Source organism: Flavobacterium sp. HSC-61S13 (assembly GCF_024171535.1).
GTDB lineage: Bacteria > Bacteroidota > Bacteroidia > Flavobacteriales > Flavobacteriaceae > Flavobacterium.
On the sequence record NZ_JALJZV010000013.1, the window covers coordinates 57,672 to 98,590 of the forward strand.

Below are 40,919 nucleotides of genomic sequence, written 5' to 3' on the forward strand. Positions count from 1 at the left end.
CTACTGCTTTTGTAAGAATAGAATTGGAAGGTGCTGAAGGAGGACACGATTGGTTTCACATAGAACGCGTTTATAAGAATGCGATGTTAATTGCTGAGAAGAGTCCGAAATGTGATTTTTTAGTAGTGAAATTATCAGCGCTTTTACACGATATAGCAGACAGCAAATTTAATGGCGGGGATGAGCAGGTTGGGCCTAATAAGGCACGCTTGTTCCTTGAGTCTATCGGTGTCTGCGAAGAAGTGGTGACGCATGTGATCCGTATTATTGAAAACATCTCTTTTAAAGGGGGGAATTTTGAAAAGAAGTTTAACTCTCTGGAGTTGCAGATCGTGCAAGATGCAGATCGGCTAGATGCTTTGGGTGCTATTGGCATTGCTCGTGCATTTAACTATGGAGGGTTTAAAAATAGAATTCTTTACGACCCTAATGTAGCGCCAAAAATGGCGATGACTAAGGAGGAATATAAAATGGACAACGGGCCAACATTAAATCATTTTTATGAAAAATTGTTGTTGCTAAAAGATCGAATGAATACCCAAGCGGCTAAGGAGATTGCTCAGGAGAGGCATCGGTTTATGGAGCTTTTTTTGGCGCAGTTTTACGGTGAATGGGATGGAATTAAATAAAAAATGGGGCTTGTCTTTGTAGACGAGCCCCTTTTTTTGTTTGTATTTTTTTTGTCCATTTGTTGAATGGAATAGGCGCAAATCTGCGCAAGCCTCTATTGTATCTTAAAGGTTAGTACTGAAGTTGTAGAGTGGTTAACTAAGTCTTCGGTGATACTGCCGTTAAGAAAGTGAGAGATGCCTTTTCTGCCGTGTGTGCTGAGTCCAATGAGGTCGGCATCTATTTTTTTGGCGTAATTTAGTATACCTTTTTCGATATTGATATCGTTGTAAATGGTCAATTCAAATTCGTTCTCTGTAATGTCGGACAAGAAGTTTTCCAATTGCTCTTCGGCAGCTTGTGTCGTCTTGAAGCTGTTAGGTGTGTTAACCATTAAAAGATGTAATTTAGAGCCAAATACCTTGTTGAATTTTAGGGCTTTTAAGAAAGGAGCTTTCATTCCCTCTGAAAAGTCAGAAGCAAATACAAAGTTCTTTACTTCAAAATGATTGGTGTTTTCTTTAATAACTAATACAGGTACGTCAGAAGAGCGAACCACTTTTTCGGTATTGGATCCGATAAACATTTCTTTTGCTCCGCTAGCGCCATGAGATCCCATGATGATTAAATCTACGTCATTGACTTCGGCAACTGTGATTACACCTAAAAAAGTTCTGTCCAATTTTAGTACTTGTGAAACTTGGAGTCCCTCAAGAACTGGCGATAGGGCTAATTGAGTTAGTCGGTTTTCAGCAGCATTTTTAAAAAACATGACCTCAGGAATTTCTGCGCCTATCGATATTTCATCTGTAGCTTGTTGTGGTAATTCTATAATGTGTAATAATATGACTTCCGCATGGCATTTTTTAGCGATCAAGGCTGCGGCATGAAGTGCGCTATTTGCATGGGGAGAGAAATCCGTAGGTACTAGTATTTTTTTCATAGTTTTTATTAAGGGTATTGAAATTAATAGGTTTTATTTCTAATTTATAAAGTTAATAATATAATTATCAATTATCAAAAGTTTTAATTGTATAAAAAAAATAGTATCTTTGTGGCGTTATTTATTAGTTAAACTAAATAATGAGGGGACGGGTGTCCCCTCTTTTTATAGAAATATGACATTTAAAGAAAAAGTAAAAGAGTTGTTGAATCAGGGGTTGGAAGAGCATCCGTCATTATTTTTGATTGATTTCTCAATTTCCGACGACGGCAAAGTCAGTGTGATTATTGATGGCGACCAAGGTGTGACATTACAGGATTGTATTGATATAAATCGTGCAATAGACCACAATTTAGATCGAGAAGAGCACGATTTTTCTTTAGAAGTGGCTTCGGCAGGTGCTACAAGACCTTTGCAGTTACCTAGACAATATAAAAAAAATGTTGGAAGAAAACTAAAAATAACAACCCTCGACCAAACGGTGTTTGAAGCAACGTTGGTTGATTCGGATGAGGAAAACCTATTTTTAGAGTGGAAGGCCAGAGAGCCTAAAGCTGTAGGTAAAGGGAAAGTAACCGTTGAAAAAAAGGTTAGTCTTCCCATTTCGGATGTTAAAGAAGCGATTGTTATAATTTCATTTTAAAAATAAAATAGATTGCATGGAAAATATTGCATTAATTGAATCATTTTCAGAGTTTAAAGACGATAAACTTATCGACAGAGTTACACTAATGGCAATTTTGGAAGATGTATTTAGAAATGCATTGAAGAAGAAGTATGGTTCAGATGATAATTTTGATATCATTATCAATCCTGATAAAGGAGATATGGAGATCTGGAGAAATCGTGTTGTAGTTGCAGATGGAGAGGTAGAAGATGAGAATTCTGAGATTTCACTTTCTGAAGCTAGAAAAATTGAGCCCGACTTTGAAGTAGGTGAAGATGTATCTGAGGAAGTAAAATTAATACAATTGGGAAGAAGAGCGATTTTGGCTTTGCGTCAAAATTTGATCTCAAAAATCCATGAGCACGATAATACCAACCTTTACAAACAATTTAAAGATCTTGTAGACGAAGTATATGCTGCAGAAGTGCACCATGTTCGTCCAAAAGCTGTAATTTTGGTTGATGATGAAGGTAATGAGATTATTCTTCCAAAAGAAAAACAAATTCCTGCTGATTTCTTTAGAAAGGGAGATACAGTAAGAGGGATAATAGAAAGTGTAGAATTAAAAGGTAATAAGCCACAGATTATTATGTCTAGAACTTCAGAGAAGTTTTTAGAAAAATTATTTGAACAAGAAATCCCAGAAGTTGCTGACGGACTAATCACGATTAAAAAAGTGGTTCGTATCCCAGGGGAAAAAGCTAAAGTTGCCGTTGATTCATACGATGATAGAATTGATCCTGTAGGTGCTTGTGTTGGTATGAAGGGGTCAAGAATACACGGAATTGTACGTGAGTTAGGGAATGAAAACATTGATGTTATCAATTATACCACCAATACACAATTATTTATCACTAGAGCCTTGAGTCCAGCAAAGATCAATATGATCAAATTGGATGAAGTGGCGAAGAAAGCCAGTGTTTATTTGAACATTGAAGAAGTTTCTAAAGCGATTGGACGTGGTGGTCAAAACATTAAATTGGCAGGATTACTTACGGGCTATGAATTAGACGTAATGAGAGATGCTGCAGACCTTTCGAGTGACGATGACGTTGAATTATCAGAATTCAAGGATGAAATAGAGAGCTGGGTAATTGATGAGTTTGCTAAAATTGGATTGGATACTGCTAGAAGTATTCTAAAACAAGATGTTGCCGATTTAGTAAGAAGAACCGATCTTGAAGAAGAAACCATTCTTGAAGTAATACGAATTCTTAAAGAAGAGTTTGAAGACTAGGAAAAAACATCAACACAACTCATTAAAATACACTAAAAAGATAATATGTCTGAAGAAAGAGTAAAAAGAATAAATCAAGTTTTAAGGGAATTAAATATTTCTCTAGATAGAGCTGTGGATTATCTGAAAACCAAAGGTTTTGAGATCGAAGCAAGTCCAAACGCTAAGATATCTAAAGAGGAGTATGGTGTTTTGTGTAAACAATTCTCTGCCGACAAGGGGAAGAAAGAAGCTTCTATAGAAGTGAGTGAAGAGAAAAGAAAGGAAAAAGAAGCTCTTAAAGTAGAGCGCGATAGAGAAATTGAAGTAAAACGCAAACAAGACGAGGAGCGTATCAAACGCGAACAAGAGGTAATTCGCGCAAAAGCGGAAGCTATTGCTGCAATCAAACCTGTTGGTAAAATTGATCTTGAACCTAAAAAACCGAAAGTTTCTTCAGACGATACAGTGGTTAAAAAACAAGTGAAACCAGAAATTTTGGAAGCTAAATCTGAAGAAGTGCAAGCCAAGCCAGTAGAGAAAAAATCTAAAGGGCCTAGTGGAACTGTTAGTGATAAAAAAGTTGTTGTTGCCGAGAAAAAGGAAACACCTTCAGAAAAACCAACAGCAGTTGTGTCTTCTGAAGAACAAACAACTGAGGTGAAATCCACCGAAAATAAAGTTGTTGAAGCTAAGATAGAATCAAAAGAAGTTGGTCAAGGCGAAGCAGTTACAGAAGAAGAAGTAGTTAAGACTAATTACCAAAAGCTTTCAGGAACTACTTTTACGGGACAAACCATCGATTTGTCTCAGTTTAACAAGCCTAAAAAGAAGAAGGAAGAACCTAAAAAAGATGATCCTAAAAAAGGTGGCGTAGCTGCGAAGCCGGGTGCTGCAAATGCTGCTGCTGCTAAAAATAAGAGAAAAAGAATTCCTTCTAAACCGGGAGCTAACACCGGGACGGCTAATGCTGCTGGTGGTGGTGCTCCAAGACCTGCTGGAGCTGGAAATAAATTTGGAAATAGAACTTCCCCTAACTACAAAGGTAATAACAACAGAAATGCAGCGCCAGTTGTAAAAGTTGAACCTACTGAGGAAGAGGTTAAAAACCAAATTAAAGAAACTCTAGAGCGTTTACAAGGAAAAGGAAACCGTTCTAAAGCGGCGAAATATCGTAGAGATAAAAGAGATACGCACCGTAAGAAAACGGATGACGAACAAAGAGCTATTGAAGAAGGAAGCAAAACTTTAAAAGTAACGGAATTCGTTACTGTTGGAGAAGTAGCAACGATGATGGATGTGCCTATTACTAAAGTAATCGGAACTTGTATGTCTTTGGGTATCATGGTTACCATGAACCAACGTTTGGATGCGGAAACTTTAACGATTGTTGCAGATGAATTTGGTTTTGAAGTAGAATTTACAACAACAGATATCGAGGAATCGATTGAAGAAGTAGTGGATAAAGCGGAAGATTTAAAACCTAGAGCTCCAATTGTTACCGTAATGGGACACGTGGATCACGGTAAAACATCTTTGCTGGATTATATTCGTAATACCAATGTTATTACAGGAGAGTCTGGAGGTATCACGCAACATATTGGTGCTTACGGAGTAACTTTAGAGGGTGGTCAACAGATCACGTTCCTAGACACACCTGGTCACGAGGCCTTTACAGCCATGCGTGCTCGTGGTGCTCAAGTTACCGATATCGTAATTATTGTTATTGCGGCGGATGATGATATCATGCCACAAACCAAAGAGGCGATCAGCCATGCTCAGGCAGCTGGTGTTCCATTGATTTTTGCTATCAATAAAATCGATAAGGATACAGCAAACCCAGAGAAAATTAAAGAAAAATTAGCAGCAATGAACTTGTTGGTGGAAGCTTGGGGAGGTACTTACCAATCTCAAGATATCTCGGCCAAAAAAGGTATTGGTGTAAAAGAACTTTTGGAAAAAGTATTGCTTGAAGCAGAAATGTTGGAGCTGACTGCAAATCCAGATAAGTTAGCTGTGGGAACTGTAGTTGAAGCATTCCTTGATAAAGGTAGAGGATTTGTTTCTACTGTTTTGGTTCAATCCGGTACTTTACGTGTAGGTGACTATATGTTAGCAGGTAAACACCACGGTAAGGTTAGAGCGATGCATGACGAAAGAGGAAATGCCGTTAAAGAGGCGGGTCCTTCTAAACCTATTTCTGTATTGGGATTAGATGGCGCACCTACTGCTGGTGATAAGTTCAACGTATTCTTAGAAGAACGTGAAGCAAAACAAATTGCTGCGAAACGTACTCAGTTGATTCGTGAACAATCAGTAAGAGCGCAAAGACATATTACTTTGGCTGAGATTGGACGTCGTATTGCTTTAGGTGACTTTAAAGAGTTGAATATTATCTTGAAAGGGGATGTGGATGGTTCTGTTGAGGCACTTTCTGATTCCTTCTCTAAACTATCTACTGAAGAAATTCAAATCAATATTATCCATAAAGGAGTTGGAGCTATTACAGAATCTGACGTATTGTTGGCATCAGCATCTGATGCAATCATTATCGGATTTAACGTTCGACCAATGGGTAATGCGAAACAATTAGCCGATAAAGAAGAAATCGATATCAGAAACTACTCGATCATCTATGATGCAATTGACGACTTAAGAGACGCTATGGAAGGCATGCTTTCCCCAGTGATGAAAGAAGAAGTTACGGGTACTGCTGAAATTAGAGAATTGTTTAAAATCTCTAAAATTGGAACCATTGCTGGATGTATGGTTACAGATGGTAAAATCTTCAGAAACTCTAAAATCCGCTTGATCCGTGAAGGAGTCGTTATTTACACTGGTGAATTAACCGCTTTAAGACGTTTCAAAGACGATGTAAAAGAAGTTGCTAAAGGTTATGATTGTGGTATTCAAGTGAAGAATTACAACGATATTAAAGAACTCGATTTAATTGAAGCTTTCCAACAAGTGGAGGTGAAAAAGAAATTGTAAAGATCTTTTCTAATATATTTACAAAAGGCTGTCCCAAAAGGACAGCCTTTTTTCGTTGTTCGTGATTCGTGATTTTCCGGCTCCCGAGCCCCTTCTAGTCACTGATTACTGATTACGGATCACTAAAAGTATTGCCTGTTCATAAACGAGAACCTTCGACTCCCGATTTTCGACTCCCGATTTTCGACTCCCGATTTTCGACTCCCGATTTTCGACTCCCGATTTTCGACTCCCGATTTTCGATTTTCGACAATTTTTACTGACAACTTGTCGAAATGTAATTTTGGCGCAAGATTTGTTATATATTTATCACACATATATAAAAAATATAGAGATGGGATTTATATTAATGGGAATAATCATGCTGGCAAGTTGGCTTGTTGGTGCTCGATTAAAAAGTAAGTTTGAGAAATATTCTAAATTGCAATTGCAAAATGGGATGAGTGGAGCGGAAATTGCTCAAAAAATGTTAGCTGATCACGGGATTAGAGATGTGAGAGTGATATCGACGCCAGGTCGTTTGACCGATCATTATAACCCTGCTGACAAAACGGTGAATTTAAGTGAAGCGGTATATAATGAACGAAATGCTGCTGCTGCTGCTGTAGCTGCACACGAAGTAGGCCATGCTGTTCAGCATGCTACGGCTTATAGATGGTTGGAAATGCGATCTAAGTTGGTGCCAGTGGTGAGTGTGGCGTCGTCCTATATGCAGTGGATTCTATTGGCGGGTATTTTGATGTTAAACACTTTTCCGCAGTTATTGTTGGTGGGTATTATCCTTTTTGCAATGACTACGCTGTTTTCTATAATTACGTTGCCTGTGGAGTATGACGCGAGTCATAGAGCCTTAAAATGGCTTGAAAATAAGCATATGTTGACCCAGCAAGAGCATGCAGGAGCTAAGGATTCCTTGACCTGGGCTGCAAGAACTTACCTCGTGGCTGCTTTGGCTTCTATTGGGACGCTTTTATATTATTTGATGATCTATATGGGAAGAAGAAATTAATGGCTTCTGACGCGATAAAAAAAAGCTTTATGAGAAATCATAAAGCTTTTTTGCTTTTGGTAAAAGGATATTTTATTTTGATGTTTTTTCGACCAAAATACAGTCCAGCGATAATGAGTATTCCGCCAGTGATTTGAATAAAGCCAAGCACTTCGCCGTCTACTAGTCCCCACATAAAAGCTACTATCGGCATCAGTAGCGAAACAGAGGATGCAAAGCTAGCAGAAGTTTCGCCTATTAATTTATAGTAAAATATATTGGCCAAAACACTGCCGAATAGCGAGAGTGTAAAGATATAACCAACTCCTTCCCAAGCGTTGTCTTTTTGACTAAACACTTCAAAGAAGCCCGATAGATAAAGCGCGATAATTGCTGGAATAAATAAAACCAATTCAATAAAGGCGGTCCAAGCCAAAGGTGAAATATCCCCCATGTATTTTTGGGTTAATAAACCACTAAACGCGTACATCATTGCAGCTATGATCAGTAAAACAAAATAAAACCACTGGCTCTCGCCTCCATGACCTTCGGAACTACTGGTTTGTAATAGTAGTATAACACCAATAAAAGCAAGTGTAACGCCTGTTAATTCTCCAAAGTTGGTTTTATATTTAAAAAAGATGGCCCCGAGAACAATGACAAAAATAGACATCAGTGCATTCATAATTCCCGCGATAGAACTGTCTAAATGCATTTCAGCTAAAGGAAATAAAAACATCGGTATAAAACTACCGACTACGGCGCATATAGTGAGCCAAGGATAGTTTTTCTTCGGGAATTTTTTGCGGTGTATAAAAGCGGTAGGTAAAAGCATTATTCCAGCAAATACAACTCTTAACGAACCTACTTGATACGGACTAAAGCTATTAAGTCCCTTTTTTATAAGAATAAAAGAAGATCCCCAGACCAAAGATAATATCAAAAGTGTCAACCAGTTTTTTAAAGTAATTTTCAAAATTATATTTTTAAAATTTCTGCAAAAGTACTGCTTTATCAGTTAGTATATAAAGTTATTTATATACGGTCAGCGAGAAACTGTGGCGGGCAAATTCTCTGAGATGTTTATAGCTCGATTTCTATAGTAATCGGTAAGTGATCAGACAACGAGCGTGCCTCTTCCAAACTATTAAAGGAGCGATAGAAGTGTACGGCTTCCGATTTTTTAATTTCTATATAGTCGGGATGAGCTATAAAATTATCGTAGGCCGATGCAAGGCAGTCATCTTCAATGCATTTTTGACGTAAACTGGTTTTTTGGTTTACAAAAGCCGGTTGATAACCCAACTTTTTAAGAGGATTAAAAACGGAATGGGTTTCAGGACAGTTAAAATCTCCCAGAACTATCAGATGATTGGTTTTGTAGTATTTGGGGTAATGTTTAAAATATTTTATTTCCCTTTCGGGTTGATGTTTTTTCGGAACAGCGTGAAAGTTGATCAAAGTAAAGATACTCTGTTGGTACTTGAAGCGAATGATAAAAGGTTCTCGTTCTATAACATCTTTAAAAAAGTGATCTAAAAACGGTCTGCCTTGTAATTTGACTTGATTTGTTTTCCAAAGATAGGCATAACGTTCTGATCTGTAGAGAGAGCTGTCGGTTGGATCGCTTATCGCGTAATCCCATTTGCTTCCCGTGCGATTGAGCTCTTCCGCTAATCTAGCGACAGCTTGTGGGCCGCCATATCCAGCAACAACTTCTTGAATAGCAATGATATCAGTGTCTTTTAAGGTTTGAGCTATAAATAGTATTTGGTTATCGCTCTTTGACTTTCCAAAATTTTTAAGGTTCCACGAGCTGATTTTAATTTGTGCCTGACTCAGGTTGAAAAACAATAAAAATAAAAAGAGATAACGCATTTGGCTTTGAAAGTTATGGATTCAAATATATTTAATAACATGCGAAGCTACAAAAAAAAGGGCGGTCTATTAGACCGCCCTTACAAAACTGAGAAATAGTATTATTTCTTTAGAATTTTTTTCACTTCTTTGTTTTTTCCATCCATTACGGTGATCATATAAATTCCGGATTGGGTATTGCCAAGACTGATTTCTTGCTCGAATTTACCGGTGTTTTTATAAGATTGATTAAAAATCAGACGACCTCTTAAGTCGTGTATCGCAACGGTTATATCAGCAGTAGATTGTGATTCAAATTGTATGCTGAATAAATCATTGGTTGGATTTGGGTATAGGGCAAAATCATTAAGTCCAAAGTTTTCTGTACTCGCTGTTGCACCACCAGTAATGGTAAATTCTTTTGAAACGGTATAATATATATTTCCGACTGCTTCAATTAGAATTCTACAGTTGTTTGATGAATAATCAGGGACAAGAATTGCTTCATTACCATCATTAGGAGTATTTGCCTTGATGATAGTAAAGGTTTGACCGTTGTCTGCAGAGAATAAAATATTTACTAGATTCGTGTTGATACCATTTGCTGTTGTACCTGCTACATCCCAAGTGACGGTTTGTGACGACTTAGCGGTCCATTCTTCCTTGCCGGAATTGGGGTATGTCACTAAGAAGGGACCGGTATTTGAAACGGTTATTTGAGTGTTGTCAATAGCCGTTTGTCCGCCCAATTCTATATTGTTATCCCTTGCAATTACATTAAAATTTAAAGTTCTTGCTGTTGATGGAAGTACTTCCCAAGTTGAAAGGGTGCCGTTTAGGACAGTTTCAAATTGAGGAAAGTATCTTACTAATTCTTTTGTAGGTTTAAAAACTCTGAATTGAGAACCGCCTGTGTTAGTTGATATAGGAGGTTGTACAGAAGACTCCTTGTCTATTTGTTCCCATGAGTACGTGAAGTAAGTTGTTTCTATGCCGGGATTGGTTGCGGTTAGTTTAAAAGGAGTGCTTTTGGGTATGGTATAGTTTGTGCCGGCATCAACTATTATTGGTGTATTAGTTTTATCTGTGTTGGTAGAACAGTTTCCTCTGTTGAGGATAAAGCTGTTGATTTGATCGATGCTTACCGAGTGGAAAAATGGATCAGAATTGGCTTGAACATTAGGTGAACATACACCAGCGTATCCCATTATAGTGCTTCCGCTGCCAGGTTCTACAGCAGTGTCTGGCATGATATTACCATTACAATTGCTGCTAAAAGTATGCCCTGCTCCAAATTGATGTCCCATTTCATGAGCTACAAAATCAACATCAAAGGGATCTCCTATCGGATTTGGCGAGCCCGTGATTCCCATAGCCTTAGTATAAGGATTACAAGGTGTTTGAAGTTGTGCAAGTCCACCGCCTCCAGTACTAACGGTGTGGCCGATATCATAGTTGGTGTTTCCGATAGTCTTATCAATAACCTTTTGACTTTGAGAAATTAATTGATTGGCATTGTTATTATTAAACTCATCGGTATCAATGAAGATTAGTTTGTCGTTGTCGTCAACTAATATCATTCGAATTGATAGATCTCTCTCATAAATGAAATTCACTCGTGTCATTGTGGCTACCATAGCAGATAATACAACGGCTTTTTTAGATTCTTCGTCCATTAATGGGATGCCAGACGCAAGAGCTTGATCCAAATGGAATTTGGCATATTCAATAGTACATGCCATGGCTAAGCGATATTCTCTAAATGTACGAGCTGCGGTTTGAGCGCGATTTTTCGGGCTAATAGGGTAAAAATCCGTATTGTTGGGTATGTAACTTTCATCAACCAAACAATTGATTCCGCTGTGATTTTGCAAGGATTCTCGATTGTAAACTATATAGTTTTCTTGATCCTTTGTATAAGCATCAATATACGTAATACCTGCTTTATCCGAGTATTTTACGGCCTGTAGACCGAAGGCAGTAATGCTAAATCGTATCGTCGTACTGGCATCTTCTAAACTTTTACCAATGTAGGAGCTGATTTGCGGATATTTTTTTGAAAGCGCAACGGACATCACAGGGGCTTTAAAAATTTTAAAACGCTCCATTTTACCATTCGAATCAGGGAAAGAAGTAATGGTATGGGTACTTGGGTTGCTATCCTCTAAAGGAGCTTGCTGTACGATATTTGATAATCCTTTTAAATCGAGTTGAAAAACGGTATACTCGGATGGAATAGAAACTCTCTCAGTTTTTTCAATTGTAGATAGTTCCTTTAACGAAATGCTTTTCCACGTATGGTTTTGTGCATTTGCGTAAAAAGTTACGAATACAAGAATCAAAACACTCCAAAGGTGCTTGTTTTTCATAATTGATGGTTGGTTTTTATGTTTGTAACAAACAAATGTATCTTTTTTTTTAAAACCGGGCTTCATTACCGTGAAAAAAGATGATAAAAGGCTGTTTAAAAGCGGTATGACAAATAACTTTTCGACATATACTGGAAATACAATCAATTTTTACTGCATTCTTTTTTAATCTTAAATCAGGAAACACTAAATTTGATAAAAAAAATTGAAAACGTTTTCTTCTATATATAATTTTCATGCTCAGCAAAAAACCATAGTCACATTAGGGACATTTGATGGGGTTCACTTGGGGCATCAAATGATTATTCGTAAATTAGTATCGGCTAGCGCGCTTATGGGAGGAGAGAGTCTGGTTTTGACCTTTTTTCCTCATCCGAGAATGGTCTTAAAACAAGATGATACCATTAGGTTGTTGAACACCATGAGCGAGAAAATTGAACTTTTGGAACGATATGGTTTAGACAATTTGGTCGTTCATAAATTTGATGCCGATTTTTCACAATTAAGTGCAGAGGATTTTGTTGCTCAGATATTGGTGAAGCAGTTTAACGTTGGGAAAATTATTATTGGTCACGATCATCGGTTTGGTAAGAATAGGACTGCGGATATACATGATTTAAGAAATTTCGGCTTAAAATACCATTTTGAAGTGGAAGAAATATCTGCTCAAGAGATCGACCATGTTTCTATCAGTTCTACGAAAATTAGAAAGGCTCTGGAAATTGGAGATATCGCGATGGCCAATGAGTATTTGGGATATGATTACTTTTTCTCTGGTATCGTAGTGTCTGGTAAAAAATTGGGTAGAACTATAGGATATCCCACGGCCAATATTGAAGTAACAGAAAGTTACAAGCTCATTCCTAAAAACGGGATTTATATCGTGACTTCGGAGTTGGAAGGTAAAACGATCTGCGGTATGATGAGTATTGGAATAAATCCTACATTCGAGAATCACCCGTATACGATTGAAGTTAATTTCTTGGATTGGGAGGGTGATTTATACGGTAAAAATCTGAAGATTTCTGTGCACGAGCGAATTCGTGATGAAATGCGATTTGATCAATTTGATTTGTTAATTGAGAAAATTCGAGAAGATGAACAAATAACAAGGAAGTATTTTATAGAACATGTTTAAAAAATTTTCGCAACAGATAGACAATGCTCCACTGATTTTATTCCGAATGTTTTTCGGATTAATATTTGTGTGTGAATCATTTGGCGCTATTTTTACAGGTTGGGTTCGTATAAATCTCGTAGAGCCACAATTGACTTTTTCCCATATTTATATGGATTGGTTACAGCCCTTGCCTGGCAACGGAATGTATTACTATTTTATACTGATGGGATTGGCTGCAATTGGAGTGATGTTGGGGTATCGGTATCGTTTAAGTATTATTTTATTGACATTGCTGTGGGCTGGAGTTTATTATATGCAAAAGACATCTTATAATAATCATTATTATTTGATGCTGCTCATTTGCTTATATATGTGTTTTATGCCGGCAAATCGGTATGCATCGCTTGATGTTAAATCGGGTAGGGTGACGCAAAAATTGACGATGTTTGCCGCTTGTTCTTATTTGTTTATCATTCAAATCACCATATTGTATTTTTACGCTACTGTAGCCAAATTCTATCCGGATTGGCTCGATGGAACTTTTAGTAAAAATCTGTATGCTGGACTTGTCAATTCACCGGATTTTTTTAAGAATATATTTGCGGAACCGTGGTTTTATATGTCGATAACCTATTTGGGGATTCTCTTCGATGGTTTGATTGTGCCACTGTTATTTTGGAAAAAGACTCGTAATTTCGCAGTCATCATTTCGCTTGTTTTTCATTTATTTAATTCATTTACCTTACATATCGGGGTCTTTCCATATTTTGCTTTGAGCTTTGCAATATTCTTTTATGATCCCAATGATATTAGAAAATGGTTTTTTAAAAAGAAACCGATAGCCGAAGTGGATGCTAGCACATCCGAAAAAATACCTGTGGGAATAATGAGTTTTTTGACGGTTTTTCTGGTGTTTCAATTGTTGTTGCCTTTAAGGCATTGGGTTATTCCTGGTAACGTGCTTTGGACAGATGAGGGGCATCGGTTGAGTTGGCGTATGATGCTACGTCAGCGCGGTGGATACACTAATTATACGGTAGAAGATAAGGTGACTGGGCAAAGGTGGAGGTACCAACTGGAAGAGCGCTTAGAGCAAAAACAGCAGTCCAGATTAACCTCTCCTGATATGATTTGGCAAATGGCTCAATACATCAAAAAGGAATATGCTGAACTCGGGCAAGACGTTAGTGTGTTTGCGGATAGCTGGGTGTCGATAAATCAACGTCCTTATAGTGTTTTTATAGATCCAACGGTGGATTTAGCCGCTGTGAATTGGAACTATTTTGGGCACAATGAATGGATAGTCGAAAGCCCTTTAGAAGATAAAAATTAAGACTCGTATTTTTCTAAATGAAACGCACCGTCATACATACCGTAAGTAAAATAGTTAATCCAATCTCCTAAATTGATATACCGGCTGTTTTTACCAACTTCGATGTCCATCGGTAAGTGCCGATGACCAAAGATGAAATAATCGTAATGCGCTTCCTGCAGTTTTCTTTTGGAGTAGAGTACCAGCCATTCATTCTCTTCTCCTAAGAAAGTGACATCTTCGGCTCCAGAGATCAATTTGTTTTTGACGGATAAGTATTGGCCTAGGCGAACACCGATATCCGGATGTAGCCAACGGAATAGCCATTTTGAAAAAGGATTTGTAAATACTTTTTTCATTCTTTTATAGCCGTAATCTCCAGGTCCTAGGCCATCTCCGTGACCGATAAAAAACGTTTTTCCATTGATGTCAAAAACTTGAGGTTGGTGAAAAACTGGAATTCCGAGCTCTGTGATAAAATAGTCGTCCATCCACAAGTCGTGATTCCCTACAAAAAAGTAGATCGGAATACCGGAATCTCTTAATTGGGCGAGTTTACCTAATATGCGTACAAAGCCTTTGGGTACGACTGTTTTGTATTCAAACCAAAAATCAAATAGATCACCTAAGATAAACAAAGCACCCATTTCAGATTCCTTATCGTTTAGCCAGCGAAGAAACTTCTTCTCGCGGGGTAAACTTTTCTCTGAAGTAGGGGCTCCGAAATGTTGATCAGAAGCGAAGAATATCTTTTTGTCGGTTTGAATTTGAATTTTCAAAGGATATGTTTTTTAATTATCTGAAGCATGCCATTCAGCATACGAGGATTCGGTTTCTTGTAAACGCAGTGAATACAATTCTATTTCCTGTGGTAAACGCGAACTGATTCGCTGTGCAAAATCTATAACCATATTCTCACTGGTTGGCTGATAATCAACTAGAATAACATGATGCCCACGATCTTTTAATTCTTTAGCTAAATCGATATGCGGTGTGTTTTGATTAAAAACCGTTGCATGATCAAATTGATCGACAACCTCTTCTTTGACAATCTTTTTTAAATCGCCAAAGTCGATTACCATACCGTATTTAACATTGTCCGGGTTTGAATTGGGATAACCAATAACGGTAACAGCTAATTTATAACTGTGTCCGTGTACATTTTTACATTTCCCATCGTAACCATACAACGCATGACCCGTTTCAAAAGTAAATTGTTTGGTAATTCTAATTTTAGGCATAATATTATTTTTTGCAAATTTACTAAAAATTATCGGACTACTTGGTCGATTGTAGTAGCTAAAATAGCGCTGGTTTTCTGTGAAATAGCTATTCCTTCTTAAACTGATTTAGTGCTTTTTTAGTAAAATCAGATAAAACGAGTTTGCCTGAAATCGCGGCCCTTTCGGTTAAAAGCTGATCCCAATGTGCGGTGCCTTCCCAGAAAATTTTCTTCATTTCAAGAAGTGCTTCTGGATTGTATTTCGAAATACGTTGTGCAAATTCAGCGGTTTTTTGATCTAATTCTTCGGTGCTTTCACAAAGTTGGGCAAACAATCCCTTTTGTAAGGCCCAATCGGCCGTTTTCCATTCGTGTGCGGCCAAAGACATTTCCGTAAAGGCGTTTTTACCTATCTTTTTAGAAACAACTGGTTCGATGACAAAAGGACCAATTCCAATAGCTAATTCAGACAGCTTTATCGCACTGTTGTTTGTGGCAAAACAATAATCGCAGGCGGCAGCTAGTCCAACACCTCCTCCAACGGCTTTGCCATGAATTCTTCCGATGAATATTTTATTGCTCTTTCTGATGGCATTGATTACTAAGGCAAAACCCGAAAAGAAAGCAGTGCCTTGTGCTGCGTTATCTATAGCGAGCAATTCGTCAAAAGAAGCTCCTGCGCAAAAGGCACCCGTACCTTTGCTTTCTAGAATAACAGTAGTTATTTGGTTATCGTCGTTTAAGGTGTTTATGGTGTCTTTTAGTGCGTGAAGCAAACTGCTTGGAAAGGAGTTGCTTGCGGGGTGAGAAAATAGAATTCGAGAGACGTTGGCTTCTCGCGTTACTTCTATGGATCCTTCAGTGAAATTGGTGTTCATATTTTTTTCTTCAAAAATAATTAAAATAAATCGGTAACGGCTCGTACATAACAGAATTGTGTGCAAAGCAGGATTTTAATATAGCGTCGATGACAAGTCGGCTAGTTAAATAATATTCTCTATTTGCGATTTTTAAAAAGACACTGCCTTGCAGCTTAAGCTGAGTTGTTGTTTATATAGCCTTGTTAATGAAGGCTTTATTTTTATTAAAAAAATTTGGTGGACGTAATTTTTCCATATTAAAGACAGAATAGTCAATTTTGTTTTCAATAATAAGGTTGAGGAAGCTGATTTTCAACATAAATTGCGATTATGCTAATTAAATTAGATTTTTAGTCGGTATAAATTCTCTATTTGCGATTAAATAATTTCAATAATCGCTTTTTTTCTTTTTTTTAATGACAAAATGTATTAATTTTGAGATTAAATGACGATAGGCTATTATTTATAAATTTTATAGATCGAATTATCTTGAGTCTTAATGTTAGAACCGGATCCTTTTTTAAAATAACGATATGAAATCAATTAGCACTTTAGCCACTCTTAAAGAAAGAGTCCTCGGACTGTTTCTTATTCTATTTGTTTTCGTATTGGGAGCCACTTCTTATGCACAGACAAAGTCATATGCAACGGTGACAGCTGCGGTTACTGATGGTGGGAATTTTCTAACCGCTTCTGGAGTCAAAGACGAAGTCAAGGCGCAATCAGCTAGTTTATCGGAATTTGCTGTTATGACCACCGATGTAGCTTTGGGTTTAGGTGCAGTGAAAATTGGAGGAAATGCAGGACTGCAATTGAAGTTTCCATCAAATAGAGCGGCTGGTGCTACGACTTATGTTCGCGTTGATAAGCCCGTGCAAACTGGATTAAGTTTGGATTTAGGGGGCTTGTTGGGCTTGTTTGGTACTAGTATTAATGCGGAGTTGTATTCCGGTGCAACTGCGGGAAGTAATGGTACAAAGATTAGCACAGCTGTAGAAACAAAGGTTGTTATTGATGCTGATGGTAATTATTATATTGCCGTAATTCCAGTTGCTGGAGCAGTGTATAATTCTGTTCGTATAAACTTAGTATATCCGAGTAATTTCTTAACTTTAGTAGGTAGTATAAAACTGAATGTCTATCATGCGTTTACGTTTGACAACAGTAGTTCGGGACTGGCTCTATTCTCTGATTTTGGAACGAGTACAGGACTTAATTTGTTGCCTTTAACAGATATGGTGCAAAACCCCCAGAATGCTTTAGTTACTGATGATACTAAGTTTAGTACCATCAGTTTAGGAACTTTAGCTGTGGCGGGGAGTGCTTTCCAAACTTTTTATTTCAATGGGAAATCGCAACCGGGTGATTATGTGAAAGTGAAGTTCGGTATTGGCGGCGCTGGTGCTTTGGATGTGAATTTGATCGGGAGTTTTGAAATAAAATTATACGATGGCGCTAATTTGGTTTTTAGAAAAAAATTAGATGGTGGCCTGGTTAATGGACTCGATCTTTTGGGATTATTGAATTCAGGAGGAGTCATCAGTATGCCTATTATTGGTCCTGGAGTAGATTTCGATCGTGTGGCTATCGGTGTAAATGGTACGGTATCTCTAAACTTGGCGAGCAATCCTTTAAAAGTATATAGTGTAGAGCGTTTTGGTGCTTCGCATCCAGATCCCAATCCTTTTGTGCCGCCAGTTACCCCGCCCATGTTAGTCAATAAAAATTGTGCATCCGTTTTTGTTAGTTCGTCTTATGCAAGTATGGGGACTAACGTGGCCGATGGTAATAATAATACTTTTGCCACTTTAGAAGCGAGTTCCGGCGTTATTGTTGGAGTGGGGGCATATTCTGGTCACGTGGAGATGGGATTTGCAACTCCAGTGCCTGCAAAAACAACTACTTATGTTCGTATTGGTTTTGATGAGGATAAATTATTGGGATTGCTTGATGGATCTCTCGGTGCGCTTGTGGCTAATGTAGTTGATAATGTGTTGTTGGGAAGTCACTATTTTACCATAGAAGCAAAAAGTAATGGTGCAACCGTTTTCTCGCGATCGAGTAATGTCGCTTTCAATAAGCAAGCTTTAGATCAAGGGAATGGATCGGTAAAAATAGTTCAGGATAAAAGTGGTAACTTCTATGCAGCGATTACATCTGATGTCGCTTTTTCTAATATTCGAATTACGGAAAAACTCGGTTCTCTCATAGGGCTTGGAACTACAAAAAATATGACGGTTTATCATGCGTGTTTCGCATTAGCACCACCACCTTGTGAGCAAGCTGTGGATACTTATTCAAAATCTGTAGGTATAAGTTTGGATTTATTAGGTGTTGGTGGTGCTGGAGTAAAAAATGCCCATCATGTCATAGATCTAAATGCAACTACTAGGTCAGAAATTAACTTGGGACTAGCAGGTGTAGGAGCCAGTTTGTTTCAATACGTGGACTTCCTAGGGCTTTCTGCTAAGGAGGATTATTTTAGAGTAAAAATAGCCTTAAATAACGGGTCTTTAGCGGATATTAGTGTGCTGTCAAACATACAGATTAAAGCTTTTAATGGGGACGTGGAGGTCTTTTCTCAGGCCTTAAATAGCGATGTGCTTGGGGTGGATTTATTGGGATTACTAAAAACGGGACAAGCTGTTTCCTTGGCTTTTGGTCCCGGAAAACCATTTGATAGAATAGCTATTGGTAAATCGGCTCTGGTCGATGTCAACTTACTGAGCTCTCCACTATATGTATACGGAATAGAACGATATAGTTTAACTTGTCCGGATCCGAATCCGCTACCCACTCCGACACCAACCGTGTCGCCGTTTACAACTCCAGCATGTGCAACTAGTATCATTGATTTTGGAGGAACCAATTTCCCTTATAATGCCGTAGATGGTAATCACGATACCGCCGCAATTCTAACATCGGGCACCGGTGTTGCTCTAGGAGCAGGTGGATATACGAGTTTTGTAGAATTAGGTTATACTGCAGCGGTTGCGGCTCAAACAACATCATATATCAGAATTGACATGGAATCTACGGTTCTTCAAAATTTGTTAGGAGGTAGTTTGGGGAATCTTTTAGGGAATGTAGTTGGAGGAGTAGCTTTGGGAAATCATTATTTTGATGTAGAAGTAAAACGTGCAGGAGGTTCGTCAATTTTTACAGCCTCTAGTGCTTTGGGCTTTGGAACTCCAATGGTTAAGATTGTTCAAGACAAAGATGGAAGATATTATATCGCTGTAACGGCAAATGAAGCTTATCAAAGTGTGCGTATTACGCAACATTTAGCTGCATTGGTGGGGTTAAATAAAACCGCTGAGATGAAGGTGTACAATATGTGTAGAGAAACGGTAACTGATACTTGTGAGCAAGCGAGCTTCACTTCTTATGACGGTACCGGATTGAATTTGAGTCTGGCAGGAATCAGTAAAGCAGGTGTTTCAGATCCGTACTTTGTGATCGATGGCAATTCAGGAAATTACTCCACTATAAACTTGGGAATCGCAGGCGTAGCAGCAAGTGTATATCAAAATATTTATTTTAAAAGCCCTTCTTTAAAAACGGATTTACTGCGTATCAAGGTACAAATGGAACAGTCTAATTTAGTGACTTTAGATTTACTAGGAGCTTACAGGGTAAAGTTATATCGTGGGAACACCTTGGTTTACAACAAAACTTTACAAAGTGGGTTGATTAACAATATCGATTTATTAGGCTTGTTAAATAGTGGTAGTTTACAAGAATTAACCTTGAAACCGGGAGTGATTTTCGACCGTGTACAATTTGGAATCGAATCACTAGTATCTATAACTACGGGAGCACCTTTGCGCTTGTATGCTGTGCAGCGTCTTTCAGATACTTGTCAAGATCCGGGAGTTGAACAACCGCCTTATGTTGCGCCAGTATGTGCGAGTAACGTACTTAGTCAAGCGAATACAGATTTATCGTCTAATATAGTCGATGGAAACCACAACAGTTATGCTGTTGTTCGTTCAAAAGGTGGGGTAATTGGACAACTGGGTGCTTATGAAGGCTATGTGGAGGTCGGTTTCCCTGGTGGAGCGAATGTGGTTGCAGGAACGACTACCTATCTTCGAATCGATACCGATGCTACCTTATTGGAGTCTTTGTTGGCTGGAAGTGTAGGTGGTGTTGTGGGTAAAATTTTGGGTAATGTTGTTTTGGGAGATCATTATTTTAGAGTAGATCTAAGAGGAACTGATGGACTCATTAAATTAAGTGGAACCAGTGCAAATAACTTTACATCGGTCAGTGATCAAATCAAAATAGTACAAGATAATAAAGGACGTTACTATATCGCAATTACTTCAAAGGTAGATTATAAGAGCGTTCGAATTACCAATACAACGAGTAGTTTGTTGGTAGGGCAGCAAAATGATATTCACATTTATGGGATGTGTTATGAAACCGACTTCAGCGGTTGTTCGGTTCCTTTTACTACTTCAGTAGACGGTTCAGGCGTAAGTTTAACTGCTGTAAATGTAGGTAATTACGGAGTTACTCATGCAGATAGAGCATTGCCAAACAATAACAATAGCGACTATTCGGAATTGAGTTTGGGAACGGTAGCAGTGGCTTCAACCATTCAGCAAAATATACATTTTAATAAAGAAATCACAGCCAATTCTATTTTCAAATTAAAGATGGCTCTAGGTACGGGAGTCTTGACTTTGGATTTACTTGGTAATGTGGAACTGGTAGGATATTCCAAAGGACTTCAGGTGTGGGTTAAAGATCTGCCGACAGCTGTTTTAGGAAATATCAATTTATTGAACCTGCTAAATAATGGGCAAATTGCCGATTTAACTTTCGCAACCAGCACGAAGGTAGATGCCGTGGCAGTTCGTTTAAAATCGTTGGTTTCTGTCAATGTAACACCAAATCTTCGATTGTATCATCTTTACCAAGATTGTTTGGCGCGATTGACGAGACCCTGTATCATTTCTAATAAGACCTTGACACAGAAAATAAAAAAATAAGCATAACACTTAACACAAAAATACTATGAAAAGAATTACACTATCAGTAGCATTCCTCCTATTTGGGGGAGCTTACATGGCAAATGCACAGGTTGGAATTGGTACGCCTACTCCAAATGCCTCATCCCAATTAGATATCGTATCCGAAAACAGTGGGGTACTAATTCCAAGGGTGAAATTAAATAGAACGGATGAATTTGGTCCTATTAAAGGGGCTCCGGCTGGGGTTCAGAGTTTGTTGGTTTATAATACACAAACTATAGCCGACGTTGTACCAGGGTTTTATTATTGGGAAAACGCCAAATGGAATAGAATCATCAATCAAACAGATTTAGAAACAGCTATAAATAATTTCGGAGGAGATCTTACAGAAATTAAAAAACTAGTTAGTTTTATCTTGCCTAGTAGTCCGGTTAACAATCCAGCTGTACCGCAAACTCATACTACGATGGTTTATAATCCAACGACCAAGCAGATTTCTTTTGTAACATACGATACGGCTACGAGTTCATACAAAACGGATTTGGTTGATGTTGCTTCTTTAGTTGCAGGTGCGGAGACGAAAACCTTTATTAGAACCATTACGGCAGCGGGTGGTAACGTACAGCATATCTATTTCGGAGAGCAAGCTATTCAAAATTGGATTGCAGCGAATCCAGCAACCAATACGGTAGTTAATATTCCTGATAATGCTCCAGGTGGTGTAACCATTGATGCAGGAGCAGATATCGTACAGAACTTTGAGAATATTTTAAATCAAACTACGACCTATGGTGTTGGTACGATGACGATTAAAAATATCATTAAAGAACTGGCAGGTGTTGCAGACGGAAACGTAATTTACAAAAATATTGGTGTCTCACCTGCTGTAGAATGGGTTTTTCAATATTGGAACGGTACGGCGTATACAACGATTACACTTGGTGACCTAATAAAGGAGAACGAAACGAAAACCAGAATCCTTAAAACAACTGTAGATAGTGAAATCGTCTACAATTATGCTAACGAAGCGAATAAGCCTGATGCAACTGGTGTGTCGACCGTTGGTACTCCGGATGTGATCAACGTAACAGCAGATATGATTACGTCAATCACCAATAACGAGAATGTTAAGACGGCGATTAAGAATGTTTTAAGAGGAGGAGGAAATGTATTTTATACCCTAACGGCAATTGCAGCGGGAGATAATGATGGAACGGCAATTCCTGCAGGATCTCTTTATACAGTGGATGCAGCGGGTAAGAAAATAGTCATAGATATCTCAGGTACTGTGATTACAGCTATTACTAATAACGCAGAGACTGTTAAGACGATATTAGGTGATAACTACAATCAAATTAACCATTTCAAAACTGGTGACACTTGGATCAATGGAAAACCGATCTATGCATTCAAATCAACTACGAATATTGTTGTGAATTCCGCAGTAGCTTCTACAGTTACTTTACCGGTTTCTGCTGATAATATTGTAAGTGTTAAATTGTATAAAGGAGGGAACTTGGTAACTTCATCCACTACGGATTTAGTATTAGCAGGAACTGCTCTGAATTTTAATATAGGAACTGGTAATATGTATAATATTTTACCAGTAGGATCGTATGAAGTTATTGTAGAGTTTACTCCTACTGTAGTTCCTGCGCCATAATCTATTCTATTGTTAAATAAGTCTGTGTAGCATTTTTTACATGGACTTATTTAAAAATAAATTAAACAAATTGCTGTTTACATTTGGTTTGTTAGTAGCGAACAAGTTGTGAGAGTAATCGACATTTGACAGTTAAAAATAATAATAAAAGTATATGAAAAATATTTACACCTTCGTATTTGCCCTGTTTGCTGTAACCGCATTTTCTCAAGTGAAAATAGGTACTAATCCGCAAACAATTAATGCCAATGCTATGTTAGAGATAGAGGGGGCGAAAGGACTTTTGTTACCCAGGTTGGCGCTAGAAAAAACAACTTTAGCGGCTCCACTAACTGCGCATGTCGCTGGGATGACGGTATATAATACGGCAACGGTAGAAGATGTTAAACCAGGGTTTTATTATAATGACGGTGTCAAATGGTCAAAAATGGTAACCACGGATGACAAGGCAGTGAAGTTTTTTTATATGCCTTCAATAACCTTTGATACCTCTCAAGATCGTTTAGCCCAAACGAAAGATCTGTTTACAGAGTACAAAAATCAATTTGCGTTAGCTACGCCTGGGCATCACGTGATCAGTGCTGGTGCACCAACTGCGGGAATACCCTATTTTGCAACAGCTACAGAATTGTATTATTATATCACAGAGTATGACACGGCTGTATTCTCTAATATAAGTATTAATGCTAATGGAGTGATGACCTACGATGTCAAAGCAGCAACAACAGACTGTTCTTTAATCAACATCGTTTTTGTTGTTAAATAACGATTGTTTTTGGAGTAAAAAATAGAATAAAGTGAGTATTAAATAGTCTATAACTCTTATATTATGAACAGAGAAAAGTTTTTAGTAACAACGGCAATCGGCCTACTGTTTTTTCCGTGTGTTACTGCACAGACGGTCAATACCGGCCAGCTGGTTATTATGCCTAAAACGGAAATGTCCACTTTGCTTGATCTGGAAAATAAAGAGTCTGGTATTATAATCAATGATGGTGTTTTTTATATTTATAAAAATTATCATAACGATGGTTTGTTTGAATATACAACAAATCGTACCACGGGGTATACCGTTTTTGAAAACAATAATCAGCAAGTGCAATTGTTGTCTGGACAACGTCCGAGTTCTTTTTTTGACGTATTATTCGACAATAAAAAAGAACTACGAGCCTTTGATCTAAAAAATGACTTTAGTGTTTCTGGTACAGCAAATTTTTTGAATGGAGTAGTGAAAGTGGACTCTTTAGACGGAGCGATGGTTTTTCAAAAAAATGCAACAACTATTAATGTTTCTAATAACAGTTATGCAGAGGGAGAAGTAGAAAAAATAGGAAATAAAGAGTTTACCTTTCCGGTAGGAGATGCGGGATTCTATCGCCGTGTCAAAATAGGAGCACCAACCAATATGATGGATTCTTTTCTAGGTAAGTATTATCTGAAAAACTCCAATGCTGGTCAGCCGCATCAAAATAAAAATGAAAGCATCAAATTTATCGATAATAAAGAATATTGGACCATTAATAAAAATGGTGCGACAAGCGATATTGTATTGACCTTGTCGTGGGATGAACAAACCACCTCCAAGGAGATAACCAATAAAGAATCCAAAAACCTTAAGATTGTACGCTGGGATGAAGCTGCGAAAATCTGGGTAGATGAAGGTGGGATTGTCAACTTTGAGGACAAAACAGTTACGACGATCACTCAAGTTGGGGGTTATGGTATTTTTACCTTGGCATTGGGACAGAAAGATATTATTCCTGAAGACACGGATAAAATCATCGTATACAATGCGGTTTCTCCAAATGGTGACGGTGATAACGATTATTTCTTCATCGAAAATATACAGAAGCATCCAAATAATACCGTAGAGATATACAACCGTTGGGGGGTAAAGGTTTTTGAAACTAAAAACTACGATTCAAGCGGCAATGTGTTTAGAGGAGTTTCAGACGGTCGATCGACCTTTAAGAAAGATGAAAAGTTGCCAACAGGTACTTATTATTATATATTAAAATACGAACTAATGGATCAGGCAGGTTCTCGAATGGAGAAACAAGCGGGCTATCTACATCTAGAAAATAAATAGAGTTAAATTTTAAAATAGTTTTATGTTGGTGGTTTAAAACGAGCTTTTTTATAAGAGCTCGTTTTTTATTTTAAATTACTTGATAAATAGATGCCTTCTAAGACTGTAAGTAGGGTTTGTGGAAGAAGTGTTTATCGATACGTCTAAAGTGTTTTAAATGCTATTAAATATCTTTCAAGCTTAGGAGATAGTCTATCCTATTTCTTCTGACTTCTCGGGAGGAGTTAAAATATTTTTTCGTTGCTCTTGTAGGGCATTGTAATAGGCAGCTCTACTCAAAGGTTCATATTCTTCGGTCTCTCCAAGTAATACCAAATTATTACTAGCCGCTTTTCGAAAGCTGTAGTGAGCCAAATTGCCTGTTCGCGTACAAACCGCATGAACTTTAGTGACATATTCTGCAGTGGCCATGAGCGCAGGCATGGGGCCAAAGGGTTTTCCTTTAAAATCCATATCCAGACCAGCAACAATGACACGGATACCTGCATTGGCCAAATCATTACAGACCGTCACGATTTCATCGTCAAAGAATTGGGCCTCATCAATACCAACAACATCACAACCGTCTGCCAATATTCGAATATTAGCAGCAGCGGGTACAGCGGTCGAACGAATTTCATTGAAGTCGTGAGATACGACATGCTCGTCGTCATAACGAGTGTCGACAGACGGTTTGAATATTTCGACTTTTTGTTTAGCAAATTGAGCGCGTTTTAATCGACGAATCAACTCCTCCGTTTTACCGGAAAACATCGATCCGCAGATCACTTCAATCCAACCAAATTGTTCTTTGTGATTAACGGGATTTTCGAGAAACATTTTGTAATTTTCAAGCTGTAACCAGCAGTTTTTTCTGTTACTTTTGTAAAAGGCAAATTTACCTAAAAAAGCTCGTGTATTTCTTAATCTAAAATAAAAATTATGAAGAAAGTATTAGAAGCAGATTTATTAAGCATCGCTCATCGAATACTGCAAATGAAAAATAAGGAGGATATTCACAATCTTTATCAGGAATCGAAAGAACTGTATGAGAAACTGTTGATTTTAAAATTTCATGAAGATAATTTTAATCTGATTCAACCCAATATTGCGCTTGAGGAAATTGAGGATAAGTTGGAAGAGGCTTACCAAGAGGAGGTTACAACTAGAAGCCAAATGCCGGTAGATCTGATGGAAGAAGAATATCCTATGGTTATTGAATCTGATGTTGAAAATCACAAAATACAAGAAGAACATTTTATACAAGATCAGGCGCTTAAAATTGAAGAGCCTGTAGAAGAGTCAGTCCAAGAACCGCAAACACTAACGTATACGGAAGCCGTTGTGAGCGAGCCTTTTGCAGAACAAATCGAAAAATCGGAGGTAGTTCGTTTTTTAGAAACAGAAGTTGAAGCTTCTGATGATGTCGAGCTAGCAAAAGAAGAGGGGATTTCTGAAACTGAAACTCCCGAAGAAGAAAATAAAGCAGATTTAGAACAGCTTTTAAATCAACATCTAATCAATACGGATGGTTTAGGTTTGGAGGAACAAGAGGCTTCGGTTATGGTTGAATCTAGCTTGGAAGACTCTTTTTTTGGAATAGATTATCAAGATGTTGATTTTGTTCGTGTAGAAGACATCGATAAGGTTGAGGAACAGAAGCAAGATTTGGTTTTTGAACCGATTGTGGGACGTCATAATTTTGAAGGCGAGCTGCCTGTGTCAGAGATGTTTCATGGTCATGTTAGCTCAGATGGAATTAAGGAAAAGGCTAAGTCGATCAACGATGCCTTCTCTTCGCATATTACAGTGAGCTTAAACGATCGCATTGCTTTTGAAAAAAATCTATTTAATGGTAGTTCTGAAGATTTTAATCGTGTACTGTCACAAATAAACACTTTGAATACTTTTGATCAAGCCGTGGCATTTATTGATGATTTAGTAAAACCCGACTACAACTATTGGTCCGGAAAGGAAGAATATGTAGGTCGCTTGATGGAGCTAATAGAGAAGCGTTTCGCTTAAAAAACAAGAATGGGAAAATTATATATAGTTCCAACTCCGATTGGAAATTTAGACGATATGACCTTTAGAGCGATTAAAGTTCTTAAGGAAGTTGATTTTATATTAGCAGAAGATACACGTAATAGCAGTAAACTGTTAAAGCATTTCGAAATTGGTACGCATATGCAAAGCCATCATATGCACAACGAACACAAAACGGTTGAGGGACTGGTTAAGCGGATGCAAGCCGGGGAAAATTTAGCCTTGATCTCTGATGCGGGAACACCAGCGATTTCTGATCCCGGTTTTTTGTTAACCAGAGCTTGTGTTGAAAACAATATTGAAGTCGATTGTTTACCAGGGGCAACAGCATTTGTTCCCGCATTAGTCAATAGTGGACTGCCCAACGATAAGTTCGTTTTTGAAGGATTTTTACCCGATAAAAAAGGAAGACAAACGCGCTATTTGATTTTAGCAGAGGAAACCAGAACGATGATATTGTATGTGTCACCTCATAAACTTATGAAGACTTTACAAGAGTTTAAAGAATATTTTGGAGTCGATCGTCAGATCAGTGTTTCCAGAGAATTATCAAAACTTCATGAGGAAACCGTTAGGGGGACTGTCGAGAAAGTTACACAGCACTTTGAGGTCAAACCGCCAAAAGGGGAGATCGTTGTGATTGTTGCAGGAAAAAAATAAAATACCGTTTAGAAAAGTTAAAAGTCAATGTATGCTGTTAAACAGTTATGCATTGACTTTTATTTTTAATAAATTTGATAAAAACATAAGAGATGTCACATAAAATAACGACCACTTGGCTAGAAAACATGCAATTTGAATCCACTAATCCCGGAGGGAATTTACGCATAGATGCTGGACCAGAATTTGGTGGCGAAGGTCAGGGATATCGTCCAAAGGCTTTAATGTTGTCTGCCTTAGCGGGCTGTTCGGGATTAGATGTTGCTTCGTTAATTAAAAAAATGAGATTGGAAGTGGCCGATTTTAAAATGATAACGGAAGGACTTCTTACGGAAACCGAACCGGCTATTTATCATACGGTTTTGGTGGATTATCACTTTTATGGAGCCGATTTAGATGAGGAGAAATTGACAAAAGCAGTGAACCTTTCCGTAGAGAAGTATTGCGGAGTCATGGAGATGTTTCGGAAATTTGCGGCAATCAAAATCAATATTCACTTTCATCAAATTTAATTTTATAGTATGCGTTGGACGCTAAAACCCAAACCAACTCCTGAAGCAATTGATCATCTTGTTACGGTATTACAAGTAGACCCACTTATTGCCACTTTGTTGGTGCAACGCGGGATTAAAACTTTTGAAGATGCACGACATTTTTTTCGTCCTAGTTTAGACGAACTACACGATCCGTATCTGATGAAGGATATGGGCAAGGCAGTTGCTAGATTAGAAAGGGCTTTTGATAAGCAAGAGCGGATTTTGGTATTTGGCGACTACGATGTTGACGGAACTACCGCTGTCGCCTTGATGGCTTCTTACCTCAGAACGATTTACTCTGAAATAGATACCTATATTCCAGATCGCTATGCGGAGGGTTATGGTATTTCCAATGCCGGTATAGATTATGCCGATCATAATGGAATTACCTTAATTGTTGCTTTGGATTGTGGAATCAAATCCTTAGATAAAGTGGCTTATGCTCAATCTAAAGGCATTGATTTTATCATTTGTGATCACCACTTACCAGGCGACACTGTGCCCGATGCTGTTGCGGTGTTAGATCCTAAACAGCGCGACTGTAATTATCCATATAAAGAATTATGCGGTTGTGGAGTAGGATTTAAACTGGTACAGGCTTTGGCCGCAAAACGCGGTGAAACGATTGACGATTTAATACCGTATTTGGATTTGGTGGCAACAGCAATTGGTGCGGATATTGTTCCTGTTACTGGTGAAAACAGAATCTTGGCATATTATGGACTTCAAGTGATTAATAAAAATCCACGACCGGGAATACGGGCTTTATTGATGCAGTACAAGCAAAAATACTTCACTATTACCGATATCGTATTTAAAGTAGCGCCTAAAATAAATGCCGCTGGACGAATTGAACACGGGAACTTTGCTGTGGCTTTGCTGACTAAGTTTACCTTGGAGGAAGCGATGCGGGCCGCCAAACAGATTGTTGAATTTAATTCGGAGCGCAGGGAATTGGACAAGGAAATCACGGCAGCTGCTTTGCAGCAAATCCAACGAGATAATGAGGTTCACAGAAAGACAACAGTGGTTTACCAAGAAAGCTGGCATAAAGGAGTAATTGGTATTGTGGCTTCGCGATTGATAGAAACCTACTACCGCCCCACTTTAGTTTTTACTAAAAGCGGTGATAAATTAGCTGCCTCAGCACGCTCGGTTAAAAATTTTGATGTTTACAATGCACTAGAGGCATGTTCTGATTATTTGGAACAATTCGGAGGGCATATGTATGCCGCGGGTTTGACACTGAAAGAGTCCAATTATCTCCATTTTAAAAATCGATTTGAAGAAGTGGTGTCTCAAACGATTACCGATGAACAATTGATTCCTGAAATCGAAATAGATGCCGTTATTGATCTGACTCAGATTGACGATAAATTACTTCGTATACTCAAACAGTTTGAACCTCATGGTCCAGAAAATATGTCACCGGTTTTTTGTACTAAAAACCTCTATGATACAGGATATATGCGTACGTTGGGCAATGAAAGAGAACATTTAAAGTTAGAAGTTACACAAGACGGATCCTGCTCAACGTCAAGCATTGGTTTTGGCTTTGGGAAGTTTTATTCAAAATTACTTGGTAAACAGCGCTTTAATATGGTGTATTCTCTAGAGGAGAATGAATGGAATGGCAAAATTAGCACACAATTTCAAATCAAGGATATCCAAATAGAAAATAGTTTGAACTAACCGATATTTTAATTTTTTTTTCGCAACAATTGGTTATATTTGTTGCGAATTAATCGATTTTATCTAATAAAAAGTGCCGCTAAGAGTGTTTATTGTCAATAAATCGCAAGATTGGCACTGAGAAATTCAAAGACGTTGAAAAATAACAATATTCATATATGAAAATAGCAGTTGTAGGGGCCACCGGAATGGTAGGCGAAATCATGCTAAGAGTTTTAGCTGAGCGAAATTTTCCAATCACAGAATTAATACCTGTAGCTTCTGAGAAGTCTGTAGGTAAAGAGATCGTATACAAGGATAAGAAGTATAAGGTGGTGAGTTTAGAAGATGCCGTGAAGATGAAACCTGAAATTGCTTTGTTTTCTGCTGGTGGTGATACATCTTTAGAATGGGCTCCAAAATTTGCTGAAGCCGGTATTACGGTTATTGACAATTCTTCAGCTTGGAGGATGGATCCAACTAAAAAATTGATTGTGCCAGAGATTAATGCTTCTCAATTGACTCGAGAAGATAAAATTATTGCAAATCCAAATTGTTCTACCATACAGTTGGTGATGACCTTAGCTCCTTTGCAAGCACAATATGGAATTAAGCGCGTCGTTGTTTCCACGTATCAATCAATCACCGGTACAGGGGTAAAGGCAGTGCGTCAATTGGAAAACGAATATAATAATGTCAAGGGAGAGATGGCTTATCCTTACCCAATTCATAGAAATGCGATACCGCATTGCGATGTTTTTGAGAGTAACGGTTATACCAAAGAAGAAATGAAATTGGTTCGTGAAACCAAAAAGATATTAAACAGTCCAAATATTCAAGTTACGGCGACAGCTGTTCGTATTCCTGTTGTAGGAGGACACAGTGAGTCCGTAAACATTGAATTTGAAAGAGAATTTGATGTAGAGCGTGTTCGTCAGATTCTACATGAAACACCAGGTATAGCACTGCAAGACAATCCAGATACCAACACTTACCCGATGCCGATTTATGCAGAAGGGAAAAACGAAGTTTTCGTAGGGCGTATACGCCGCGATGAAAGCCAAGCCAATACGGTAAATATGTGGATTGTTGCCGATAACCTTCGAAAAGGCGCTGCAACCAATACCATTCAAATTGCCGAGTATTTAATGGCAAATGATTTGGTTTAATTATCAAAAAAACAAGGGGAAAATCGAAAGGTTTTCCCCTTGTTTTTTTGATGTTATTTCCCTTCTCCCAAGAAGAGGCATTGCCTGAATTCGACTTGACTCAAACGCCAGATCCGCACCTAAAATAATGCCACCCACAACTGGCAACCGATAATAACCATTGCTAAGACTACTATAAAACCCAGTATAAAATATTGCCAAATGGGGATTCTTATCTGGTGATGCTGCATGGCTTTGATGAATAAAAAAGTCGGTATCAACAAGGCTAGAATCACTCCTGCAATAGCCGCATAACCCAATGCTAAAATAAATCCTTGCGGATAAAACAGCACAAAAATCAATGGAGGGCTAAAGGTTAGTAAACTAACAATAAACCGATGGTGCAGTTGTTTCTTATTGCGGGTCCAATCCATAAAATAGTCGAATAAGCCGATACTTACACCTAAAAAAGAGGTTCCAAGTGCTGTCGCTGCAAAGACATTAAAGGCATCTCTGATCAAAGGCGTTTGTGCCATCTCCCGAATACTGATGATCAATCCTTCTAGTCCAGAACTGCTTTTTAACAATCCCATAAAAGTTAGTTGGTCAAAACTTCCTAAAACAACAAATTGCCACAACAAATAGATAATTAGAGGAAGAAAGCTTCCCCAAATAAAGGCTTGTTTTAATTTTTTCTCATCACCATTTAAGTATTTTACTATACTTGGGATACTACCGTGAAAGCCAAAAGACGTAAATACCACGGGAATGGCTGTGAAAATTAATCCCTGTTCAAGCGGTAATTGCAGCAAATTTGCTTCGCTGACAAAGGGAAATAAAATAGCCAATAAGAGGATCAGAAACAGGATTTTAATAACGAAGAGTGCCCGGGAGAATAAATCCACCCAGCGCGTACTGATCGATACGATGCCGCCAAACAGTATCGTAAATAGTAAGGCGCCCCAGCGCGGGTCAATTTCTGGAACAAACCAACGTTGCAGTTGACTGGTTAAAATACTTCCACCACCAGAGATATATGCTGCTGTCAGCGCATAGATTAAAAATAACAGACTGATTCCGGCCAAATTATTCCCAAAAACACCAAGATATTTTTTTGTTAGGGTATCAAATCCATCGGAAGGCGAGTTAAAGCGATATACTGTAACCATCAATAGGGCGGTATAACACATGGTAAACCAAATAACGACTAGTAAAATACTGATCCCTATAAAACCAACTCCTGCGGAGGTAATGGGCATAGCTAACATACCCCCGCCAATCGAAGAACCGGCAACCAATAAAATACTACCTAGGACTTTGTTTTTCATATCAAGTAATCACTTTATGGAGTACGTAGTTTCGTTCAACAACTGTAATCCATAGCGTTTTGAATTATTAGGTACAAAAGTATTGAAAACTTATGTATTGCTGATAAGTACCACGGACGGTCTTCGCTAAATTTATGCTAAAAAGACGGTAGTTATTTTGGAAAAAGCAAATTAAAATAAAAAATTCTGCTAGTTTTTTTTTAAACGTCAGATTGTTATCTATATTTGCGATGATGAAAAGTAAAAATGCCATATCAAAACTATTGCTTATAACGGCACTACTGTTTACAGTGGTGTTCCAGTTTGCCCATAGTTTATCGCATTTTTCAGCAGATATCACGCCGATTTCTCTAGAAAAAGTAGAAAAATTAGCGGCTCAAAAAGATCATCACTTTAAACATATTTCTGCAGCAGAACACGACAGTGAGAAGTGTTTTGCCTGTGATTTTTTCTTAAGTCCTTTTTTACAAGCTGAAAGCATGGATTTCCAAGTTTTGGAAAATACGCCTATTGCTTCGTTAAAAATGGCAATTGTGACTTCGCTATATCAGCAGTCAACGTTTTACTTTTCCCTTCGCGCACCACCAGTTTTACTTTAAATAGATAAATTAACTCTTTAGGCTTTATTGGTCTTTAGAGGTTGTTGTAATTATTTAAAAATAAAGTAAGATGCGAATTTCTATCCTCGCTTTTTTCTTAATCTTTGCCAATATCAGTCAGGCTCAGTATGTCGTTTCCGGACGAATAATGAACGATCATACGCAAATATTAAGCGGAAGTACCATTTCGATTGCTCAAGATTATTATATATCCGATACTCAGGGAAAATTTAAGTCGGCAAGTATGCCAGCTGGAAAATATCCGATGCAGATTATATTTATGGGTTATGAAACCCTAGACACCATAATAGATGTCAACAGCAATGTCAATTTGCACATACATTTAAAAGCGAGCTCTACATTCTTAGATCAAGTCGTTGTCAACAGTACACAAAAGAAAACGATTTACAATACTGAGAAGGTTTTACAGCAAGACTTGGCTAAAAATTTTTCGGGATCATTTGCTAAAACTTTGGAAAATTTACCTGGAGTTAATGCGATGGAAATTGGTGCAGGCGCTTCAAAGCCGATTATTAGAGGACTTGGATTTAACCGAGTAGCGGTAGCTGAAAACGGTGCCAAACAAGAGGGACAGCAATGGGGAGCCGATCACGGACTGGAGATTGATGCACTAAATACCGAAGAAGTTGAAGTCATTAAGGGAGTTGGAACTATTGAATACGGTAGTGATGCTATGGGTGGCGTGATTCAAATCAACAATGAAAAAATCCCGCAAATTCATTCGTTCTCCGGACAAGCAACTCTATTGGGTAAATCGGTCAATGAAACCGTTGGAGCTTCGGTCAATATACAAAGTAGAGGCGATCATTTTTTCTATAAATTGAAAGTAACAGCTCAAGAGTATGGCGATTATCGGGTGCCTACTGATCACATTGTCTATCTGAATACAGAAATCCCAATCTACAATAGACGTGTAAAAAACACGGCAGGAAATGAGCTCGATTTATATGCACAAATTGGATATGTAGGAGATCAATTTCAAAACATTCTAAGTCTGAGTAATGTCTATAATAAAAGTGGATTCTTTCCCGGTTCTCACGGCCTACCTTCTATAGCAGCCGTTCAAGATGATGGTGATAGTAGAAATATCGAATTTCCACGACAAAATGTCAATCATTTTAAAGTGACCAATTCGTCTGTGTGGACTTTAAATAACGACGATAAATTAAAAATTGTTCTGGCGTACCAGAATAATCAACGGCAAGAATGGAGTGCTTTTCACACGCATTATAACAATCAGCAAGCTCCAGCCACAGATCCCGATCTGGAATTGCAATTCAACTTAAACACCTTTGATATCAATGCGAAGTATGAGCATATTTCAAAGGGGAACCACAAAACCACCTTTGGTTTTCAACAGAACTACCAGAATAACACCATTAATGGTTATGGATTTTTGTTGCCGAAGTTTAATCGTTCGTCTATAGGGTTTTTTGCGATACATGAACACGATCTAACAGATGATGTGACCTTGCAAGCTGGGGCTCGATTCGATTATGCGAAAATGCAAATACGTCCATTTTATGATGACTTATTATATAATTTCTTAGTGCAGAATAACGAAAAGCCAACAACCGCTGATGGTTATGCTCAGAGAAGTAAGCAAGTGGATAAAGATTATCGCAGTTTTAACGGAATGGTGGGTGGAAAATGGCAAGTGACAGACGAGCTTAATCTCGCGACAACTGTGGGGACTATTTTTCGATTTCCAACAGCGATAGAACTGAGCGCCAACGGGGTACATCACGGAGCTTTTCGACATGAATTGGGAAATCCAGATTTGGATCCTGAACGCGGTTTCGCTGCAGACCTGAGATTGAATTTTGAAATCGAAGGTTTTAAAACGGAATTGAGTCCCTATCTGTATTATTTCAATAACTATATCTTTTTAAAACCTTCGGGAACCTTTTCTATTTTGCCTGATGGTGGCCAAATCTATCAGTATACACAATCTAAGGCATTGCTGACGGGGATTGAGTGGAAGCTAGAGAAAAATTTTCTAAAAAGATTTAAGGCTGAGGTGATTTTTGAATATCTATATAATCGACAAATTACGGACCAATCGAGTACAAACTACCCCTTGCCGTTTTCGCCACCGATGAATGTTTTTGGGCAATTGGAATATAATTTTAAGGAGTCGGGTGTTTTTAAGAATCCTTTGATTTATGCCAATGTAAAATGGGCTTCTGAGCAAAATAGAATAGCACAAAACGAAGATATAACCCCAAGTTATCAGTTATTTGGTGCAGGGATATCGTCCGATATCAACTGGGGTAAGTTTAAGATGACGATGCAACTAAGTGCAACGAATTTGGCTGATGCGAAAGTGTTAAATCACACCAGTTATTACCGTCCCTTAGAGTTGCCTGAGCTGGGAAGGTCGATTCAGTTGATGATTCAAATACCTTTTTAAAATTATAAATATGGATCAAGTTAAGAGACATATTGGTTGGTTATTATTGTGGATATTTTTAGTTCCGCAGTTCAATAATGCATTGCATTTTTGGGTAATTAAACACGATTTTTTGAAGGAGTTTAATGCTAAGCCTGTTGTTTCGAGTAAAAGTCTTGTGCACTATTGTGATCAGACTCTTTTTAAGATGCCATCACTGATTTTAGCGGTTCAAAATTTTGAGATTCAAAATTTTGAGGAGTTTTATCAAAGGCACTATTCAACAGTAATACACGAGTTCCTTCAAGTATACTTTATCGGTTACTATTTGCGTGGACCGCCGAATTCATTTTAATTGCACGACAGTACATTAAAATTATAAGCGTAAAACAACAATATAAAATAATAGTAAAATGAAAACAATTAAAATATTTTCAATAATCGCTCTAGGAGCTTTTTTCTCACTGGCATCTTGTTCCAGTGATGACAACAATGTAGACACCGTAAGGCCGAATCTAAATTTAAAAGCACCGGCAGAAGGAGCTGTTTTAGTGGCGGGTAAAGATGTTCATTTTGATATGGAAGTCTCCGACAACGTGATGTTGGGGTCTTATAAAATCGATATTCACAATAATTTCGACAATCACAACCACCCTTCATCAGTGAGTTTTAAAGAAGCCGAACCTACTGTCGATTTCGTATTCAATAGAGTATGGGCTTTAGACGGACAGAAAAATGCAGACATACATCACCATGAAATCATCATTCCAGCCAACGCGACTCCTGGGAAATATCATTTTGTAGTGTATTTATTAGATGCTGCTGGAAATGAAACCAAGGAGGCACGTAATATTACAATAGTTGCGCCAACTCCACCTGTAGAAGAAAAAGGACATCCAACAGTTGACTTAGTGGCTCCGACAGAAGGAGCTGTATTAGTGGCTGCTAAGGATGTGCATTTTGATATGGAAGTTTCCGATGAAGAGATGTTAGAATCTTATAAAGTAGAAATAAGCGCACGTTCTGCTGACCATACTATCGTATTTAGTAAATTGTGGAGTTTAGCTGGATTGAAAGAGGCGGATGTACATCATCACGAAATTATCATTCCAGAAAATGCAACACCCGGAGACTATCTTTTTAAAGTAATTGTGATCAATAAAGCAGGTAACCAAACCGTTGTGAATCGCAATGTTACTATTGCAAAACCAGGTACCCCTGTTGATCCAGGTCACGGTCACGATCATTAATTTAAGCGCATAAAACAGTCCTAATAGGTCTTAGGGAACTCTAAGGCCTATTATTTTTTTAGAATCTTTTTAAAAGTTCTATATTTGTTAGAATACAAACTGAAAAATCAGATTAAACAATGAAGAAAACACTTACAACCCTTCTTGTGGCAAGCATCGTTTTGTCTTGTAAACAAGAAACCAAAGAAGAGGCTATGGTATTAAAATATCCTGAAACGCATAAAGGAGATGTCGTAGATACTTATTTTTCAGAATCCGTAGCAGATCCTTATCGTTGGTTGGAAGACGACCGCTCTGCCGAAACAGCGGCTTGGGTTAAAGCTGAGAATGAGGTTACATTTGATTATTTAGATAAAATCCCTTTTCGTGAAGATTTAAAAAAACAGATGGAGAAAATCTGGAACTACGAAAAAATTGGTGCACCATTTAAAGAAGGCGATTACACCTACTATTCAAAAAATGATGGATTGCAAAATCAATCAGTTATCTATAGAAAAGGTGCTGATGGTAAAGAAGAGGTCTTTTTAGATCCAAATAAATTTTCTAAAGACGGTACTACCTCTTTGGGAGGTCTTGATTTTTCAGAAGATGGAAGCAAAGCAGCTTATGCAATTTCTGAGGGAGGAAGTGACTGGAGAAAAGTGATTGTTATGGATACTAAAACCAAAACGATCCTAGGAGATACTTTAGTAGATGTTAAGTTTAGTGGTGTTTCTTGGTTGGGTAATGATGGGTTTTACTATTCGAGTTATGACAAACCTGAAGGAAGTGAATTATCCGCTAAAACAGATCAACACAAATTATACTTCCACAAATTAGGTACCGCTCAAAAAGACGATCAGTTGGTTTTTGGTAAAGACCAAAAGAGACGTTATGTTGGAGGAAGCGTTACGGAAGATAACCACTATTTGGTAATCACTGCAGCTAATTCTACTTATGGAAATGAATTGTATATCAAAGATTTGACGAAGGCGAATAGTCCAATTGTTAAAATCGTTGATAATTTTGAAACGAGCAGTAGCGTTATTGAAAGTAGAGGTACTAAATTGTTTATTGTTACCGATTGGAAAGCGCCTAATCAACGAATCGTTACGGTTGATGCAACGAATCCAAAGCCAGAAAACTGGGTGGATTTTATTCCAGAAACAAAAAATGTATTATCTCCATCAACGGGAGGAGGCTATTTTTTCGCTCATTATATGAAAGATGCGGTTTCTATGGTTAATCAATATGATTATGATGGAAAATTAATACGTGAGATCAAATTACCTGGAATTGGAACGGCTAGTGGCTTTTCTGGTAAAAAAGACGACCAAACCTTATATTACTCTTTTACGAACTATATTACAGCAGGTACTATTTATTCCTTAGAGCCGAAAGACGGTGTATCTAAGGTTTATGAGAAACCTAAGGTGGCCTTTGATGCAGATAAATTTGAGTCTAAACAAGTATTTTATACTTCGAAAGACGGAACTAAGGTTCCTATGATTATCACTCATAAAAAGGGACTTAAATTAGACGGTAAAAACCCGACCATGCTTTATGCTTATGGCGGTTTTAATGTGAGTTTAACGCCTAGTTTTAATATAGCTAATGCTATTTGGTTGGAAAATGGTGGAGTTTATGCTGTTCCAAACTTGAGAGGTGGCGGCGAATATGGAAAAGAGTGGCACGTTGCGGGAACGCAAATGAAAAAGCAAAACGTCTTTGATGATTTTATTGCTGCTGCGGAATACTTAATCGAGAATAAATACACTTCATCTGATTTTCTGGCTATCAAAGGAGGATCTAATGGTGGATTATTAGTGGGAGCAACCATGACTCAAAGACCAGACTTGATGAAAGTAGCTTTACCGGCTGTAGGCGTTTTGGATATGTTGCGTTACCATACCTTTACTGCAGGAGCAGGATGGGCGTATGATTACGGAACTGCTGAAGACAGTAAAGAAATGTTTGAATATTTAAAAGCATATTCTCCGTTGCACAATGTAAAAGAAGTAGCTTATCCTGCTACGATGATTACTACTGGAGATCATGATGATAGAGTTGTTCCAGCACATAGTTTTAAATTTGCTGCAGAATTGCAAGCTAAAAATAAAGGTACTAATCCAATGTTGATTCGTATCGAAACCAATGCTGGACATGGAGCTGGAAAATCTGTAGCTCAGAACATTCAAGAAAATGTGGATTTACAGGCTTTTACGCTTTATAATATGGGAGTAAGAAAGTTGAAATAAATTTTATTCACCAGTAAAAAAGCCCAATTGGATTCATCCAATTGGGCTTTTTTTGTGAACTATTTCAACGAAATTACGAATCAGCAAATTTGCGAATCTGCCCGTTGCGCCATAGCAATAAGAGCAATCCCAGTACAGCATAACTGCACAGAATGATTACGGTAATAGTACTTACGGCATCTGTCATATTTTCTTTAGGCATAAACAGGGTGAGTACCGATAAGCCGATACCTGCTCCCATAAAATAGGAGGTGCTCGACAAACTCGAGGCTAGTCCATAATGCTCTGCGGGAATACCTTCAATGCATAATAAGGATAGGCTGGTAAAACAAATCGTCATTCCTATACCCGACACACAGGCTGCAGATAGTAAGATTAAAAATAGTGGATAGTCAAATACCAAGGTCAAAATTAAGAGCAGACCTCCCAGAGACATTAATGACATACCGATGACGCCCAGTTGTAAAATATGAACTCTTTTCATAATAGCTGGCAGTATAAACTTGGCAACTACTGCAGATAAAATGCTAAAGGGAACCAATAGTAATCCTGATTCAGCAGCGGTATAATTCATGTCTCGTTGTAATATCAAGGCGATTAAAAAGAGGTAGCCAATAAAAAAACATCCTAAGGTAAAGAACACAGCATTAGCGGTGATTATGGTTTTCGAGCTAAAAACGCTGAGATTGATTAAAGGATTTGGAATGGTCTTTAATCTTTTATAAATCACGAAAAACAGTATAATGGAAGTAGCTAGCGATCCCATTATGGTCAGATAATTGGTGTCGAAATCTGCAAATTGATGAATACCATAGGTAAATAGCAACAAGCTAAACACTAAAAGTATGCTGGACAAATAGTCTGTTTTCTCGCTGCGGATACTCACGGGATCTTTGTCAAGTAAAAAGTATGAAGCGATTAAAACCACAACGAGTATGGGAACATTGATTAAAAAAACCCAATGCCATCCCCAATAGGTGCTAATTAAACCACCGACAGCAAGTCCGCTTCCGGAGCCTATGGCTGCAAACGAACTAAAAATACCAATAGCTTTACTGCGTTCCTGTGGTTCGGTAAAAGTGTGGGTTACTATGGATATGGCTGAAGGCATGATTAAAGCAGCGCCAAGACCTTGTAGTGCTCTAAAGAAGGCAAGTGCAGTAAAAGATGTCGATAATCCGGCGCCTAAGGAGCTTATCAGGAAAAGAGCGGCACCTACAGTAAATATCTTTTTGCGTCCGACCACATCCGAGAGTTTTCCACCTATAATTAGGAAACCACCATATAGTAGCACGTATAAGGTTTGTAGCCATTGTAGAGTGTCGTTACTGACTTGAAATTGATTTTGAATAGCGGGAATGGTTAGATTTATGATCGCGATATCAAGCGCTTCCACAAAAACCCCCATCGAGGCTATAATCAAAATAATATTTTTCTTTAAATCCATTTTTTTAAATTTGTCCGCGCAAAAGTAAATAGATTAGCATCAATGTCATTAAAATATTTAAAATTTAGAACAGAATGTTTTTATATGTACCTTTGATAGAACAAAATGCTTTAATGAGTCATACAATGCCTAGCAAAACAGAACAAGCCAAAAATGTTACCTATCAAATAGACGATAAAGACAGAGAGATTTTAAAAATTCTCGAGAACAATGCTAAATGGACGGTACGTCAAATCGCATCTCAGATTAACCTTAGTCCGACGCCCACTCATGAGAGAATCAAACGGATGGAGAAAAGCGGTGTTATTAAGCAATACGTGGCTGTTTTAGATAAGAAAAAGGTTAATAAGGGGATTATGGTTTTGTGTATGATTACGTTGAGTAGGCATAATAAAAAGGCCGGTTCTGAATTCATCAATACGGTACTTCAATTTAAGGAAGTTGTCGAGTGCTATAATATTTCCGGAGACTTTGATTTTATGCTAAAAATATTAGCGGAAAGCATGGATAGTTATCATAATTTTTTTGTCAATCAGTTGACCGAGATCGAAGGGATAGCACAAACCAAAAGTATTTTTGTCATGGATATCATTAAAGAAACTCACGAAGTACTTTAGGGGAGGCCTATACGCTGATACGCTGATACGCTGATACGCTGATACGCTGATACGCTGATACGCTGATACGCTGATACGCTGATACGCTGATACGCTGATA

General features: G+C 37.9%; 32 protein-coding genes (1 of these 32 only partly in view). 22 read left to right on the forward strand and 10 right to left on the reverse strand.

The window, feature by feature from the left end; all coding sequences use genetic code 11:
* Positions 1–629 carry the 3' portion of an HD domain-containing protein gene (locus L1275_RS12445; protein WP_253473674.1) on the forward strand. 22 nt of this gene lie to the left of the window's left edge, so the window shows 629 of its 651 coding nt (coding positions 23–651); its start codon lies off the left edge, out of view; its stop codon occupies positions 627–629.
* Positions 630–724: 95 nt separating this feature from the next.
* Here the strand turns inward: L1275_RS12445 and L1275_RS12450 are convergent, their stop codons facing one another.
* Entirely contained in the window at positions 725–1,552 is an 828-nt protein-coding gene (locus tag L1275_RS12450; RefSeq protein WP_253473677.1) for a universal stress protein, read from the reverse strand.
* Positions 1,553–1,727: 175 nt separating this feature from the next.
* Here L1275_RS12450 and rimP point away from each other — a divergent pair, with 175 nt between their 5' ends.
* From rimP to L1275_RS12470, 4 genes are all read left to right on the forward strand, one after another.
* A complete protein-coding gene (rimP, locus tag L1275_RS12455) occupies positions 1,728–2,195 on the forward strand; it encodes a ribosome assembly cofactor RimP (RefSeq protein ID WP_253473815.1) in 468 nt (155 codons plus the stop codon).
* A gap of 16 nt (positions 2,196–2,211) precedes the next feature.
* A complete protein-coding gene (gene nusA, locus L1275_RS12460; protein ID WP_219294735.1) occupies positions 2,212–3,456 on the forward strand; it encodes a transcription termination factor NusA in 1,245 nt (414 codons plus the stop codon).
* A 45-nt stretch (positions 3,457–3,501) separates the two neighbouring features.
* On the forward strand, positions 3,502–6,426 hold the full coding sequence (gene infB, locus L1275_RS12465) for a translation initiation factor IF-2 (protein WP_253473680.1): 2,925 nt from the start codon (positions 3,502–3,504) through the stop codon (positions 6,424–6,426).
* Positions 6,427–6,760: 334 nt separating this feature from the next.
* Positions 6,761–7,435, forward strand: coding sequence for a zinc metallopeptidase (locus L1275_RS12470; RefSeq protein ID WP_253473683.1), 675 nt, complete (start codon positions 6,761–6,763; stop codon positions 7,433–7,435).
* Between the two features lie 37 nt (positions 7,436–7,472).
* On the opposite strand, the gene L1275_RS12475 is transcribed toward L1275_RS12470, so the two are convergent.
* From L1275_RS12475 to L1275_RS12485, 3 genes are all read right to left on the reverse strand, one after another.
* Positions 7,473–8,390: a DMT family transporter gene (locus L1275_RS12475; protein WP_253473685.1), complete on the reverse strand. Its 918-nt coding sequence runs from the start codon at positions 8,388–8,390 to the stop codon at positions 7,473–7,475.
* A gap of 107 nt (positions 8,391–8,497) precedes the next feature.
* Positions 8,498–9,292, reverse strand: coding sequence for an endonuclease/exonuclease/phosphatase family protein (locus L1275_RS12480; RefSeq protein ID WP_253473741.1), 795 nt, complete (start codon positions 9,290–9,292; stop codon positions 8,498–8,500).
* A gap of 101 nt (positions 9,293–9,393) precedes the next feature.
* Complete coding sequence (locus L1275_RS12485; protein ID WP_253473744.1) at positions 9,394–11,640, reverse strand: reprolysin-like metallopeptidase; 2,247 nt, start codon at positions 11,638–11,640, stop codon at positions 9,394–9,396.
* Between the two features lie 205 nt (positions 11,641–11,845).
* On the opposite strand from L1275_RS12485, the gene L1275_RS12490 reads away from it, so the two are divergent.
* Positions 11,846–12,778 (forward strand): bifunctional riboflavin kinase/FAD synthetase, encoded by a 933-nt coding sequence (locus L1275_RS12490; RefSeq protein WP_253473747.1) that lies wholly within the window; start codon positions 11,846–11,848, stop codon positions 12,776–12,778.
* Positions 12,771–14,093, forward strand: coding sequence for an HTTM domain-containing protein (locus L1275_RS12495; RefSeq protein WP_253473750.1), 1,323 nt, complete (start codon positions 12,771–12,773; stop codon positions 14,091–14,093). Before L1275_RS12490 ends, L1275_RS12495 begins: the two co-directional genes overlap by 8 nt.
* Here L1275_RS12495 and L1275_RS12500 read toward each other — a convergent pair.
* The 3 genes from L1275_RS12500 to L1275_RS12510 all read right to left on the reverse strand — a co-directional run bounded on the left by L1275_RS12500 (position 14,090) and on the right by L1275_RS12510 (position 16,172).
* Positions 14,090–14,845, reverse strand: coding sequence for a metallophosphoesterase (locus L1275_RS12500; RefSeq protein ID WP_253473817.1), 756 nt, complete (start codon positions 14,843–14,845; stop codon positions 14,090–14,092). The genes L1275_RS12495 and L1275_RS12500 overlap by 4 nt on opposite strands.
* Before the next feature lie 18 nt (positions 14,846–14,863).
* On the reverse strand, positions 14,864–15,313 hold the full coding sequence (locus L1275_RS12505) for a 6-carboxytetrahydropterin synthase (RefSeq protein WP_253473753.1): 450 nt from the start codon (positions 15,311–15,313) through the stop codon (positions 14,864–14,866).
* An 88-nt stretch (positions 15,314–15,401) separates the two neighbouring features.
* On the reverse strand, positions 15,402–16,172 hold the full coding sequence (locus L1275_RS12510) for an enoyl-CoA hydratase/isomerase family protein (RefSeq protein ID WP_253473756.1): 771 nt from the start codon (positions 16,170–16,172) through the stop codon (positions 15,402–15,404).
* Between the two features lie 515 nt (positions 16,173–16,687).
* Between L1275_RS12510 and L1275_RS12515 the strand changes: the two genes are divergently transcribed.
* From L1275_RS12515 to L1275_RS12530, 4 genes are all read left to right on the forward strand, one after another.
* Positions 16,688–21,154, forward strand: coding sequence for a hypothetical protein (locus tag L1275_RS12515; RefSeq protein ID WP_253473759.1), 4,467 nt, complete (start codon positions 16,688–16,690; stop codon positions 21,152–21,154).
* Between the two features lie 25 nt (positions 21,155–21,179).
* Positions 21,180–22,799, forward strand: coding sequence for a hypothetical protein (locus L1275_RS12520; protein ID WP_253473762.1), 1,620 nt, complete (start codon positions 21,180–21,182; stop codon positions 22,797–22,799).
* A gap of 154 nt (positions 22,800–22,953) precedes the next feature.
* Positions 22,954–23,565: a hypothetical protein gene (locus L1275_RS12525; RefSeq protein ID WP_253473764.1), complete on the forward strand. Its 612-nt coding sequence runs from the start codon at positions 22,954–22,956 to the stop codon at positions 23,563–23,565.
* Between the two features lie 63 nt (positions 23,566–23,628).
* Positions 23,629–24,888, forward strand: a complete 1,260-nt coding sequence (locus tag L1275_RS12530; RefSeq protein WP_253473767.1) for a gliding motility-associated C-terminal domain-containing protein — start codon at positions 23,629–23,631, stop codon at positions 24,886–24,888.
* 192 nt (positions 24,889–25,080) lie between these two features.
* Here the strand turns inward: L1275_RS12530 and L1275_RS12535 are convergent, their stop codons facing one another.
* Positions 25,081–25,707, reverse strand: coding sequence for a thymidine kinase (locus L1275_RS12535; RefSeq protein WP_253473770.1), 627 nt, complete (start codon positions 25,705–25,707; stop codon positions 25,081–25,083).
* 102 nt (positions 25,708–25,809) lie between these two features.
* Between L1275_RS12535 and L1275_RS12540 the strand changes: the two genes are divergently transcribed.
* From L1275_RS12540 to L1275_RS12560, 5 genes are all read left to right on the forward strand, one after another.
* The gene (locus tag L1275_RS12540) at positions 25,810–26,892 is read left to right on the forward strand and encodes a hypothetical protein (protein ID WP_253473774.1); all 1,083 of its coding nucleotides are present in this window, start codon (positions 25,810–25,812) and stop codon (positions 26,890–26,892) included.
* Between the two features lie 9 nt (positions 26,893–26,901).
* Positions 26,902–27,573, forward strand: a complete 672-nt coding sequence (gene rsmI, locus L1275_RS12545) for a 16S rRNA (cytidine(1402)-2'-O)-methyltransferase (RefSeq protein ID WP_253473777.1) — start codon at positions 26,902–26,904, stop codon at positions 27,571–27,573.
* Positions 27,574–27,665: 92 nt separating this feature from the next.
* A complete protein-coding gene (locus L1275_RS12550) occupies positions 27,666–28,085 on the forward strand; it encodes an OsmC family protein (RefSeq protein WP_253473780.1) in 420 nt (139 codons plus the stop codon).
* Between the two features lie 9 nt (positions 28,086–28,094).
* Entirely contained in the window at positions 28,095–29,801 is a 1,707-nt protein-coding gene (gene recJ, locus L1275_RS12555) for a single-stranded-DNA-specific exonuclease RecJ (protein WP_253473783.1), read from the forward strand.
* A gap of 158 nt (positions 29,802–29,959) precedes the next feature.
* Positions 29,960–30,949, forward strand: a complete 990-nt coding sequence (locus L1275_RS12560; protein ID WP_253473786.1) for an aspartate-semialdehyde dehydrogenase — start codon at positions 29,960–29,962, stop codon at positions 30,947–30,949.
* A 119-nt stretch (positions 30,950–31,068) separates the two neighbouring features.
* On the opposite strand, the gene L1275_RS12565 is transcribed toward L1275_RS12560, so the two are convergent.
* A complete protein-coding gene (locus tag L1275_RS12565) occupies positions 31,069–32,256 on the reverse strand; it encodes an aromatic amino acid transport family protein (protein WP_253473790.1) in 1,188 nt (395 codons plus the stop codon).
* A 230-nt stretch (positions 32,257–32,486) separates the two neighbouring features.
* Between L1275_RS12565 and L1275_RS12570 the strand changes: the two genes are divergently transcribed.
* The 5 genes from L1275_RS12570 (at position 32,487) to L1275_RS12590 (ending at position 38,755) form a co-directional block, all read left to right on the forward strand.
* Positions 32,487–32,855: a hypothetical protein gene (locus L1275_RS12570; protein ID WP_253473793.1), complete on the forward strand. Its 369-nt coding sequence runs from the start codon at positions 32,487–32,489 to the stop codon at positions 32,853–32,855.
* A gap of 70 nt (positions 32,856–32,925) precedes the next feature.
* Positions 32,926–35,289 carry a TonB-dependent receptor domain-containing protein gene (locus tag L1275_RS12575; RefSeq protein ID WP_253473796.1) on the forward strand — a complete coding sequence of 788 codons (2,364 nt, stop codon included), beginning with the start codon at positions 32,926–32,928 and terminating at the stop codon, positions 35,287–35,289.
* Between the two features lie 10 nt (positions 35,290–35,299).
* Entirely contained in the window at positions 35,300–35,623 is a 324-nt protein-coding gene (locus tag L1275_RS12580; RefSeq protein ID WP_253473798.1) for a hypothetical protein, read from the forward strand.
* Positions 35,624–35,681: 58 nt separating this feature from the next.
* Entirely contained in the window at positions 35,682–36,518 is an 837-nt protein-coding gene (locus tag L1275_RS12585) for a DUF4625 domain-containing protein (protein WP_253473801.1), read from the forward strand.
* Between the two features lie 119 nt (positions 36,519–36,637).
* Positions 36,638–38,755 (forward strand): prolyl oligopeptidase family protein, encoded by a 2,118-nt coding sequence (locus L1275_RS12590; protein ID WP_253473804.1) that lies wholly within the window; start codon positions 36,638–36,640, stop codon positions 38,753–38,755.
* A 73-nt stretch (positions 38,756–38,828) separates the two neighbouring features.
* On the opposite strand, the gene L1275_RS12595 is transcribed toward L1275_RS12590, so the two are convergent.
* The gene (locus tag L1275_RS12595; protein WP_253473807.1) at positions 38,829–40,202 is read right to left on the reverse strand and encodes an MFS transporter; all 1,374 of its coding nucleotides are present in this window, start codon (positions 40,200–40,202) and stop codon (positions 38,829–38,831) included.
* A 74-nt stretch (positions 40,203–40,276) separates the two neighbouring features.
* Here L1275_RS12595 and L1275_RS12600 point away from each other — a divergent pair, with 74 nt between their 5' ends.
* Complete coding sequence (locus L1275_RS12600) at positions 40,277–40,819, forward strand: Lrp/AsnC family transcriptional regulator (RefSeq protein ID WP_253473810.1); 543 nt, start codon at positions 40,277–40,279, stop codon at positions 40,817–40,819.
* Positions 40,820–40,919 lie beyond the last annotated feature (100 nt).

Excerpts from the sequence above, each read along its gene's own strand:
- L1275_RS12505 (WP_253473753.1), bottom strand. The coding sequence starts at position 15,313 with ATGCCTAAAATTAGAATTACCAAACAATTTACTTTTGAAACGGGTCAT.
- rimP (WP_253473815.1), top strand. The coding sequence starts at position 1,728 with ATGACATTTAAAGAAAAAGTAAAAGAGTTGTTGAATCAGGGGTTGGAA.
- L1275_RS12585 (WP_253473801.1), top strand. The coding sequence starts at position 35,682 with ATGAAAACAATTAAAATATTTTCAATAATCGCTCTAGGAGCTTTTTTC.
- L1275_RS12495 (WP_253473750.1), top strand. The coding sequence starts at position 12,771 with ATGTTTAAAAAATTTTCGCAACAGATAGACAATGCTCCACTGATTTTA.
- recJ (WP_253473783.1), top strand. The coding sequence starts at position 28,095 with ATGCGTTGGACGCTAAAACCCAAACCAACTCCTGAAGCAATTGATCAT.
- L1275_RS12540 (WP_253473774.1), top strand. The coding sequence starts at position 25,810 with ATGAAGAAAGTATTAGAAGCAGATTTATTAAGCATCGCTCATCGAATA.
- L1275_RS12535 (WP_253473770.1), bottom strand. The coding sequence starts at position 25,707 with ATGTTTCTCGAAAATCCCGTTAATCACAAAGAACAATTTGGTTGGATT.
- L1275_RS12450 (WP_253473677.1), bottom strand. The coding sequence starts at position 1,552 with ATGAAAAAAATACTAGTACCTACGGATTTCTCTCCCCATGCAAATAGC.
- L1275_RS12600 (WP_253473810.1), top strand. The coding sequence starts at position 40,277 with ATGTTTTTATATGTACCTTTGATAGAACAAAATGCTTTAATGAGTCAT.
- L1275_RS12590 (WP_253473804.1), top strand. The coding sequence starts at position 36,638 with ATGAAGAAAACACTTACAACCCTTCTTGTGGCAAGCATCGTTTTGTCT.
- infB (WP_253473680.1), top strand. The coding sequence starts at position 3,502 with ATGTCTGAAGAAAGAGTAAAAAGAATAAATCAAGTTTTAAGGGAATTA.
- L1275_RS12530 (WP_253473767.1), top strand. The coding sequence starts at position 23,629 with ATGAACAGAGAAAAGTTTTTAGTAACAACGGCAATCGGCCTACTGTTT.
- rsmI (WP_253473777.1), top strand. The coding sequence starts at position 26,902 with ATGGGAAAATTATATATAGTTCCAACTCCGATTGGAAATTTAGACGAT.
- L1275_RS12550 (WP_253473780.1), top strand. The coding sequence starts at position 27,666 with ATGTCACATAAAATAACGACCACTTGGCTAGAAAACATGCAATTTGAA.
- L1275_RS12570 (WP_253473793.1), top strand. The coding sequence starts at position 32,487 with ATGATGAAAAGTAAAAATGCCATATCAAAACTATTGCTTATAACGGCA.
- L1275_RS12525 (WP_253473764.1), top strand. The coding sequence starts at position 22,954 with ATGAAAAATATTTACACCTTCGTATTTGCCCTGTTTGCTGTAACCGCA.
- L1275_RS12520 (WP_253473762.1), top strand. The coding sequence starts at position 21,180 with ATGAAAAGAATTACACTATCAGTAGCATTCCTCCTATTTGGGGGAGCT.
- L1275_RS12470 (WP_253473683.1), top strand. The coding sequence starts at position 6,761 with ATGGGATTTATATTAATGGGAATAATCATGCTGGCAAGTTGGCTTGTT.
- L1275_RS12480 (WP_253473741.1), bottom strand. The coding sequence starts at position 9,292 with ATGCGTTATCTCTTTTTATTTTTATTGTTTTTCAACCTGAGTCAGGCA.
- nusA (WP_219294735.1), top strand. The coding sequence starts at position 2,212 with ATGGAAAATATTGCATTAATTGAATCATTTTCAGAGTTTAAAGACGAT.
- L1275_RS12515 (WP_253473759.1), top strand. The coding sequence starts at position 16,688 with ATGAAATCAATTAGCACTTTAGCCACTCTTAAAGAAAGAGTCCTCGGA.
- L1275_RS12485 (WP_253473744.1), bottom strand. The coding sequence starts at position 11,640 with ATGAAAAACAAGCACCTTTGGAGTGTTTTGATTCTTGTATTCGTAACT.
- L1275_RS12510 (WP_253473756.1), bottom strand. The coding sequence starts at position 16,172 with ATGAACACCAATTTCACTGAAGGATCCATAGAAGTAACGCGAGAAGCC.
- L1275_RS12595 (WP_253473807.1), bottom strand. The coding sequence starts at position 40,202 with ATGGATTTAAAGAAAAATATTATTTTGATTATAGCCTCGATGGGGGTT.
- L1275_RS12560 (WP_253473786.1), top strand. The coding sequence starts at position 29,960 with ATGAAAATAGCAGTTGTAGGGGCCACCGGAATGGTAGGCGAAATCATG.
- L1275_RS12565 (WP_253473790.1), bottom strand. The coding sequence starts at position 32,256 with ATGAAAAACAAAGTCCTAGGTAGTATTTTATTGGTTGCCGGTTCTTCG.
- L1275_RS12575 (WP_253473796.1), top strand. The coding sequence starts at position 32,926 with ATGCGAATTTCTATCCTCGCTTTTTTCTTAATCTTTGCCAATATCAGT.
- L1275_RS12580 (WP_253473798.1), top strand. The coding sequence starts at position 35,300 with ATGGATCAAGTTAAGAGACATATTGGTTGGTTATTATTGTGGATATTT.